This is a genomic window from Alteromonas sp. AWJ4_199, from assembly GCF_056159165.1.
Window position 1 is genome coordinate 2,364,536 of sequence record NZ_JBSWUR010000001.1, and the last position, 57,671, is coordinate 2,422,206.

Consider the following 57,671-nt stretch of genomic DNA (forward strand, 5'->3'; position numbering starts at 1 on the left):
TTTGAGTGAAAGCGCGATCTTGTTGTTGGGCACTGCCATGTCTAGTTTTGCTGTGTGATCGCGATAGGTTCCATTGATTGCAATTTCGCCATTTAACGGCCCTTGCTGGGCTGCGGCAGCGTTTAGATTAGGCGAGATGGCAATATTAGAGAGGGCTAGGGTTCCGTTTGCGCTAGGGTTCTGCCAGGGACCGGTGGCATTTATCTTACCATTTATCCCGCCGGTTATTTCTGGGTATAGGCTTGAAACAGCATTAACACTAATTGCAATATCAGCATTTAAATGACGTTTATTAAGCACTTGAGCGACGGCGCGGATAGTATTTCTTTCCTGCTCATTTTCTTGCGTAACATTAATATTAGTTACAAATAAATCACTGGGGCCGGCATAAACAGCATTCCCTTTTACTTGCAGCGGTTTGTTTTGAAGCACGCCTGATACCGTCATATCTCTTAGGCTCATATGTAAGCCGCCGCGCTCAGAATATTGCAAGATGCTGTCGATCTGCCCGTTAATTTTCTCCGGGGCATAAGCACTGAACTGTCTACCTGACACGTTTTTAAGCGTTGTCTTACCTTCCCATGCAATGCTTTCGTTAAGATATAGTGTACCCGTGTTGGTTAAGCTGCCTTCCAACGCGTTAATATTGGCTTGATTAACAAAGATATTGTTCTTTTTCAGCACCACATCTAACGACACCGGCACATTCCCAATATCGGGCAAGGTAGCAGCACCAGCTCCTTTAAGCACGTAGTCGCCCATGGTGCCTGCAAGCGTTAACTGTCCTTCTTTTAGCGTGGTATTTTCCATGGTGGGTACAGCTTGCTCTTGCCAGTTCGCAGTGAATTCTATAGGAAGGTTACTGTCTAGTATGTTCGCCATGAGATTAGCGTTTGCGGTAACCGCCCCTTTGGCAATAACAGACAGCGTTAGGTCGTCCAACGCACCTGCGGCGGTTATGTTCACTTCTTGCGGAGCATCGCCGAGCTTCGTTTTGGCGGTAACCGCGACATCCAACGGGTAGTTTCCATTGAGCGAGGCTGTTGCTTTACCTTTTATTTCCCCCTGTTCATGCACAATTGCCAAATCTTCAATTGCAACATCGGCGCCTTTGAAGTGGGCGTCCAATACGGATATGAGAGAAATGTGCTGTTTATTGCCTTTTTGGGCTATTTGAAGGTCTTCTACCAATAATGTGCCAAGAGACAAGGGAATAGGCGAAGCTATACTGGGTAGTTCAGGTACGTTGTAGCTTAGCGAGTATGACGTAGGCAAAGCACTTTCAGTACTTGACGCCTGTTCTTGCTTTGGAGTAGCGTTTTGAGCAGATTGCTCACTATTAGTGTCCGGTGCATTGGTTATGGCTACAGGTGAAGAGCTGGCTGCCTCATCTGGGTTTAACAGAGCAATGCGGATTCCTTTCGCGGCTATGCTGTCGAGTATCAAGGCGCTATTGCCTTCAAAATCTGCTAACTCTAATTCATCTATTTCTACTGTTGTCGTAAGTAAAGCAAGTTTTATATTCGTTAGTGCTAAATACCCGACATCAATAGGCAGCGGTAATTCAACTTGGTCTCCTGTGGGAGTGTCACTCGACGATTCAGGCGCGTTTGATAGTTGTGTAAGCGTTGCATTTTCAAGCGTTAGCTCGTTGACGCATACTCTGGGCTCAAACAAACAACGCCACGTTACATCAATATAGGCATATTGTGCCGTTACCTTCCATTGCGGGTTTTCCCATGCAACATTATGCACTTCTAAGGTGTCAGCGAATCCGCCTTCAATAGCATCAATAGAAAGTTTATCAACAAGCGCGTTGGCCATTAACTTAACGGTAGGGCCCCCTAGCGGGCTGATTAATACTGCATATATGCCCACCAGTATAAAAATAGGTGACAGTAAAATAGCCGAAAGCGTACGTTTTCTCATAGCTCTGGCCCTAGCATTATATGGAAATCCCAAGTGTTCCCGTCAGGCGCAAAACCTCTAGCGATATAAAACCTCACCGGCCCGATAGGGGAAAGCCAGTGAACACCCGGTCCGATGCCGTAGGTCAGCGTTGTGCTGGTATCGTTAGTGGCTGTTCCCGCATCGATAAACGCTGCAACCCGCCAGTTATCTGCCACTTGGTAAGCGTACTCCACACTTGATGTGAACAAATACTTTCCACCGATTGAGTCTGTTTCAAGTTCGCCGGTTTCTGGGTCGATAACTTCGGCAGTAGGTGAGATTTCACGGTACTCAAAGCCTCTTATACTTTGATCGCCGCCGGCGTAGAAACGAAGTGATGTCGGTACTTCATCAAAACTATTGGTTTTAATGGCCCCAACTTCGCCACGAATTGTAACTCTATGTACATTATTAAAAGTGCGAATAACCATAGCTTCAACAACGGCTTTAGCGAAATCGATGTCAGAGCCATAGCCCTCTCTTCCTATTTGAGTGAGCACTTGTAGATAAGCACCGTTGGTAATACTAAGCTCACTATCTTTATCTTGATAGGTTAAAGAGTACCCAGGCAGCACAAGCGATGTGGTATTCGTGCTCAATTCTCCCTGATCGTATGTTTCCCGTAAATAGGTAATAGAGCCATCATGCTGCCACGGAGAATCGTCACCTTGCCAATAGCGGTGTGCAGAAAGGGATAGTGTTTCACTTTCGAACGAGGTGTTGCTGTATTCAATAAACTGATAACCGGCCTCGATGCTGGCGTAATCTCGGGTTATATTTCTCATGGGAATGCGATAGTCGGCGGTAACCGATTGTTCGGGTTCAGAAATGAAAATATCAGATGAGATCGAATGTCCTTTATCGTTTACCCAAGGTCGTTCCCAGCCCAAGCGAACCCTTGGACCTGTATCAGTGGCGGCACCCACTGATACGTTAAATGCATCTGTGGGTCTATGAAGTAGTGATACCTCTACTGGCACAAGTAAGCCTTCAGCTTCACTGACAACGGGGCGGGCAATAACCCGAGTAAAGTACCCAGATTGATTCAATCTGCGGTTGAAATCACCAAGTACTGCAGACGAATAGGCATCGCCAGCTTTGAAAGGCTTTAACCGTTCAATAATGTCCTTAGCCTTGTCATCCCCTACAAACTTTAACTCGCCAAATTGATATTGAGGCCCGCTTTGCGCAATTAAAAGCACGTTCGCTTGTTTTTCGTCGCGAACCAAATCCAAGCGAGTTGCCTGCCAGAAATAATCAAAATAGCCGTTGGATAGCGCGTAGCTGAACATAGAAGATTTAAACGATTCGTAAATGGTTTGGTTGAGCACGTCGCCTTCTTTAAGTTGTAACGAATTAAATCGCTCTCTAAAGGCTTTGTCTTCACGCCCTGCACCAATAATTTCACGGGTCACTTTATTTATCGTGAGCGGCGCATTTAACGCAACATTTACGGCGACTTTGTCACCTTCTAGTATGCGTACTTTTGTTTCACTATTGTAAAAGCCATAAGGCTGTACTGCTGTTGCCACCGCTCCTGCAACTTCATCTTGCCAATAGGGATCCGTCAATAGCGCCTTTTCTACATCAAGCCCATTTAGATGTAGACGAATATTATTACGAAGCTTTGAGTCGTCTACGCCTTTGATGTCATAAGTGATTGATTCTTCGGCAAACGATGCCATGCACAGTAACCACAACAGCGTGCAGCATACAGCTTTAGTCAATAAAGACGTTGCTTGGGATATTCTGAGCGCAAATTGTCGGAAAAATAGGTCTTGCAAACTGGCAAGCCTGCTCCAAGTTGAAGGCATGAAAAGGTCAAATCCTTAAGGTAACGCTGGGCTTAGAAGCTTACCACTAGAGGGTAAAATCCATGTTCTATCTATGGTTAATAGTACCACATTTACAGTTTGTATTCGTAAAGTACGACGAGAGATCAAATTCTTGCGCTAATGTAGATACTTCAAATCTTGGAAGGTTTATTTTTGTACATTAGAGAGTGAATTTGTATACTCAAGCTAGCATAGCTTTGAGAATTGCTCATTCGCTAAGTTCCGCCAACAACAAAAAATTACAAGGGAATGTTATGTCTTATAAAAAGACGGTCTCACTGACTGTATTTATTGCCCTACTGCTATTTACTATGTCTACCTCGTTGAGTGCAGAGCCTTCCGTTGGTAAGCCTACCTACGAAGCGTTTAGCTCGCTGCCAACCTATTGGACTCCGTCATTGTCACCTGATGGAAAGAAAATCGCTTTTGTTCAAAATGTTGAGCAAGAAGAGGCTTTTGCCATGCTTGCCACCTTTGACCTGATAAAGGGAGAGAAGCATTACCTGCTGCGCTCTGACAATGAGCGCGTCAAAATAAATTGGTATCACTGGGTTAATAATGAGCGATTAGTGGTCAGTGCTCGTTATGAGACTCGGCGAGGCACAACCAAAGTGCACGACACGCGGTTACTTAGCGTTAAGTTTGATGGCGAGGGCGGCGCGTTTAATATGGTTGAATGGGAACGCATTAAGCGCCGGGCCGGTAACCCTAACCACATTCCCCAGTTTCAAGATGAGGTTATCGATTGGCTACCTGATGACCCAGATCATGTACTTATAGCAATAGATGCAGAGGTGCTAGGTTTACCTTCAGTGTATAAAGTCAACGTTAACACAGGAGGCGTAAGCCGCATTATGCGCGGTAAAAAGCGCATCAGAGATTGGCTTACCGATCAACAGAGCAACGTACGTATTGGTATCTCACTCAATTATGACAGCGGTGAGCGTGAAGTTTTCCTAAAAGAGGAAGATGAATGGCGAACTTTGTTTGCCTATAACGCTATGACGGAGAAGGGTGAATACCCTGTAGGCTTTGCAAAAGACCCTAATATCTTATACTTCAAGGGCTACAAAGGCGACTACCGCGCACTTTATACCCTAAACCTTAAAACCAATGAGCGAACTGAAGTGTATGCCGATGATGGGTACGACGTAGATGGCAGCCTGATCTATTCACCAGTTACCCGAGATGCTATTGGAGTGCGTCATGATGGTCGTTTTTATTGGGATGAGCGCTATGTTGCACTTCAAAACGGTATAGATATTGGGCTCCCCGATTACGATAACACGCTAGTCAGTTTCAGTGATGATGAACAAACCTATATCGTTTATTCTGAATCGGACGTATTGCCCGGTGTTTACTTACTGGGTAACCGTAAGGAAGGCACGCTCGATGTATTGTTTCAGCAATACAGCCAAATTGACTCTGCACAATTATCAGAACATAAACTCATTGAATATGAAGCCCGAGACGGCATCAAGATCGAAGCATATTTAACCCTTCCCAAAGGTGACGGGCCCTTCCCAACAATTATTCATCCTCATGGCGGTCCGGGTGCACGAGACTTCAGTGGTTTCGACTATTGGACGGCATATTTTACATCGAAAGGCTACGCAGTGTTGAGACCGAATTTTAGAGGCTCAAGAGGCTATGGTTATAGTTTTGCGCAAAGCCAAATGAAAGGCTGGGGATTAGCTATGCAAGACGACATCACTGACGCGGCAGGCTGGATGGTTAAACAAGGTTATGCTGAACAGGATAATATGTGCATTGTTGGCGCAAGCTACGGTGGATATGCAGCTTTAATGGCAACGGTTAAAACCCCTGATTTATTTAAATGCGCGGTGAGTTTTGCCGGCGTAAGTTCACTTAAACACGTCGTCATTCACTCTCGCCGTTTCCTGAACAATGAATTCGTTAAAAATCAGATTGGGGACGACTACGATGATCTAGAAGCGCGTTCACCTTATTACAATGCGGAAAGTATCAAGACACCTATTTTACTTGTACATGGCGAAGAAGACCGTATTGTTCCACCTCTTCACAGTCGTTACATGGCTGACGAATTGGAAGACCTCGATAAAGTCTTTAAGTATGTAGAACTTGAAAGTGGCGATCACCACCTTTCTATTCAGCGTAATCGACATTTGTTTTTTAAAGAAATGGATGCATTTTTGGGCGCGTATTTGAAACCAAATAAAAGCGGCGAGAGGATGGCGGCAGACCTTACAACCGAATAGCTCCCGTTAAACGTGTCAGTATTTACGACAAGCGTGTGTGAATTGACGGCTTTTTAACCATATTTCAGGTATACTATGCAAGGCGCGATTGTTTCGCGCCTTTTTAATTTCCCCACTTTATTTCGTTTTCGAGAATTTATGCCCCAGACATCTAATGGCGTATCTGATGATACTGTAATTGTGCAAAAGCCCGCCCTTGGCCTTGTTGAATTTGTTGCCTTAATGGCAACCATGACATCGCTAGTGGCACTTAGTATAGATGCTATGTTGCCCGCACTCATTCAAATTGGTGAAGCTCTAAATGTAGAGGAGGCCCATCAAACCCATTTGATTGTAACCGTTTTCTTTTTAGGCATGGCATTTGGACAAATGTTTTTTGGCCCGTTTTCAGACAGCCGTGGTCGTCGTTTAACTATATTAGTGGGCTTGTGTATTTTCGCCTTAGGTACTTTTGTGTGTATGTTGGCAACCAACCTGGAAACCATGCTGGTGGGGCGGGTTATTCAAGCATTCGGCGTGTCAGGCCCTCGCATAGCTTCAATGGCCATCATTCGTGATTTATACGTGGGGGATGCCATGGCAAAAGTCATGTCGTTTATCATGATGGTGTTTATATTGGTGCCCATGTTAGCCCCCATCATCGGACAAACGGTGATGGAATTGACGTCATGGTTTCATATTTTCACTATGTTCCTCATAGTGGCTACTATGGCTGGAATCTGGTTTTTCTCTCGTCAGGGAGAAACCTTGCCTCGGGCAAAGCGCAGAAAATTCTCGCGCGCACACTTTTTCAAATCATCAAAGTTTATCCTAACCCACCCCGAAGTGATGGGTTACACCTTTGCGATGGGGTGTATTTTCGGCGCGTTTTTGGCGTATTTAAGCGCGTCACAAACCATCTTTACTGTGTTTTACAATGTAGGTGAATGGTTCCCCTATATCTTCGCTACCCTTGCCTTTTCCATCGGTCTTGCCTCTTACTTTAACGGAAAAATGGTAATGCGCTTCGGCATGCGCAAGCTGTGTCGATTTGCGCTTAAAGGCGTAAATTGTTTTGCGGTGGTGTATTTGGCACTGCTATTTGCTTACGATGGTCTGCCGCCATTAATTCCGACCGTGGCCGTTATGTTCGTTGGCTTTTTCTTTGTAGGTATTCTGTTTGGCAATTTAAACGCTATGGCAATGCAGCCTCTTGGCGATATGGCTGGTTTAGGTGCAGCAATTATTGGTTGCTTTTCAAGCTTATTCTCGGTGCCCGTTGCCCTTATAGTCGATAGTTTTTTAAATGGGAACTTGATGCCAATAGGTTGGGGGTTTCTAATCTTTTTTGCACTGGCTTATGTGTCAGTTCGCTTCGCTGAACGGGTGCGGGAAGTGGTTGTTTCTTAACGAGATAAGCATTTGTCAGTAACCGCTTTGAGTGAGAAGTAGTTCGCTGTAAAAAGAGATGTGAATTACTGAATTACAGGCATAAAAAAGCCCGACCAAAATGGTCGGGCAAGAGGGCTTAGTTAAGCACCTAACGACAGAAACTGTCCTATCCTATGATGGCTTTCATGTCAGTCATGTAGCCACGCAAGGTCTTACCTACCGATTCCACACCGTGTGAACGAATGGCTTCGTTAATTTCAACAAGGCGTTTGTTCTCTACTTGATTAGAAGTAGCTGCTAAACCCTTACCGATAACGCTGGTATCAATGGTAGGCATAAATTTCTCACGCAAAATCGGAATTGCTGCGTTGGCAAACAAATAGTTTCCGTATTCTGCTGTGTCTGAAATAACCACGTTCATTTCATACAAACGCTTACGTGCGATTGTGTTAGAAATTAGCGGTGTTTCATGTAGTGATTCGTAGTACGCAGACTCCGGCAGAATTCCAGCTTCAACCATTACGTCAAACGCAACTTCAACACCACACTTGATCATGGCAACTAGCAAGATGCCGTGGTCAAAGAATTCTTGTTCGCTGATTTCGCCTTCGTAAGCTGGTGCGTTTTCAAACGCGGTTTCACCGGTTTCTTCACGCCACTTAAGTAGGTTCGCATCGCCGTTTGCCCAATCTTCCATCATGGTGCGAGAGAACTCACCGCTGATGATGTCGTCTTGGTGCTTTTCAAATAGCGGACGAAGTAAATCAGTTAGCTGCTCAGAAAGCTCAAACGCTTTCACTTTTGCAGGGTTTGATAGACGGTCCATCATGTTAGTTACACCGCCAATCTTAAGTGCTTCAGTAATGGCTTCTAGGCCGTACTGAATAAGCGCACCTGCGTATCCTGGGTCAATACCGTCATCAACCATTTTCTCGAACGCAAGTACTGCTGCAACTTGCTGCATACCACATAAAATGGTTTGCTCGCCCATAAGGTCAGATTTAACTTCAGCCACAAATGATGACTCAAGTACACCTGCGCGGTCACCGCCCGTTGCACTAGCAAGTGCTTTGGCCTGATCCCAGCCCTTACCTTCAGGGTCGTTTTCTGGGTGCACAGCTATTAGTGTTGGTACACCAAAGCCACGCTTATATTCTTCACGTACTTCAGACCCTGGGCTTTTCGGCGCACACATAATTACTGTGATATCGCTACGAATTTGCTGGCCTTCTTCAACAATGTTAAAGCCGTGTGAGTAACCTAACGTTGCCCCTTTTTTCATAAGCGGCATTACTGCTTCAACTACACTCGCGTGCTGCTTATCAGGTGTCAGGTTATAAACTACATCAGCTTCTGGAATAAGCTGCTGATATGTACCAACAGTAAATCCATTGCTTGAAGCGCGTTTGTAAGAGTCGCGTTGCTCATCAATGGCCGCTTGACGCAGCGCATAAGAGACATCTAACCCTGAGTCACGCATATTCAGGCCTTGGTTAAGACCCTGCGCGCCGCAGCCTACAATGACAATTTTCTTGCCTTTTAAAAACTGACAACCGTCAGCGAATTCATCGCGTGCCATAAAGCGGCAGCGGCCAAGCTGATCTAACTGCTGGCGAAGTGACAGGGTGTTGAAATAATTAGCCATAAAAATTTCCGAACAACATTCATTTTTGTCAATATCAAACACCGACCTTGGCGTTGATAGACCTCGTCTATGACGACTTGATAATGAGACTAAAAGATTTCTTTTGTTTTGGAAAATGATATATTTGCAAGATAATATTGCATAAAGTGAAATGTATATGGATTTTCGCAGTCTACAGCTCTTTAATCACCTAGCTACCAGCCTACATTTCGGCGTCACCGCAGAGGCCATGTACGTGTCGCCTTCTACGCTAAGCCGGGTTATCCAACGCCTTGAGGACGAGTTAGGCTGTACGCTATTCAAACGTGACAACCGCAAAGTGGCGCTCACCCATAGTGGGCACAAGCTGCTGTCATTCTCAAAGCAAGCGCTAGCAGATTGGCAGCAATTAAAAATAGATTTAAAAGAAGATAACGATGCACTGCAGGGGGAGCTCAGCGTATTTTGTTCGGTTACCGCTAGTCAAAGTCATTTGCCCGCAATGTTAAGACAATTTAGACAACAGCACCCCGGCGTTGATATACGACTTATAACCGGTGACCCTGCCCTTGCTATAGAAAAAGTTAAGAGCAAGCAGTGTGATTTATCTATTGCTATCTACACACCTGACCTGCCAACCGACTTACATTTCACGGCTCTTGATAACGTACCCTTAGTGCTTATTGCACCAAAGGAATGGCGGCTCACTCAACTGAGTCAGTTAGACTGGACCAAACACCAAGTGATCATGCCTGAAACCGGCCCAACCCGTCGTACCGCCTATCACTGGTTTGCGGAGCACGGTATTCGCCCTAACGTATATGCCTATGTTGGGGGAAATGAAGCCATTGTAAGTATGGTGGCACTTGAGTGTGGGGTGGGCTTTGTACCTAAAGTGGTGCTTGATCATTCCAGTATGGCCAATGCAGTAACTCAAATACCTGTTGAAGATATCGAGCCTTACGCACTTGGTTTATGCTGTCTCCAAGACAAGCAAAACGAACCGCTTGTTAACGCATTTATGCAGCTCAACATACAAGCGCGTGTCTAAGTTAGAGTTTTTAACTCCCTTAGCTGGCACTAAGCTGTTTTATAAGGTTATCCAGAGCACGATAGCCCAGCGCTTCGGCAATGTGCGCCCGCGATACGGCGTCTTCTTCTTCAAGATCGGCAATGGTTCTAGCTACTTTTAGCGTACGGTGAAATACACGCATAGATAAATTAAGCTGTTTGGCAGCGGCCTGTAGAAACTGTAAATCCGCGTCATCAAGTAAGCATATATCGGCTAATTCACCTGCGTGTAGTGCACCATTGGGTTTACCTTGTCGTAGCCCTTGTTTGTGGCGTGCGGCAATAACTCTGTCTCGCGTTGCGTGTAATGAGTCGTCAGGCTGATTGGCAGGTTCTGGCAAGTCATAGTCTGGCAGTCGAGGTACCTCGACTTGTATATCGATTCTATCTAGCAGCGGTCCAGACAAACGGTTTAGGTAGTTGAGCTGCTGCTGTGGCGTTAATCGGTTATCATCAATATCCCCTGTCGGGCTTGGGTTCATCGCTGCGACTAACTGAAAGTTAGCAGGGTATGTTGCACTTCCTGAAGCGCGAGACAAATGCACGTCGCCGGTTTCAAGTGGTTCGCGCAATACGTCCAGTGCTTTTCGCCCAAACTCAGGCAGTTCGTCTAAAAACAAAATACCATTGTGGGCCAGTGATATTTCACCTGGCACAGGGTTAGAGCCACCGCCAGTAAGCGCTACAGCCGAGCTCGTATGATGTGGCGAGCGCAAATGGCGGTTTAAAAACCGTTCTGCATGCAGTTTTTCACCTTTTACGGAATGAATAGCGGCGACTTCCAAGGCTTCTTCTTCACTCATATCCGGTAATAGCGACAACATACGACTGGCGAGTAAGCTTTTACCTGTGCCTGGAGGCCCTACCATAAGTAAATTATGCGAACCACCTGCCGCAATAATCAGGGCTCGTTTGGCTTGCTCTTGACCGATAATGTCATCCCACCCTGAAGGAGTTTTATTCGTTACTCGCGAAGAAAATGGCTGGCCTTTAGCGAGTTTTTTGTTGCCGGTAAGATGTTCATAAACAGATAGAAGGTCAAAGGCGGGAAAGCGTGTCGCGTGGGTAACCAATGCGGCCTCAACATCATTATCTCCGGGATAAACCAGCGCAATATTTTCATTCGCGGCTGCCATGACTATAGGTATTAGCCCGTTAACCGGCTTTATTTCACCGTTTAACGCAAGCTCGCCCACAAAGGCAATGTTAAGTAGGCTGATGTCTGATATGTAGCCCGACGCGGCTAAAATACCTACGGCAATGGGAAGGTCAAACCGCCCGCCAAACTTGGGAATATCTGCTGGCGCTAAATTCACGGTTATACGCTTAGCGGGAAATTCAAAACCACTGTTAATGAGTGCACTGCGAACCCGCTCACGGGCTTCTTTTACACTGGTTTCTGCCATGCCGACCAGTTGAAAAGCAGGTAAACCATTCGCTAGGTGAATTTCTACACTTACCTCTGGTGCCGACACCCCCTGCCCTGCAAAGGTTTTAACAACAGCCATTCCCATATTGTGAACACCCTCTCTTCGTACACGCTTATTATTTGCCTAACTGAAATTTCAAAACTCAGGCGCGGCCAAATAGCCAACGCGCTAGGCATAAACTCTAGAGAGAGTGGGACGAAGATGTAACTGTACTAACGACGGGATTTATCGCCAATATTCATCGAGTGAGTCCATTAATTATATTGCTTGGCAAGGAAGAGTACATGCTAATGATGATCGCTATAAAATACAGGTAGCTGCCAATGCCAGCGCATGGCGCCTAGCCTAAACAATACGGTGGTTGCAAGGGCGGCAATTCCGCACCATTGAGTAGCAAGGTTAAATTCAAGTGCTATGCCATATACAATACCGCCAGCAATACAGGTCATCGCATAAAGCTCGCCGTTTAGTACCAGTGGTACCTCGCGACAGATAACGTCCCTTAGCAAGCCCCCAAATACGCCAGTAATGGTGCCCATTGCAACTGCCACTGCCATGCCTGTGTCGTTGGCTAAGGCTTTCTCTATGCCAACCACGTTAAATAGCGCCAGCCCAAAAGCATCGGCAATTAATAAATAGTGAAACGGGAAGCGAGGGCTAATTCGTAGCCAAACAATGGGAATAAAGGCGGCAATTAGCGTGGTGTACAAGTAATCGGTATCAGCAATCCAAAACACGGGTACATCTAGCATCACATCACGAAGTGTTCCGCCGCCAATGGCGGTAGCACTGGCGAGGACCACCACGCCAAATCCATCCATGCGTTTTTGATATGCCATAAGGGTGCCTGAAATTGCACACACGGCAACGCCTGCTAGGTTTAACCAGTGAAACCAATCGAACATGCTTTATACCCTTTTACTACTATTAAGAACTCGCTATTTCTGCCGCAAAAAACTTGATCAAGCCGTGTGTTTCATGATATTTCTTTGCGCAATACCAATACGCTGTGTACTGCGCATTGTGTGTAGGGGGAAAGCCATAACCCCTAACGAACAACATTTCATTTTTATAATGCCAAAAGAATAAGGCATTGTAAGTCAAAGATATCATATAAAACAAAGCGCTACTGAACTGTAAGCAGTAAGGCTTTGTCGCCCTTCGCTTGAACGACCTAAGATGATTTAATACATCATCAGTATGACATGCAATTTTGAGTAAAACAGCGCGTATTGGAAAACAAGCCAAGGCATTACTGGTTTACCACTGTTTTTAAGTTTCACATAAAAGGTCTAGCATTAAAGCCTAGTACCTTAAATTAACGGGAAGGATTTATGCCCAAGTTACGTTCTGCAACTACCACACAAGGTAGAAATATGGCCGGCGCTCGTGCGCTATGGCGTGCTACAGGAATGAAAGATTCTGATTTCGGCAAGCCTATTATTGCTATCGCTAACTCATTTACGCAGTTTGTACCTGGGCACGTTCACCTCAAAGACCTTGGTCAGCTAGTAGCGCGCAGCGTGGAAGAGGCTGGTGGTGTCGCCAAAGAATTTAACACTATAGCGGTAGATGACGGTATCGCTATGGGTCACAGCGGTATGCTGTACAGCCTTCCGTCTCGCGAAATCATTGCTGATGCAGTGGAATACATGGTGAACGCACATTGCGCCGATGCCATCGTGTGTATTTCTAACTGCGACAAGATCACCCCGGGAATGCTAATGGCGTCTATGCGCTTGAACGTACCGGTAATTTTTGTGTCTGGCGGCCCAATGGAAGCGGGTAAAACCAAGCTTTCAGACCAGCTTATTAAACTAGACTTGGTTGATGCCATGGTCGCGGCGGCTGACGACAAAGTTAGCGATGCTGATACCGATGAAATTGAGCGCTCTGCCTGCCCTACCTGCGGTTCGTGTTCTGGGATGTTCACTGCGAACTCCATGAACTGTCTAACCGAAGCGTTAGGTCTATCGCTGCCGGGCAACGGCTCTATGCTAGCCACGCACGCCGACCGTGAAGGCTTGTTTAAGCAAGCCGGTAAGCAAATTGTAGAGCTTTGTAAACGTTATTATGGCGATGATGATGAAAGCGTATTGCCACGTAACATTGCCAACTTTAAAGCTTTTGAAAATGCCATGAGCTTAGACATTGCTATGGGCGGCTCAACCAATACTATCCTGCACTTATTGGCGGCAGCAATGGAAGGTGAAGTGCCTTTCACTATGGATGATATTGACCGCCTGTCTCGCAAAGTGCCTCACTTATGCAAGGTGGCGCCTTCTACCCCTAAATACCACATGGAAGACGTACACCGTGCGGGTGGCGTATTGGGTATTTTGAACGAGCTAAATAAAGCGGGCTTGCTTAACACCGATGTTGACCATGTTTTAGGTAAACCGCTTACTGACGTTATCAGTGAGTGGGATATCACTAACCCAGAGAATAAAGACGCAATTACTTTCTATCGTGCGGGCCCTGCGGGTATTCGTACTACTAAAGCCTTTAGCCAAGATTGTCGCTGGGATGAGGCTGATGATGACCGCGAAAACGGCTGCATCCGCTCCATCGAGAATGCGTTTAGCCAAGAAGGCGGCCTAGCGGTGCTCTATGGCAACTTAGCAGAAGATGGCTGCATTGTTAAAACCGCTGGTGTGGATGAGTCTATTCTTAAATTCAATGGTACCGCCCGTATTTACGAAAGCCAAGACGACGCGGTGGCAGGTATCTTGGGCGATGAAGTAAAAGCCGGTGATGTGGTCTTTATTCGCTATGAAGGCCCTCGCGGTGGGCCAGGTATGCAGGAAATGCTGTATCCAACGTCGTATTTGAAATCGAAAGGCCTAGGCAAACACTGCGCCTTGGTAACAGACGGGCGTTTTAGTGGCGGTACAAGTGGCTTGTCTATCGGACACTGTTCACCAGAGGCCGCCAGCGGTGGCGGTATTGGCCTAGTTGAAGATGGGGATAAAATTGAAATAGATATCCCTAATAGAAGCATCAACATTGTTATTTCTGATGAAGCACTTGCCGAGCGCCGTGCAAAAATGGAAGCAAGCGATAAGCCTTGGAAACCGAAAGATCGTGTACGCGAAGTTTCTACGTCACTTAAAACCTTTGCGGCGTTAGCAACCAGTGCCGATAAGGGTGCAGTACGCGATGTCAGTAAGCTGGAAAATTTGTAATGACATCAACACACGTAAGCGATCACGAGTATTTAAAAAAGATCTTACTTGCCCCGGTTTACGATGTAGCCGTAGCAAGCGAGCTTTCCTATATGTCTCTGCTTTCGGCAGAACTTGGCAACGAAATCTTTCTTAAGCGTGAAGATCAGCAGCCGGTAAAAAGCTTTAAACTGCGCGGTGCCTATAACCGTATTTGCTCACTAAGCGACGAGCAATTGCAAGCTGGCGTAATTGGCGCCTCGGCGGGTAATCATGCGCAAGGCTTAGCGTACAGCGCAAAGATGAAAGGCATTCAAGCGACTATTGTAATGCCTGAGACCACGCCAGATATCAAGGTAGATGCAGTACGTCGCTTCGGTGGTGATAACGTAAATGTAGTATTGCATGGCACCAGCTTTGACCAAGCCAGTAACCACGCCAAAGCTTTGTGCGAAACCCATGGCTATACTTTTGTACCGCCCTTTGACGACCCTGATGTTATTGCAGGACAAGGCACAGTTGCGCGAGAGCTGCTAGAGCAAAACCCCAATCTTGATATTTTGTTTATAGCTGTTGGCGGCGGCGGCTTAGCCGCGGGTATTGCGGTTTACCTAAAGCAATTAAAGCCAAGTATAAAAATTATTGCAGTAGAGTCAGAAGAGTCGGCCTGTTTTATTAAAGCAAAAGCGCAAGGCGCGCCAACAGAACTTGAAAGCGTGGGCATTTTTGCCGATGGTGTGGCTGTTAAAGTAATGGGGCAAGAGACCTTCCGCCTGTGTAATCGTTTAGTCGACGAAACCATTACCGTTACCAATGATGAAATCTGCGGGGCTATAAAAGATATTTTCGATGACACCCGTGTTATTGCTGAGCCTGCGGGCGCATTGTCGGTGGCGGCAATTCGTAAATACGCAAAACAGCACGACCTTAAAGGTAAAAAGCTAGGCGGTATTTTATGTGGTGCAAACATTAACTTTCATACCTTGCGCTACGTGTCTGAACGCTGTGAGTTAGGCGAGCAGAAAGAAGCCGTGTTTGCGGTTAAAATTCCTGAAACCAAAGGTGCGTTTAAACAGTTTTGCGAGTGCGTTGGGGCAAAAGCGATCACCGAATTTAACTATCGCTATGCCAGTGAGAGCGAAGCACATATTTTTGTTGGGGTTAAGCTTAAAGGCGGGCAGCAAGAATTCGCTGCACTGCAAAGCGACCTTGAAAGCAAGGGGTATGACTGCGTTAACTTAACGGATAACGAGTTAGCGAAGCTCCATGTTCGTCACATGGTTGGTGGTCGGCCGCCAACTATACTCAACGAGCAAGTATTTAGCTTTGAGTTTCCGGAGCGCCCGGGTGCGTTATTGAATTTCTTAAATACGTTAGGTGAACAGTGGAACATTACGCTATTTCACTATCGTAACCACGGCGCAGCAGAAGGTTTGGTACTGGCTGGCTTTGATATAGCCCCAGAAAGTCGAGATGACTTTAACCAGCATGTTGTCGAGTTAGGCTATAAGGTTGAAGAAGTAACGGATAATCCTGCATATCGCTTTTTCCTGTCGCAACCAGCGTAAAGTCTTATTGGTATGCCGAACAGGCTTTGATAACAATACATATACGAAAAATGGCTCGTTTTTAACCGTTTTCGCTTTGTATTGCTTCACGTTAAGCGCAGGTTTACCGAGGAGCGATACAAAGCGGCACTATTTTGACCTTAATGGCTTCGCATTTGTTGAACGTTGCATAACTGCATTAAAAGAAGTCATTGACTAGATATACGCGCAATAAAAAACCCATGCCAATGCATGGGTTTTTGCTAAGACTAATGCAAAGCTGCTGGCTGCGGCAATAGGCCTAACTTGCAGAATTAAGGGCAACATTTTCCAAATGCTGAATCATCTCAGGCCATATTAAGTCCATAACATCAGCGCGCAACGCTTCGCACTCTTCCGAGTATTTTAGGCTGCCGTCTTTTTCAGAGTCTAACCAATGGTTATCTTTTAGAGCACTGATAAAGCTAGACAGTACGTTCTTATCGTAGAATTCAGGTGAGCTAAGCCCGTAAAGCGCTGATAAACGCTCGGCGACTTGTTTGCTTTCTCGTTCTAATGCACTGCGGCTAATGACTTTTTCTTTATCTAAAATAGTTAATACAACGGCATAACGCTGTAATGTTTCCTGCATACAACGGCTTAATAGCCATGATGAATGGAACTCTTTGCAGTGTGCATCTGGCGGTAAAAGCTCACCATCTTTTTGGCGTAATAGCCCATTGTCAAGCATCGCTGTGATTAGTGCGTCAGTGTGCGCAAGCGCTTCATCTTGGGTAAGGTGCAAGAACAGCTCTTTTTGCAGCAACGGATAAAGTGCAGCAATAAGCTGAAAAATGCTGTTCTTCGTGGCGCCTTTCTTCGCAAAGATAGAGGCCATGATAAGACCTGGGATTGCGAATAAGTGCAAAATGTTGTTGCGGTAATAGGTCAGGTACACCGCAGATTTTGGCTGTGGACTGATCAAGCGCCCGTAATCATCTTCGTTGATATCAAAGCGACCTAACTTGAGCGTATCGCGCAATAGTTCTTCCGCCGACGAATCTGGAATGGTGGCATCATTGCTGAACGGCACGGCTTTAAACAAGTGCATGAAATCGCCCATGGCTTGTTTTAGTTCGGCTTCGCTCATGGTTTGTCTTTTAGATGATAAAAGACATAACGACGCTAACGCCATACCGTTTAATGCTGCTGCACGGTTGATGCGGGTCATGACGTTGTTAGCCAACTCATTAACGGCAGGCGTTAACCAAGCAGGCTTTTTCTCAGGTTCGGCGTCGCGGCAATCTCGCCAATTCGGCACATGACTCTCAAGAAACTGGTTAAGCGCAATAGGCTCACCAAAGTTTACATAGCCATGCCCGTAATTTTTAAGTTTACGAATGGCAGAGAACACCTGAAGGTTAGATTCTTTTTTCTTCTTAGAGCCTTTAAGTTCATTCAAATAGCTCTTCACTTCCATTACGTTTTCATAGCCAATGTAGACAGGCACAATACTTACAGGGCGGTTAACGCCTTTGAGCATGGCTTGAATAGTCATAGCTAACATACCGGTTTTAGGCGGAATTAGGCGACCAGTACGGCTGCGTCCACCCTCGGGGTAATATTTAACAGAGTAACCTTTGTTAAACAGCAACTCTAAATATTCTCTGAACACAGCCGTGTAAAGCTTGTTGCCAGCAAAACTCCGGCGTAGGAAGAAAGCGCCTCCTCGGCGAAACATTTTTCCGACAGGCCAAAAGTTAAGGTTGATACCCGCTGCAATGTGAGGCGTTACCATACCCTCGTGATAAATCACGTAAGTTAATAACAGATAATCCATGTGGCTGCGGTGGCAAGGAACATAAATAATTTCGTGACCGTTAGCGGCCAGCTCACGTATGCGCTCAGCATGGCCTACGCTAATGCCGTTATAAATCTTGTTCCAAATGCGTGTGAGCAGTCTGTCACCAAACCGGATAAGTCCTTCACGGTAATCTGCAGCAATCTCGGTAATATAGCTCTGTGCAGTTTCCTTTGCTTTTTCATGAGTCACTTTTTTGCTTCGTGACTCTTCAGCAATGGCACGACGCACTGCATCTGAACCTAACACACTGTTATTCAGTTCCTGGCGCTCGAGCAGCGTTGGGCCAGTCATGCTTTGACGCTTTCGCTGAAAGTGAGTACTTGCTACTCGCACGAGTTTGTGAGCAATACTTTGATCGCTGCCGTGTTGGTTAGACATGGCACGTGCTGATACTGCTTTAGAATAGTTAATGAAGTTATCACGGCCTAAAAATAGCACGATGAACAATTTGCGAAGCCAACTTGGTGCTGCTGCCTCCGTAATCAAATCGCTTAAGCCTGGGTTCCCCCGCCCCGGGGCTCGACCCCACGTGACATATACAGGCACAACCTGTAAATCTAGATTTTCATGATCTCTATGCAAATGAAAAAGGTCAGTGAAAACCTCTTCAATCCCGGTATCTTTGGCTGACGAGCGAAAAATAGGCTGGGTTTTACGTAAGAACAGCGTCGACGAATATTCTCGCCCTGCCAATGTGAGCGTATCTGTAGGACTAGGTAAACCTAGCGCTTTTGTCGACATTCTCAGTGCAAGCTGATCTGTCACTGAGTTGTTGGGAAGTAGATAAACGATAGGTTTGCTTTTATCTATTCCTAATTCGGTTTCAACGTTAACTGGAATACTGTGAGCTTTGACCAGCAACTTAACAGGATAATGAAACACCGACAGAAGGGCTTTTCGCATCCACGACATGAATTATGTAATCCTATGAAATAAAAACGAGTGAAGTGTAACACAATCGCGTCGCAATCTCGCGATGAGCCAATGTTATTGATTTGCTTGTTTTACAGACTCCGTACCTAGCTGTAAGTTCAAGAAGTTCAAAAGCGTCTGTGTTTTTATATTTTTCGTAGCATCACTTAGGGTAAGGCTCTCTGTCCCTTTTAGCAATGCAACATTAGCAGTATTTAAATTGCTATAAGCTTTGATTGTTACTACTTTTATAAAGGTTAATGAATATGAGCAAGATGTAGTGGATGATCAAAACCGCCTGAAGACAATTGATGATTTTATGCTCAATAGTGAGGTGCCATTAGATCTCAACGATCTTATGGTGGTGTTAGCTGCGGCATACAAAGTGCCTATTGCGCTAATTGGCATCGTTGGTGAGTTTGAAGAGGTTTTCAAAGCGCGGTTTGGGACTTCACTTTCCAAGGTGAGTAGGGAACATGCGTTTTGTAGTCATGTCGTGCAAGAGCGTCAACAAGTTGTTGTAAACAATGCCCAAGAAGACCCAAGGTTTAAAGACAACCCACTAGTGACGGGTGAGCCGCACATCTGCTTTTATGCAGGCACGCCCATTGAAATTAATGATGAGATTATTGGTGCTGTCTGTATTATTGATACCGTTCCAAGAGAAATTGACAAGAAATATCTAGAAGTTCTAGATCGAATTGGCGCGCTTGTTAGTCAGCATATTTCTCTTTCAAAAGAACATGAAGCACTTAAGCGTGAGCATGGGTTAATAGAAAAGTCCCCTATCGTTCTGGCTACGTGGCGAAATACTACGTCGCTCAAACTGGTTCATATATCAAAAAACAGCGAGCGCGTTTTGGGCATATCGTCCCAGGATTTACTGAGCGGTGCAGTCGAGCTTGGCGATGTTTTAACACAAGAGGCTGAGGGAGACTTTACGTTTGCCATGCAGGCCCATATGGAGGGCGTGGAAACGCATACCTGTCGTCTTCAAATTGCCACGCCCACACGTACCATTTGGGTAAGTATGATCTCTACGGCTAGTTTCCGTGAAGACGGTATGTTGTATTCCGTTCAGGCTTTTCTATTTGACACAAGCGACCAAAAATATGTGGAAGACAAGCTCAACAAAACAAACCAGCGTATGCGGCTACTATTGGAAGCCTCTGAGTTAGGTACGTGGGATTGGAATTTGACCGCTGATGTAAATCAAGTGAACAAACGCTGGTGTGACATTGTCGGTCTTGAATATGAATACTATGACACCAGCTCGCGCTTTTTCAGACAGCTGATTCATCCTGCGGATTATGTGAAAGTAGAAAAGCAGTTACACGAACATATTGCTGGAAAGAGCAAGGTTTTCAATACTACGTTTCGCATGAAGCATACTAACGGCTCATGGGTTTGGGTCGAAAGCTATGGAAAAACTGTAGAATCTGACATTATGGGTAAACCCACTCGGGTTGCTGGAATTCATCGTGACATTACCCAACGAATGGAAAGTGAACTTCACGAGCGAAAGAAAACTCAGCTCCTGCAATTTATTAATAAGACCCGGGCTTCATACCTTCAAAACAACGATTTAACCATGGCCTGTCAAACAGTATTGCCTGAACTCATTGACATTTCGGACAGTCAATTTGCTTTCGTAGGGCAAATGAAAAATGAAGGCGATGCATCGAGGCTGTTTATCCATGCCATTTCCGAAATCGTATGGGACACCAGCAGCTTCACACAATATAACGAGTATAAAAAGCGAAATTTATACTTCAGCAGTTTCGATAACCTCTTCGGTACCACTATTTTAACGGGAGAAATTACGATAAGTAATACTTCTGGGAGTCATCCGAAATCTAAAGGTGTTCCCCAAGGGCATCCGCGAATTAGCCGCTTTTTAGGTTTGCCTATCAAAGTCAAAGACAGAGTCGTGGGTATGATTGGTTTGGCCAATAAGTTTGAACCCTACTCTATAGAAGATGCCAAATTTCTACAGCCTCTTTTAGATGCATTAGCCGGTCTTTTCTATGCAGTAGAATTAGAAGATGCACGCGCTGTCGCTGAAGAAAAGCTGCGGCAATTAGCTATGACTGACTCATTAACGGGTTTGTACAACCGAAGAGCATTCATTGACGAGTGTGTCGCGTTTTCAAAGCTGCATCACAGCGCGTGTGTTGCCATTGTTGATATCGACCATTTTAAAAGCGTAAATGACACGTACGGTCATGACGCTGGTGACCAGGCGCTTATTACTGTTGCTCGAAAAATATCCAAGCAAAACGGTTCACCGAATGTCGTTGCCCGTCTTGGCGGTGAAGAGTTCGCAATCGTGATGTTGGGGGAAAATAAAAAAGAAATTAACACGCAGCTAGAGGCGCTTCGCATAGCCGTTGAAGAAAGTGTGGTTAACTATAAAACCGATAAAATAAACCTTACCATCAGCATAGGAGCCACTTTTGTCGATAGTACCTATGGCGCAGACTTTAGCGCCCTGTTATCAACGGCTGACAAATCCCTTTATAAGGCAAAAGAACAAGGCCGAAATCGCGTAGTCTGGGGGGACGATTGACCGTCGCTGTTTGTCGATAAACGCTAGCGAGTTGTGTATCAATCAACAGAGATATTGCCAGGCAAACGACAATAAGTTATAAAAACCGAATATTTTATTGTTGTAAACAAATTAGGCGTGTTTCGTACTTTTGGCTGATGTTAGGCCACCATGCCTTACAAATCAGGGACGATGTATGAACACTTCGCGCTTGGGTTTTTGTGGCCTATTTTCTATTCTAGCTCTCACAGCCTGTGGAGGTGGAGGGAGCTCGGGTTCTCCGACTAACCCAACACCTGCACCGCCTCCAGAGCCGACTGCATTAGAAATTTTATCGAACCCCTTAGACTACTCTATAGCACAGCTAGACAACGCAGCTAAGCGTTATGCTGATAATAGCTATACGGGTGAAACAAACATTGCAATCGCAGACATTAGCGCTGTGCAAAACGTATATATTGCGCTTTTTGGCGAAGATCTTGCCAGCTCACCTTATCTTGACATATTTGAAGTTTCTGAACTTGTCGATGCTAACGGCAACATTGATGGCGTTACACAATGTTCAGATAGCGGCTCAATTAAGTACTCTGGAAAACTTGATTTAGACACAGGTCTTGGAACCATAATCGTCGATTATGATCAATGTCTACACTATTATCTGAACGCGTATCACGATGGTCAATTTTCTGTTGCTATTACGAAATCAGATGACGACAATTTTGAGGCAACATCCTATTTTACGAGCCTTTCGATAGGGAGAGGTAGTCAACGTGCAACGCTAAAAGGGTTAATGAAAGCTGAAATAAGTTACGATCCACGCACGGGGTACTACAACGAAGAACTTATTCAGTACATGACCGCTACCTTTAACGGTGAAGCCTATAAAATAAATGGAACTGCTTTTGATGGCTTTAATGGGGTGGGGTACTCCTCTGAGTTCGAGGGGGCATTGCATATTGGCTCAAAAGGTAAGCTTGATTTTTCTTACTTCTCAGAGGAAGGAGGGCTACCTTATGCTTACCAAGGTTCTCTTGTAGTTAAAGGCAATAGAACCGCTGGCATTGATATTATGCAAGGAGCGGTTCGCTATGGTGAAGATACGAACGGGGATGACACCTATGATGTTGGCGTGTTTTTCAGCAGTATCGAGACATTTGCAAGCAGCAATACCGCGAATATCGTTCTATCCGATATAGAAACTATTTCAGCGCCTCCCGTTGCTGGTGAACCCTATTATTATGCTTATGACCCTGTTTACACGTCTGACGATATAACCGTTGATGAGGGGTATTATTACGACTCTGATACGCCTGAATCTGACTTGTCAGTATCCTACCGCTGGTACATTAATAACATTGTTCTAGAGGGTGTTAGCGGTAACACTCTGCCTGCATATAACGCGGTATTCGGCGATGAACTGAAAGTAACTATGGTAGTGTCTGACGGTGTTAACATCGTTGAATCACAACCCGTGTTTATCACTATCAGTGACTCTCCAATGACACTCGTCATCTCCAATATGCCTGAATCGGTAACTGCTGGTGGTTACGTGGAGTTCACGGTAAGTATGACTGACCCCGATCAAATTAATAGTGATGTTGCAGGCCAGCTTGTCGCTGCACCTACAGGAGTTACCTTAAACGACGACGGCTTACTAACGTGGCAGGTGCCCAACAGTCAACTGTTTAATGCGCAAACCTATATTTTTAGCTTTGCGAGTCTGGATGGCGATGAGAGCCTGCAAACCGTAGAAATAACTGCTTATGCAGATAAAGCACCGGCGTTTGCCCGCACAACTTCAATAACACCGATTTACAATAGAGGTTTTGCGATTGCCTCAACCAAGGGCGTGAATGAACTCATATCGGTCAATCACCGGAATGTGGGCGCCTTCTTGTTAAACGGAAATAAACTAGAAAATACCTATGTGTACCCTTACAAGTTACCTACAAGAGGAGAAATTAAGGGCGTTTATACACAAGATGCTGACGGCGATAGTAATGATGAAATCTATATCCTTACTGAACAAGGTTTATCGGTTATAAAAGACCGGAAAGACAACGCGGAAACGGTATTTGTAGCAGAGGATAAAATAACGTCAGGATGGCTTTACGATATTGATAGCGACGGTATAGAAGAAATTGCATACCTTCACGGCGATTATTATTACGGTGCGACGTCTATCTCCATTCATAATGTGACAACTGGTGAAAAGTTGCAGCAGTTCGATGTCGATGGTGTATCAACCATTTCTTTTGGTAATGTAGACGACGACGCGTCTATCGAGTTGGTGACTAACAATGGCTACGTATTCGATATTAATAGCGGCGCCAATCAATGGCTTTATGGCAATGGGTTTAGCGACGCTTACGTCGCTGTCGGTGACATGAACAGCGACGGTGTCGATGAAATCATTGGTGCCGACCGTTGGGAGAATATTTCAGTCTACTCTGCGGTGTCGAAAAGTAGTTTGGCGACAGCTGAACATAATGATATCTGCGATTTGAGCTATAGCAAAGATGACCAGACCAATGAGGGAATGCTTGTAATTTCTGAGTGCCAGTGGGGAGAGGTGAAAGCTTTCGCGCTTGAAGGTGGTCAAATTTCGGAACAGTGGAGTGTTATTCACAATGCGTATAGCGGTATGTCGCTTTTAATCGGCGACCTGAATAACGATAGCCGAAACGAAATAATCTGGACCGGCGACAGCGAAATTCAGGTTGCACTGCAAGATGCTGAGGGTGACTACGTATTATCAGATATACGAACGGAAGCACACTCTTCTAATTACTTTGCTGCCGGCTGGGCCCCTTTTGGTGATAATGATGAAAGAGCTGTCTTTGTGAGTGAGACAACTAACTACTACACATCAATTCAGATGCTGTCAGTTAACATGGAGAATGAGATTACCCTTAGCGACGAACTCGGCGACGATGTTTTTGACTATAGCAGACCCGTTGTTACTGACTATAATAATGATGGCCTGGGTGAATTATTCACAGGAGCTTTGAATAGCAATACATCATTCAACGTAGTTAAGTTGTCAGATAATTCAATTCAGTGGTCGCTGAGCCAAAATCAAAACAGCCAAGTCTCACTCATCGAAGCTGTAGACGTGAATGACGATAATTTTGTTGATGCGGTCATTGTTGAAAACAATCGACTCAAAGCATTCGATATTGAGAACCAAGTGCTCATTGACTCTGTCATCAATGAGTTTTCAATTGATGCTGTCGCTGAGCTCACCAATAATGGCGAACACTTTTTTGCTGTTAGTGGCTATGAATCATTAAAGCTCTATACAATGCAAGATGGCGAGTTTGTCGGACTGAATGAACTAGATGTTTCTTGTAGTCAATTGATAAGAATTAATGCTGATGGCGACGACGCCTCTGAGTTTGCATGCTTAGATAGAAACTACAATAGAATAAATATTTATGACGTAACAAATGACGCCTTAGTACTTAAAGACGCCATAACGCCTACATTCGATCTTCAAAATATAGCCGTTATTCCAACGACATCGTCTAATCAATCAATACTTGGCATTTACCAAGCTGAAGAATATGACTCATCGTATGGATATTATGACAACGTTGCTTACCGAGTCACTGAAATAGATATCAATGGACATGTCATTTGGCGTAGCCCTTCCATTGGCATTAATCATGTCGATGGTATGCGTACCCGAAAGAACAATGCCGGCGAAGTAGAGCTTCAAATAGGTAATCCGAACATGGCCCTTCTTGTGAAATAAGGGTAATACACTTGTCGCTGTCTATTGCTTGTAGCAAAAGACGCGGCAAGTGCTTGTTATTTAGTTTTAGGTGTATATACTTACAGGAACTGTATGAACAGACAGGTCTTTTATGCGCCCACTCACAGCTCGACAAACCGAAGTTTTAGAACTTATCAAAACCACCATGCAAGAAACGGGGATGCCGCCTACGCGTGCGGAAATCGCTCGTCAACTTGGTTTTCGTTCTGCCAACGCAGCAGAAGAACATTTGAAAGCCTTGGCGCGTAAAGGCGTGATAGAAATTCTGCCGGGTACCTCTCGGGGTATTAAACTCAATATTCCTCTCGAAAATGACGTACCTGAAGAAGAAGGCCTACCTCTCATTGGTCGTGTGGCGGCGGGTGAGCCAATTTTGGCGCAAGAGCACGTAGAATCACACTACAAGGTAGACCCTGCACTGTTTCAACCTCAAGCAGACTTTTTACTGCGTGTTAACGGCATGAGTATGAAAGACATCGGTATTCTAGATGGCGATCTCCTTGCTGTGCATCGCACCACCGATGTTCACAATGGCCAGGTCGTTGTGGCACGTGTAGACGAAGATGTTACGGTAAAGCGTTTAGAAAAACGTGGTCGTGAAGTATTACTTCATGCCGAAAACGAAGAATTCGCACCTATTCGAGTAGACCTAGCCAACGAACCTTTTGCTATTGAGGGGATTGCAGTAGGCGTTATAAGAAACGCGGACTGGATGTAAGGTTTTAACACCTTCAACGAAAAGCGGCGCACTAGCCGCTTTTTTTATGCCTTTTATTGCTTTATTTCTACCAGTTTTCTGGAGTTAGGGTGACTAAGCCCGCCTTTAAAAAGCGAACCCAACCATGACTATCAGAAAGCGTATTACGCGTATTTTGCCTGTGAATGAACTACTGAATATGCATTCATTATTCTAAAGTTTGTTTGAAAATAAATATTAATAACCTATTAGTTGTTGATTTTATAATCAAATGATTGCTAGTAGAACCTTTGTGTTGTTCAAAATGTACGTTTGATTTTATTCTCGCTTAATACATGCTCATTTCTTTTTCCATCCAATATGTAACGTAAGGCTGCCACGGAAATGATTAAAAATTAACCGCTTCGTTAAATTTTTAATAGAAAAGACTAGACGGCACGACATTATTGCGCAATTCTTATACAGAGATTAACAAAATAATAACAATGACTCTAAATTTGTTTTACAAGTTGAGGTGATGGGTCAATCGTTCGCAAACCATTTGGTAGGGCATCGCGCAAAATAATCAGCGTTTTTGGTCTTGCTATTACGGAGGTGCTGAGTGAAACAACTAACGACCGTTTTCGCAAAATGGTGTTCGACAATACCGTTTTTGCTTTTTTCCCCTTTGCTTCTTGCCCAAGAAGTCAGTGAAGAGGCCTCTTCACTTAATTTAAGGCGCGGTGCCACCGACATCAGCGGGCAGGTTTACGACCTGCATATGCTGATGTTCTTCATTTGTGTAGGTATCGCGGTTGTAGTTTTTGGCGTGATGTTCGCCTCAATGTATCTACATAGAAAGTCCCGTGGCGCCAAGCCAGCTAATTTTCACGAAAACGTGAAGGTTGAAATTGCTTGGACCGTTATTCCTTTCCTTATTCTTATCTTCATGGCGGTACCCGCAGCGAATACTCTAATTGCTATGGAAGACACGTCTGAGCCTGACATGACTGTGCTAGTAACAGGCTCTCAATGGAAATGGCACTACAAGTACATGGATAGCGATGTAGAGTTTTATTCTTTACTCGCCACTCAGCGCGAGCAAATAGAAAACAAATTTCAGAAAACAGATAACTACCTGTTGGAAGTTGACCGTCCCTTGGTTATTCCTACTGGGAAAAAAGTACGCTTTCTTATTACCTCTGACGACGTTATCCACTCTTGGTGGGTTCCTGACTTTGCCGTGAAAAAAGATGCCAACCCCGGATTTATTAACGAGTCTTGGGCCAAGGTGAATGAGCCTGGTATTTATCGCGGACAGTGCGCAGAGCTCTGTGGAAAAGACCACGGCTATATGCCGGTTGTGGTAATTGCTAAAGAACCCGCCGAGTTTGAAAAGTGGATGGGCGAACAAGAAGAGATTGTTCGTAAAGCAAAAGAAGAAGAGCAGCGTCTACTTTCTATGAATATGTCTATGGATGAACTGATGAAAGAGGGCGAGCGAGTATACAACGCAACGTGCGCTGCTTGCCATATGCCAAATGGTGAAGGTTTACCTGGCGTGTTCCCGGCATTAAAAGGCAGCAAGATGGCACTAGAAGATCAGCAAGGTCACATTGACATCGTGCTGCATGGAAAGTCAGGAACAGCCATGCAAGCGTTTGGAAAAATGCTAAGCCTTAAGGAAATTGCAGCGGTAGTGACTTATGAGCGCAATGCCTGGGGCAATAACACTGGCGACATGGTGCAGGCCAAAGATGTCAACGCAGTGGCAAACGGAAACTAGGAGCAGAAAAATGAGCAAAGCAACTGAAGTTATTTCGCCAGATACCTCTGCGCCTCACAGTGATCAAGTAAATGGCGGTCACGCACATGGCGATCACCTACATGATGATCATGAACACCACGATCATATCCCTAAAGGGATAACGCGCTGGTTGTTTACTACTAACCATAAAGACATAGGCACACTTTACCTGTGGTTTGCCTTTATCATGTTTTTAGTGGGTGGTGCGATGGCCATGGTGATCCGCGCTGAACTATTCCAACCCGGTCTACAAATTGTAGAACCAAACTTCTTTAACCAAATGACCACGGTACACGGACTTATCATGGTATTTGGTGCAGTAATGCCTGCCTTTACTGGGCTTGCAAACTGGCTTATTCCAATGATGATCGGCGCCCCTGACATGGCGTTACCGCGCATGAATAACTGGAGCTTCTGGATTTTACCTGGTGCCTTTCTCATTCTACTGAGCTCGCTCTTTATGGAAGGCGGCGGCCCCGCTTTTGGTTGGACTTTCTACGCACCCCTTTCAACGACTTACAGTGGCGATTCGACAGCATTGTTTGTGTTCTCTGTTCACATCATGGGTATTTCATCCATTATGGGTGCGATTAACGTGATTGTGACCATCTTTAATATGCGTGCGCCAGGCATGACCTGGATGAAAATGCCGCTGTTTGTATGGACGTGGCTTATCACGGCATTCTTGCTGATTGCGGTAATGCCAGTGCTCGCCGGTGCGGTTACCATGGTGTTAACTGATAAGTTCTTTGGCACTAGCTTTTTTGATGCTGCTGGTGGCGGCGACCCGGTTATGTTCCAGCATATTTTCTGGTTCTTTGGGCACCCTGAAGTTTACATAATGATCTTGCCCGCTTTTGGCATTATCTCGCAAATTGTTCCTACCTTTTCTAGAAAGCAGCTGTTTGGTTACGCGTCTATGGTTTACGCCACGGCGTCTATTGCCCTGCTCTCTTTTGTCGTGTGGGCCCACCATATGTTTACTACGGGCATGCCGGTGTACATGGAAATGTTTTTCATGTTTGCCACCATGCTTATCTCGGTGCCAACTGGGGTAAAAGTGTTTAACTGGGTAGCGACCATGTGGCGTGGTTCTCTAAGTTTTGAAATGCCTATGATGTTTGCTATTGCCTTTATTGTACTGTTTACCATTGGTGGGTTGTCAGGATTAATGTTGGCGATCACCCCTGTAGACTTCCAATATCACGACACATATTTCGTTGTAGCCCATTTCCACTATGTACTGGTAACTGGCGCGGTCTTTTCTATCATGGCAGCCGTGTATTACTGGTTGCCTAAATGGACAGGCAAAATGTACGACACAACCTTAGCTAAATGGCATTTCTGGTGCTCACTAGTATCGGTCAATGTGTTGTTCTTCCCTATGCACTTTGTGGGTTTGGCTGGTATGCCACGCCGTATTCCTGACTATGCATTGCAGTTCGCTGATTTTAATAAATGGATAAGCCTGGGTGGTTTTGCATTCGGTTTATCTCAGCTCATCTTTCTTGCCCTGCTTATCAAGGCATGCAAAAAGCAAGGTGAGCCAGTATCAGCGCAAGTTTGGGACGGCGCAGAAGGATTGGAATGGGAAATTCCATCACCCGCTCCTTATCACACGTTTGAAACACCACCTGTCGTTAAGTAACGGTAGATGGAGTTGTGAATTGGTCATTCCTTTCAATCGACAAAAGCAGACGGGAATGACATTCACACATTGCAGGTGGTGAGGGAGATAAGCGGTTAAACAAGCGTTTATCAACCTTCACCTTTGGATTTACCCGGAGGTCACGTGATGTCACAGCAAAGTGCAAATAACAAGATGGTTATCAAACTTGTGGCTATTGTCATTGGCATGTTTGGCTTCGGCTTTGCCCTTGTTCCCTTGTACGACGTATTTTGCGACGTAGCGGGAATCAATGGCAAAACCGAGAACACGGCAGCCGTTTATCAATCGGTTGAGATTGATGAGTCGCGAGAAGTGACCGTCGAGTTTATCACTCGCACAAATACTGGTATGCCGTGGGAGTTTCGTGCTGAAACCAAGCGCGTGAAAGTGCACCCTGGCGAACTTAATACGGTGTCGTTTTATGTGAGAAACCCTGCATCAAGCAATATCGTAGCACAGGCCATTCCCTCAGTATCCCCCGGAACGGCAGCACTGTACCTGAACAAGACTGAATGCTTCTGCTTCAATCAGCAGCCATTAGATGCGGGTAGTGAAGCCTATATGCCCATGCAGTTTTATGTAGACCCTCAGCTACCTGAAGAAATTACGTTTTTTACCTTGCAGTACACACTCTATGACGTCACAGCGCGAGCCAGTGACCTAACAACAACACCGAATCCCTTTATGGCTTCCACACCATCAGCTGGCGAATAAGCCGAAGGGGTAAGGAGATGAAAATGCAAACCGAAGTACAGAATCACGAATACCAAAAATACTATGTACCCGCACAAAGTCCATGGCCCATTGTGGGCGCAGTCGCGTTGTTTCTTATTGCCGTTGGCGCAGGAAACTATGTGGTTCAAGCAACCAAAGGCGAAACCGGCTATGGCGGTCATGTCCTTTTAGCTGGGATAGCCGTGCTGCTGGTTATGCTTGTGGGCTGGTTTAAAAACCAAATAGACGAGTCTATGGCCGGCCTATACAGCGATCAGCTGGGGCGTTCATATCGACAAGGGATGAGCTGGTTTATCTTCTCTGAAGTGATGTTTTTCGCTGCGTTTTTCGGTGCGCTCTACTACGCCAGATTTATTTCCGTTCCTTGGCTTGGTGGCGCATCGAATAACGTTATGACCAATGAAGTATTGTGGCCGACCTTTGAGGCCATGTGGCCGCTGGTGTCAACGCCTGGCGGCACTACCACACAGGAAATGAGTGCAGCGGGATTGCCTACAATCAACACGGTTATCTTGCTTATTTCGTCAATTACACTGCACTTCGCTCATGTGGGACTAGAGCAAAACAAACGCAAACAGCTAACCCTCATGCTGGGTATCACTATCTTACTTGGATGTGGGTTCTTGTTCCTACAGGTAGAAGAGTACATACATGCGTATCGCGACTTGGGGCTTACGCTTCAGTCAGGCATTTACGGCAACACCTTCTTTATGCTCACAGGGTTTCACGGCATGCATGTGACCCTCGGTACCATCATTCTTATTGTATTATTTTTTAGAGTGTTGAAAGGCCATTTCACGCCTGAAAACCACTTCGCGTTTCAGGCGGGGAGTTGGTACTGGCACTTTGTAGATGTAGTGTGGGTCATGCTCTACATCTTCGTTTACGTGCTTTAAGGGTAACCCCAAACTCAATAAGGCCTTGGGTTTGGGGTAATTAAACCGGTACCAATAGCGATAAGAATAATAATAACAATGACGGCAGAAGTGAGCACTCGTCGACCAATGTACTTACTCATAGGGCCTTTAGACGTGTCATTTTTCATCATGATTCGCATCGCCATAAACAAATTCACAATCATGTACAGCACCAACGCAACAAGGATTATTTTTATCAACATATTCACCTCTGTTTTTATTCTAATTTTACATGGTGCGAAATAATCATGTTTTCTCGCACGCGCCACGTTATTCCTTGGTTACTCACAGGCTTTAGTGTGGCGATTATGTGCGGTTTAGGGTACTGGCAACTTGATCGCATGGTCCAAAAGCAACAACGCTTAGCTAGCATAGCGCAAAAGCAAAGTAATGGAACCTTGAGTTTAGAAGCGGCGCTGGCTCATGATGATCCTCGGGATATTAATGTGTCGTTCAGTGGCGCAATAGACGCTAACCATGTGTTGCTATTAGATAATCAGATTCACAATCAGCGGGTGGGTTTCGACGTGATTGCGCCTGTATATACGAATGCAGGTTGGCTCTTAGTTAATTTCGGCTGGGTACCGGCGCCAGACTTAACACGCACATTGCCGGATATACGTCTTGTTGGCGAAACACGCGAGTTTACTGGCGTCATTAGTGTGCCGGGTCACAACCCCTTGGTTAAAGAAACTAACATGGCGCTGTCGCAAAGCCCCGCACTTATACAGCACATCGAATTCCCTGCGCTCAGCAGCGCCCTAGAGCGCAAGTTTTTACCTTTTACTCTTCAACTTACCACGCCAGACCCTGCGTTTATTCGCGAACATCAGGCCGTTGTAATGTCTCCCGAAAAGCACCTTGGTTACGCAGTTCAATGGTTTGGTTTAGCCATTGCTGCCGCGGCCATTGGCGGCTTTGCAATTAGTAAGAAAGGACGTAGTTATGAATAATGCTGCTTCGAAAAAAACATTAATTATTATGGTAGCCGTGTTTGTTTTACCTGTTGTTCTGGCAAAGCTCGCACTTGATAACGATTGGTTTACTAAAGGCGCGACTAATAAAGGTCAGTTGCTCGCGCCGACCATCGACATGAGTGCGCTTTTAGAAAACGCGGAACCTAAGTGGCGTTTATTGTATGTGATGCCAAGTGAATGTGACGCAGTGTGCGAAAACGCCCTTTTCAGTATTAACCAAGTGTGGCTCGCGCTAGGCAAAGAATCGGACCGTGCACAAGCAGTGGTCGTCACGACAGCGTCAAGCGACCAAACAGCGATAGCCGCGCTAAAAGACTACCCTTTTGTCGAAACCTTAACGGTTACCACGCCAACCGCCCTTGCCTCTAGCAGTGTCTATATCGTCGATACGCAAAATAACGCCATGCTTTTTTACGACATTAAAGACGATAGAAAAGATGCCGTGATGGAAAGCCGCAATATGCTGGCGGACATGAGAAAGCTTCTCAAACTATCGCGCATAGGATAACGGCCATGAAAAAATTAACCCTCTTCAGTATTTTTCTTGCGGCGGTCGTTATTATTCTGGGAGCGTATACGCGCTTGACCGACGCGGGGCTCGGCTGCCCAGATTGGCCTGGGTGTTATGGAAACTTAACCGTCCCCTTAAGTGAAGAAAAGGTAGCACAGGCTAATGCCGCCTATCCTGAACGCCCGGTGGAAGCATTCAAGGCGTGGAATGAAATGATTCACCGCTATTTTGCTGGGACGCTGGGGCTGTGTGTACTGGCAATTGCCATTATTGCTGTTCGGCAGCGCAACAAAGGCACGCCGGTTAAATTACCTCTGTTACTGTTGGGGCTCATTGTATTCCAAGCAGCCCTTGGCATGTGGACCGTGACACTCAATTTACTTCCCGTTGTAGTTATGGGGCATTTGCTTGGTGGCTTCTCTGTAATCTCTTGCCTGTTTATTCTCTATCTGCGTTTGCGCAACACCGCAGCCGATGCATCGGAAACTAAACAAGCGCCCGTAGCGTCAGCTATGCATGAACATGGCATTACCGACTTACCTCAGGCCAAAGCCTTTCAGCGAAACCTTAAACTTTTCGCTTTCATTGGGCTTGGCGTGCTTGTTACACAGATTGCTCTTGGTGGATGGACTTCTGCCAATTATGCTGCGTTAGCCTGTACGGAAATGCCAGTTTGCGAGAGTGGCTGGCAGGAAAGAATTGATTTGGCAGGTGCATTCAGTGTGCCTGATGCAGACAACTATGAATTTGGTGCTCACGATTATGGCGAGCGAGTTACCATGCACATAGTGCATAGGTTCGGCGCGGTCATCACGTTTTTATATTTACTAGCACTAGGGATAAGTGTGTTGATAAGCCGCCACACCACAAGTAAACAAAAATATGTGGGTGCGTTTATGTTGGTAGCATTATGCACGCAAGTAGCATTAGGGCTTAGCAACATTATCTTTATGCTGCCACTGGCTGTCGCTGTAATGCATAACGCGGTCGCAGCTGTGTTACTTCTCTCCCTACTCAACCTCATTTTTACCGTATTTTTGGCACTAGAAAACGATAACGTCTTCGGTACAGAAAAACGAAATACAGGCTCATTCTCAGGTTCGAAACCACTGCAGGGTGCAGGTGCATTTAGCATCCACGAAGGGCCTTTGCACGACCCTTTAAACGCGTCAACGTCTTCTCATATTCTCCCTAAAGCTCCAGGAGGTTTCCATGGCTAAATCGGTCTCTTTACATGCACGTACTTCACGTCAGCACACTGTAGTCACGTGGCGTGATTACTATGAAATGACTAAGCCTAATGTCGTCATGTTGTTGCTGTTAACCGCGTTAGTAGGCATGTGTTTAGCTACGCCTACGTGGGTAAACGCAACCGTACTTATCTGTGGCTTATTGGGTATTGGTATGTTGTCTGCGTCTGCTGCCGTTATTAATCACGTTGTCGACCATAAGATAGATAGTGTAATGGCGCGTACATTTAATCGCCCCGTGGCAAAAGGCAAGGTCAGCGTAAACAACGCGCTGTGGTTTGCCGGCATTTTAGGTGTGGTTGGATTTGTGGTGCTGGCTTTTTTTGTAAATATGCTAACCGCGTGGTTAACCTTAGCAAGTTTAGTAGGCTACGCGTTTATCTACACGATGTATTTAAAGCGAGCGACACCGCAAAATATCGTGATTGGCGGTTTAGCAGGGGCTGCTCCACCGCTACTGGGTTGGACCGCGGTTACAGGAGAAATACATGCCCATGCTTTGCTGTTAGTGTTGATTATTTTTACGTGGACGCCACCGCATTTTTGGGCGCTCGCTATTCATAGAGAAAAAGATTACGCCAAAGCGAAGGTACCTATGCTGCCGGTAACCCACGGCGTATCATTTACGAAAACGTCAGTGTTGCTGTATACAGTATTGTTGGGGCTTGTATGTTTGCTGCCCTACCTTACAGGCATGAGCGATCTCATTTATTTGATTGGCTCAAGTGTGCTTAATATCGGGTTTTTATACTATGCATTAAAGTTAAAATTCGATGCGGAGCCACAAACCGCAATGAAAACTTTTAGGTTTTCAATTATTCATCTCATGGTATTGTTTGTAGTATTACTCTTAGATCACTACATTCCACTGAGTTTATGAACCAACGAACTATTGTCGGCCTTGTTGCATTTTTAGCGTTGTGTGCGGGCATTGTCGGGGCGCTTTATATCGCGCCTCCAAGTGTTGAAAGTCAGCCTGAATACTTTCAAACCTACCCAGAGCCAAGAGCATTATCACCTTTCACACTAACGTCACATGAAGGTGACGTATTCGATAATTCCTCGCTCAAAGGCCAATGGAGCTTAGTGTTTGTGGGCTATACTTTCTGCCCTGATATTTGCCCAACTACCATGGCTGAACTAAATGGTATATACCCTGAACTAAAAACATTAAATAGTGTCGAACCTATTCGAGTTGTTTTTGTATCTGTTGATCCAAATCGCGATTCGATTGAAAGACTTTCAGAATATGTCAGCTATTTTAATAAGGAGTTCACTGCTGTTACCGGAGAGCATAAAGCGCTATTCCCGTTCGTACGTAATTTAGGGATGATGTATGCTATCGCTGAAAGTACCGATAACCCTAACTATTTAGTTGATCACAGTGCATCTGTCGTACTTGTTAACCCTGAAGCTAGAGTGATAGGAAGGTTTAAACCAAAAAGAGAGCCCGGAAAGCTATCGATAAGTGATGCCCAGCAAATATTGGCAGATATGCCGATAATTACCTCGAAGCAGTAGTATGGAAATAGAAATTAGGCAAGGTGTGGCATCTGATGCCGCGCAAACAGCGCCCCTGATATTAAGTGCGGCGCAGTCATTATTAACGTCTATTTTTGGACATAATAAGAATAAAACAGCCGGTGGCTACCTTGCTCATGCATGGGAACTCGGTGGCGGCCAATATGGTTTTAAGAACCATTGGGTGGCGTGTAGCGGCAGTGAAGTGTTAGGTGTGGTGACTGCCTGGCATAGTAAACTAGGTGCAGCGTTTGATAGGGCAACCCTAGACAGTATTACGTCATACTTTACTCTCGACGAAGCTATGACAGTACTCATGCGTAACCAAACGGTAGCGGTAAACCTCACGCCACCCACCAATACAGAGCTTATGATTGGCCATATTTCGGTAGAAGAGAGCGCCCGACGAACTGGAGTGGGCTCTATGCTGGTAGATGCGATGCAGGCGCGCGCGGAGAAGCTAAAAAAACGTAAGCTTGTGCTTGATGTTGAAGTATCAAATGTATCGGCTATTCGCTTTTATCAACGCCATGACTTTGTAGAAGAGTCGATTAATAAAGGCTTCATCCGCTTTGCTCGGCCTGTTTAGGTAAACGTTTTCTTATATAAGCGCGAGTTTCATTTACAAGGACTCGCGCGAGCTCCTCATTAGACCAATTTCAAGTCAACAATTCTAATTTGCTTAGTCAGGATAAATACCACCTTCATCTGCTACAAAGAAAGGCGTTGAGTACCAATAATAGCGACCAGTTTGTGTATTGGATGGTGCTGTACAGTTTACCCTTGAGCGACCTACGGGAAGTGTCTTATCTAAGGTGAAGGAAAGCACCTTACCTTCAAGACTTGTCTCAATAGTATCGCCCCCAAAAAAACAATTCACCTGGGTAAGGCGCACATCGTCACTGTCTATGGTTAAGCTTATCGGCGATGATAGCTTTCGCGTTGTCATACGAGGGTCTTCATGTGAACTGTGCGTTACTGGCAAAGCAAGGCTATTTAGCTTGGTTTTCAATGTTGCTAAGTTGGCATAGGGGCCTGCAGCTGGAAACCGTGGAAGGGCTTGCATGTCGCTGGTTGGGCCCACAGCTCCGGAATGCTGACCGAGCCCAATGTAACCTTTGGCTTTTAGCTTATTGGCGAGCGCAGTATTGTATTCACCAAACGGGTACGCTAGATATTTAAGGCTAATATCCAGTTTGTCTTCAATTTTCTTTTCAGCACTTTCTACGTTTTCCCACACTTTTTCCAGCCATGCGCGCTCCCCCATCGTTTGCTCGCCGTTTAGCATGTGAAGGTGGTCTAGCGTGTGGTTGGCAAAAGCAACGCCATCGTTATGCATAGCAATGACTTGCTCCCATGTCAGTTGCTTGGGGCCTACGCCAATTTCATCGGGGTTAATAAACACTGTGTATGGAAAACCAAGGTCCGCCAGAATAGGATGAGCATTGTGTAAGATATTCGCGTAACCATCGTCAAACGTGATAGCCACTGCTTTTTCGGGCAGTGTTTTATTGTGTTGTATTGCTTCAACAACGTCCTGTAGCGAAACAACCGTGTGGTGTTTGTCCAAGTATTCCATGTGCGATCTAAAGGCTTCAGGCGAAATACTAGTGCTGGCCGGTGTTGAAGACGAAACATGGTGATAAAGTAAAATGGCCGCGTTAGGCGTGGCACTCGTACTAGAATCTGAAGCGAAGCTAGGCGAGGCCAGCAACATATTGAAGAGCCCCAACAACGTTAAAGAAAAGATCTTCAAACGCGAGCGAATCATCATTCTATTTTGAATTACATTGTTGGTTTTCATATCATCATCCACTGAGTGCCTGAACAAATTCAATAGCATGGTAAACTTCAAAATTACGCAAATTAAGCCAATTTTATATTTGGCCGCGCAGGTACGCTTTTACTTATGCTGTTGCCTAGGTTGATAGTATATAGCGAAATTAACCCCTACTGAGATCATTTATGCCCCGTTCCCAAGTAACTCAGCGCTCTTTTTTTGACGATCATTCCCGTCTGTTGGCGTTAGCGCTTCCCATGATCTTAGCAAATATTACCACGCCCCTATTGGGCTTGGTTGATACCGCAGTTTTGGGGCATATGTCTTTACCTGCAATGCTTGCGGGAGCATCGGTAGGCGCGCTAATTCTAACGCAAATATACTGGGTGTGCGGATTTCTTCGCATGTCTTCAACAGGCTTAAGTGCGCAAGCGAAAGGCTCGCCCAATAATAGGTTAGAATCGGCTAAGGTATTGTGGCAAACGGTGGCTGTGGCCTTATTGTTAGGTGCAGTCGTACTGGTTCTTCAATCCCCTATCCTTTCTATAGGATTAACCTTAACTCAACCTAATAACGAAGTAGCCTTACACCTTCAAAGCTATTTTTCTGTGCGCGTATGGGGCGCGCCTGCAGCCATGCTCAACCTTGCGTTGGTAGGCTGGCTAGTGGGACAGCAAAAAACGCGCAGCGTTATGACTATTCAAATTGTGGGCAATTTACTGAATGCTGCACTTGATGTGGTATTTGTATTTGCGCTGAATATGTCAGTAGCTGGCGTGGCATTAGCCAGTGTTATTGCTGAATATACTATGGCCATAATGGCGTTAATGGTGGCATTTAAGCACGTTGGCGGTGTAGCTGTTAGTGCGTCTTGGTTTAGCCGAGCGGCCCGTAGGGTGCTAATGAAGTTAAATGGCGATATGTTACTACGGAATCTGGCACTGCAAGGCTGCCTAGCGTTCCTCACTATTCAAGGGGCCCGTTACGGTGAAACGTCGGCGGCAGTCAATGCCATACTTATGCAGTTCTTTGTTTTAATTGCATTGGGGCTTGATGGTATTGCCTATGGTGTCGAAGCGCTGGTGGGTGAAGCTAAAGGGGCGTCTAATAGCGGTGAAGTAAAGCGACGCACCTATCAAGGGCTAGCCTGGTCGAGCTTGTTCGCCCTCATCTACAGCCTGATATTCTGGTTGGGAGGCGAAGCCATTATAGAACTGCTTACTGAGCATGGTGACATTGTAGACGCTGCGCTACCTTATCTTAGTCTAATGGTGTTACTTCCTTTATTAGCCCACTGGTGCTTTTTGTACGATGGTGTATTTGTTGGCCTTACCCGAGCGAGCGCAATGCGTAATACCATGATAATAAGTGCACTAGCTGTGTATTTCCCTGTCTGGTTCCTCACGCAAGGCCAAGGTAACGTTAGCCTGTGGTACGCCCTACTCGCCTTTTTACTCGCTCGTGGCGTAACATTGGCGTGGAGTTTTTATCGTTTAGATAAACGCGGTGAACTAGCTACATCGCAAAGTTAGCGTTTTTAGAGCGTATTGTTGACCTTATTTAGGGAGGGCGCGCCTAGCACGCTGCTTCTTTAAGTCTTCTTAGTGCATTATCCCGCTTTATTTTTGCTACTGAGTTTTTTGCGCGGCTCTTTTTTGCACAATGATAATAGTGTGTAGCTCAGGGTGCTGATCAAACTCAACGTGGCGAACAAATCCGCCCGCTTCCATCAATATTTCCAAGTATCTATGTAGCCCTAGCGAGGCGTAGTAGACTTCTGGGCCCATCACTTCATTTGTGTGCTCTCCACTTTCTGTTGTGCCCCCGCAGCTAAAAAGTAACACGCCGTCATCGGCTAAGTGGTTCACTAGCTTCTTAAGCAAAGGCTCTTGCTGCGTTAGAGGAATATGCCAAAAGCTATCCCAAGCGCTTATAAACGAATAGTGCTTGGGCATAGTGAATGTACACACGTCTGCGCGATAGAAGGTATGGGCGGGTAATTGAGTTGTCGCAATGGCGAGCATTTCTTCGGATACATCAATACCTTCGTAAGTTAACCCTGCGCTTTCGACAACCTGAACAAAACGGTTTGTGCATCCACAACCTATGTCTAGAGCGTAACCTCGTTTTTTTGGTTTGACTTGATTGCTCTCGTCTCCTTTATTTAGCGCTTCTCCTTTGTTGGGCGCTTCGCTTGGCACTGTATCGGGCTCTTGTGATGGGATGTCCGGCAAAAATGACAGGGCTTTTTGATAGGCCGTCATGCCATTTTTCTGATTAAATTCAGGGCGAGTCCAAAGGTGAGTAATGGTGTCGTAGGCCTTACCAGTTTCTTCAGGAGTCATATGCTATCTGTTAGCTGAACTTTCGCTTCTTTAAGATTAATTCATCTAGCCAAAATGTATAGTGGGAAGTGTATGCAGGGAGGATAAAGACGCTACCTGCCTTGGTCATAAACTGCCAACAGATACCGCCTATACTTTTTCGCGTCATTTCAGCCTATTAGGCTGCTCGACATAAAATTAGGCTTAATGCTTTCTATTTTCTTACTATGTGCGTGGCACAGAGTTTGTTACCTGACGGGTCTCTCAGGTAAGCAAGGTATAATTGGCGTTCGCTATTTCCCCGAATGCCTGGTGGGTCTTCACACGGAACGCCCCCATTTTCGCTTCCTACCTTATGCCACTCATCTACGATGTCTGGTGTACGCGCTGCAAGACCAAGGGTTGTTCCATTGCCGTGTGTCGCTTCCTCGCCATTAATTGGCTTGGTTAGGGCTAAAATACCTTTGGGCGTGTAGTAAAACACGCGTCCATATTCATCAAAAACGCCTGGCTCGTAACCCAATACACCTAAAATAGCGTCATAGAATTTCTTCGACGCCTCAAGGTCGTTTGCACCTAACATAACGTGGCTAAACATAGTTGTGTCCTCTGAAGTAGTAGGGGTAACCCCTTTTATCAAGTTAGGTTACTTGTACTCTGCTTTAATGTATTTATTGGCCCAAAGCGAAGTCTACCGCGGCTTTAGCATGGATAGCTGTAGTGTCGTATAACCTAACCTTGGTATGTTGTTGTTGCACTAATAACGCAATTTCGGTGCAGCCTAAAATAATGCCTTCAGCACCCTCGGCCGCAAGCGCGTTTATTACTTCAATATACGCTTCACGAGAATCAACACAAATCACGCCCTTGCATAATTGTTCATAAATAATGTTATGGACTGTATCTCGTTGTTGCGCATTTGGAATAACAACTTCAATACCAAAAGCCTCTTCAAGACGGGATGTATAAAAGGTTTGCTCCATGGTAAATCGTGTACCTAGTAGCCCAACTTTCTTAACTGAATTTTTCTGCAGCACACGACCCGTGGCATCGGCAATGTGAATAAGAGGGATACTAATATTTTGCTCTATGTCAGCCGCGACTTTGTGCATGGTATTGGTACAAATTAATACGGCTTTTGCACCAGCAACTTCTAAATGCTTTGCCTCGCGGATAAGTATATCGGCGGTTTTATCCCATTCACCCTTATGTTGAAGCTGTTCAATGTGAGCGAAATCGACGCTGCTTATTATTAGCGGTGCACTGTGAAGGCCGCCAAGTCGCGTATTAACGTCACGGTTTATTGCTTGGTAATAACTTACCGTTGATTCCCAGCTCATGCCGCCGAGCAAGCCTAGCTTTTTAATAGTATTTTCCACAGTTCACCTTTTTTAAGTACTGAGTAGAACTTTCAATCTACCGATAAAATGTATTCAGGACTAGTAGCAAAGCTAATGAAATAGTAAACACAAGATAATGCGATATAACGGCGTTATATGATTTGTTGTAGCTAGAAGAAAAGGAGTGTTTACTATCACGAAGGAGTTAAACTACTGATAAAAATTAGGGAAAATTGGTTTGCTAAAACTTAGGTGGCGGTTTCTTATTTTTCATAAACGAGAAACGTTGAATGAAAATGCCCCAGTAGCCCAACATGGCAATAGCAAAACCAAGAAATAGCACCAGAAGGCTTAGGTAACGCAGCGCAACATGAAGTTCGCTAAGGGTAAACAACATCAAGACGCCGACAACGAAAATAGATAAGCCTATTTTGAATCGTTGCCAGCTCTTGAGTGGATCTTGCGTCAGCATAAGGGCAGCATTGTACTGTGCACCTAAATAAGCGCAATATTGCGCTTAGTAGTAAGAGTGCTCACCGGCTTGGTGTTCAGTGGCATCGCGCACGCCTTTAAGCTCGCCAGCAAACTGTTCAATCATTTGCTTCTCGATACCTTCTTTAAGCGTCACGTCTACCATCGAGCAGCCATTACAACCACCGCCGAATTGAAGAATAGCGTAGCCATCATCAGTTAACTCGGTAAGTACAACATTACCCCCGTGGCTGGCTAGCTGCGGGTTGATTTCTGATTCGATCATGTAGTTGATTCGCTCGACTAAAGGGGCATCGTCGGCCACTTTACGCGCTTTAGCATTAGGCGCTTTAAGTGTTAATTGTGAGCCCATTTGATCGGTAACGTAGTCAATTTCCGCCTCATCGAGGTAAGGTGCACTTTCTTCGTCTACCACGGCATCGAAGCCGTTAAACGTAAGGCGAGTGTCTGTTTCCTCGACAGCGTCCGGCGGACAATAGGACACGCCACACTCAGCTGACGAGGTGCCTGGGTTTACGACGAATACACGAATATTCGTGCCAGACTCTTGTTTACTCAGCAGTTTTACGAAGTGAGCCTGGGCTTCTTCTGATATAGTTATCATCAGCAAGTCCTACATATTTTGAAAATTTAGATTATTGTATCAAATTTACCTGAGTAAAACAGTCAGGTATTAATTAAATAAATAATTCCAGTGAATCGAATTTGTTGAGAGTGACGTACACCGCTATTACTCTCAACCATAACAACAAGACGGGAAGCGCTATGTTAGCGAAGCTAAAAAACTCCGCCAAAAAGAACCCTTTATCACTCGCTTTTTTGTTGGCGCTTGGCACTATCGGCCTTGGGGCTACGACCAGCCAGCAAGTATTGGCACAGCCAGCCTTATCATCAGTGGTTACTATTACCCCTGATACAGGCGGGCAGCCAGTTACAGCATACTTACCTGATACAGTATCCTACAACCCAGCTATTCCTACGCCTGAATCTGTACTTGGTGCCAACATTGGTGAGTGGCACGTACGTCACGACCAAGTCGTAAATTATATGCAGCTGCTTGCCGAGAAATCTGACCGCATTACCATCGAGGAAACTGGCCGTACCCACGAAAATCGCTCGCTTTTACTCATGACTATCACTGCGCCGTCAAACAGAAACAACATTGAAGCCATGAGGCAGCAGCACATTGATGCCATGAAAAGTGGCAAAAAAGTAGGTAACGACGCTCCTCTGATTTTTTACATGGGCTACAGTATTCACGGTAACGAGCCTTCTGGTACCAATGCTTCGCTAGCGCTGGCTTATTACTTAGCCGCCGCTCAAGGTGAAGAAATTGATGCCTTGTTGAACAACAATATTGTGCTGTTTGATCCATCTTTCAACCCCGATGGTCTCTCTCGTTTTGCTCAGTGGGCAAATATGCACAAAGGCAAGCAGTTAGTTTCTGACAGCCGCCACCGTGAACATGACGAGGGGTGGCCGTCAGGCAGAACAAATCACTACTGGTTCGATTTAAATCGCGACTGGCTATTGCTGGCGCATCCTGAGTCGCAGGCGCGTATTAAACAGTTTCACAAATGGCGCCCACATATCCTCACCGATTTTCATGAGATGGGGACAGACAGCACCTATTTTTTCCAGCCTGGTGTGCGCTCGCGCAAAAACCCTTTAACGCCAGACGAGAACGTCACCTTAACCGAAGCGCTTGCGAATTATCACGCGGCTGCATTTGATGAACAAGGCGAGCTGTATTTCACCGAAGAAGCATTCGACGATTTCTACGCTGGTAAAGGGTCTACCTACCCGGATTTACACGGTAGCGTGGGTATTCTGTTTGAACAGGCCAGTTCACGGGGGCACCTCCAAGACTCTATAAACGGCAAGCTTGCTTTTAAAGACACCATAGCGAACCAAATTACCACGTCTCTTAGTACCTTTAGGGGCGCATTGGAAAATAAGGCTGCAATCCTTGATTACCAATCGGGCTTTGTGAAGAGTACGCAGTCTTTGGCTAAGCAAGATGCCCAGGCTGGATTTGTGGTAAGTGCATCGAATGATACCGCTCGTTTTAATGCGTTTATCGCATTACTTGAGCAGCATCACATTGAATATGAAGTGCTTACAAAGAACTTCGACGTGAACAAGATTAGCTACAAGGCTGGGAAGGCAATATTTATCCCTACTAATCAACCTCAATACCGCCTAGTAAAGTCAATTTTTTCTACGCAAACATCATTTGAAAATAACACCTTTTATGATGTTTCAACGTGGAATTTAGCGTTGGCGTTTAACTTGGACTACACGCCCTTAGACAAAGGCGATGTGCGAAGCCTTGCGCTAAGTGACAACTCTGCTCTAGCACAAGCAACACTTAATAATATCCATGAAAACGCTTATGCCTACGCGTTTTCATGGCAGCATTATTACGCGCCCGCCATGCTTCAAGCTTTACTGGAAGCCGGTGTGAAAGTGCGAAGCAGTGAAAAAGCGTTTTCCGCTATTAAATACGATGGCGAAAGTGTCGACCTTAAGCCCGGTAGTATCGTGGTGCCTAAAGGTTTGGGGCAGCCTGAAAACTTAGTAGCCATTTTGAGCGAAGCGCAGCAACAACTTCAGGTACCTGTGTTTAGCTTGCGTAGTGGGTTAACGCCGACAGGTAATGATTTAGGTAGCCGGAGTATGGCGCCAGTTGGCTTACCGCAGGTATTAATTGTAGGGGGTGAAGGGACGAGTGAATACGAAGTGGGGGAAATGTGGCACTACTTCGATACAAAAGTCGGCTTGTCTGCAAGTATTGTAGAGCAACAACACCTATTAGGTGCGCTTGATGACCCTAGCACCTCATACACTCACATTCTATTTCCAAGCGGTCGCTATCGCTTTACAGAGGACGACAGAGCGAGAATTGAAGACTGGGTGAAAGCCGGTGGCGTGATTGTAGGCCAAAAATCTGCACTGCGTTACTTCGCCAAACACAAGTGGCTAGATGCGGATATTGTCAGCAGAGAAACCATTGATAACGCTTTCGATGAAAGCGATTTAAGCTACGAAGACGGCTCATCGCTCTATGCCAGAAAGTTGGTGGCGGGCGCTGTATTTGAAGCAGATATTGATAATACGCATCCACTTTTTTATGGCTACAGCGATGACACGCTACCTATGTTTAAAACGAACAATATGATCGTGGAAGCAAGCAGCTCGCCGTTTGTCACACCAGCACGCTACACTGACGAGCCCCTTGTGGCAGGGTTTAGTGATAAAAGAATGGTTGCGTTAATGGCTGAATCAACTGCGGTGACGACTCAGAAGATGGGGCGTGGTGTGGTCATTGGTTTTACCGACAATACGCAATTTAGAGGCTACTGGTACGGCACGAACAAAATGCTAGCTAATGCAATTTACCAGTCACATTTTATCCGTTAAATCAGTTTATGAGGCGCGGTGCATGCCGCGCCTAACAGCGCATTTTTCTATATTCCTTTTTTAAGCCTTACGCCTTTAGCAATAAGCTGCTTTTAGGTGGCGGCGTGAATACCGCTGCCCACACTTGAATCTTTATCTTTGGGTAGCGCTGCTTAAGTCTTTTACTTAGTGTGTTTACGGTCACGCCTGTGGTAAGCACGTCATCCACTATCGCCACGGTGAAATCGCTGCCATCTTTATTACCATGCGCCGTTGCTATTTCGTCATCGATACACTGCTTGGATAAAGTAAATACACGGTTTGCGTTCTCTGCTCTGGCTAGCTTGGATAAGTGGTGCTGCACACTAAAGCCTTTGCGGCTAGCCCACGTTTGGTTAATGGGTATACCTAATTCGCGGCATAAGCTTTCACACAAAAGCGTTGCTTGATTATAGTGCCGCGTTGCAAGTCGCCATGCACTAATTGGAACCGGAAGCAGTACATCTGGCACTGATAGAGTGCACTGTCGCTTTTTATGGACAAACCAGTTACTTAATACTTTTCCTGCCGTCAGCGAATGCGTAAACTTTAACTGGTGAACCAGCGATGACATGGGCCATGTGTGTAGACCAAGCACGGATAGTGCGTCGTAGTGGCTATGCTTAACGTGGCCTGCCACAGGGCCGTATTGAAGTAGGTTACTCCCATGTAATGAGGCTTCGAAAAAAAACATGTCATCTTCACACCAGTGACATACTGGCGTAGGACTTGCCTGATAACATAGCAAGCATGAAAGGTTCATAGTGTTGATTCCATCAACTTCCTTGAATTGTCGAACGTCGACCTATTTTCATCATTTCGTGTTTTCTCAAAAACACGTTTCTGCCTAAGGAGGTGTAAATGGAAATTTTGCATACAAATGGCGAGCTTGTCACCCGTACTCAGGGTACAGGCGTAGATGTAGTATTTCTTCACGGGTGGGGTATGAACAGCGGCGCGTTCACATCCTTTATTCCTTACCTTAGTGATAATTTTCGCGTTACCACCATCGATCTTCCTGGGTTTGGAGAAAACGCGGAGATCGTGCCTTCACCTTACAATGTTGAGTCCCTTGCCCAGGCTATTGTAGACAAACTGCCAGACCAGTGCGTGTTGGTTGGATGGTCACTAGGCGGATTGGTAGCCCAAAAGCTCGCTTTATTAGCACCAGAAAAGCTTAATGGACTGGTTACTATTGCCTCAACACCTCGTTTTATAGCTGGGCCGTGCTGGCCAGGTATTGCGGCTGATTTACTTACTATGTTTGAAACACAGCTGGAGAAGAATTACCAAAAGACACTTGAGCGCTTTTTGGCAATTCAGGCTATGGGTAGTGAAACTGCAAAGCAAGATATTAAGTCAATTAGAGAGCAGGTTACGCAGTTTCCAGAACCTGCAGAGGAAGCGCTTAAAAAAGGGCTACGAATACTCTCTACTGAAGACATGCGACAAGATGTAGGGCGAATAACTACGCCTACATTACGATTGTATGGCAGATTAGACAGTTTGGTGCCTACAAGCGGTATAGACCGAATTTGCGAACTGCATCCGCAGGCGGATACGGTAGTGCTGCCACACGCTTCTCACGCCCCGTTCATTTCTCATCCTCAGCAAACCGCCGATATTCTATTTCGTTTTGCAGCAGGTATTTACCAACAGAAAGCGTCTTGAACTAACGCCTCAACAGGCTTCAAGCCTATCTAAATTGGTGGTTTGAAGCTTTTTCTTTCGTTACAGCCAAATAAAAGTCGCCAGCTAACAATAAGTTAATGGCAGTGCCTGATACACGCCTTTCCATTTGTGTAAAGTTGGTCAATAATTACACATGAGAGGTTAGAGGTAGTGTATGACAAGTGTTGATGGTTTAGGTGTAGGCTCTGCATTTGCAGCGGCTCAATATGGATTACAAAGTGCAAGCGATGGCGTATCGCAGGCAGCGGCTAATATTGCTCAGCGGACGGCTGAAGATGCTATTGCTCCCGCTCAACCTACTGTGGCTACCAGCGAAACAAACAACACTTCTTCTAACACAGCTTCTAGCACTACCCGTTTAACCGACGATTTAATTGCGCTTAATGTAAACGAACGTAATGCTCAGGCTTCTGCAAAAGTATTGGGCGTGGCCGACGAGATGCTCGGTACTATTATCGACGTACTGGCTTAAGTGGAGCTGTTGCGATGAATTTCGTTACACCGATACTTAACGCCATTGCCTATCCCACGGCGAACATTAATACAGAATCTGCCCGTAGAGACAACGTGCAGCGGGAAACTATTCCCCAAGCGTCAGACTCCCAGCAAGGCGCTTCTCAAAAAGGTTTAGGTTCTGAAACTGATAAGGCTAAAAGCCCGGGTCAGCCGCCAGCTCCTGTCACCTACGAACGCCCTCAAATACAAACCGAGCTTCAAGCCGCTTTCCAAAACGTTTTTGGGCAAGAAAAAGACAATGCGCAGGACGAGAGTGCAGGCAAGCAAGACGCGAAAGACAGGCAGCAAGAACAACAAGAGAAGCAAGAAGCCACGGAAATTGAACAACTAAAAGCCCGAGACCAGGAAGTAAGAGTTCACGAACAGGCGCATGCGGCAACAGGTGGGCAGTACGCTGGTGCACCGCGCTATGAATACACAACGGGCCCTGATAACAAGCGCTATGTTACCGATGGCGAGGTGTCTATCGATGTTTCGGAAGAAAAAACACCAGAAGAAACCCTGCAAAAAATGGAGCAGGTGCGCGCCGCAGCGCTCGCGCCAGCTGAGCCTTCTTCGCAAGACTTAAAAGTAGCCGCAGAGGCCTCTCAAAAAGCGACTGAGGCGCGAAGTGAGATTGCCAAAGCACAAGCTGATAACCTATCAGTAGAGGGAGCTCCGGGAGAGCAGGTTTCAACAGCTGGCGACGATACAGTTTCAGGTATTGAAGCTATCACTGAGTCCGAAATTAACACAGGCCCAAGAATAGGAGAGGCGGTAGATGAAGTGTTGGATGTAGCGCCTAACCCCGCAAACGCTATATCTTCGAAAGGCTTAGAAGCAAATGCGGCTGACGCCATGCAAACAAGAATAGGCCGTATTCAAAACGCCTATTTGCAAGCCTATACTCCGTCAAGAGAAGGCTTATCGCTGCAAGCATGATACCTTAAGTTAGCGCTGGCTGCTTCACGTTACGCCAGCACTTTATTGACGGAGGATAACTCACGAACTAGCTCAAGGAAATTTCGGAGTACGGCCTTTTTATTGATGCAAAGGTCACTGCAAATCAGCAAGCCTTAATAATCCAATATTGCCTTCGTAAACGGATATTTAGGTGCACCACCAGTGATATCTGATAGCACCGAGTTCATGGTATCTACGTCGCTATCAAATCCACCGTGGGATGTGGCTGCCGTCGCATCACCTTCTTTTCCTTCGCTGTATTTAAACGTTACGTTAGACAGCGGCTGATTAAACACGGCCATACCTAATAATGGCATCTCCGGTTTAGGCTCAAATGCATTTGATACTAAATAAAGTAATGATTTTTGGTAAATACGCGCCACGTGATCATCTTTTTCCAACGCTTCGGATAAGTTGTAAATCGTGGTCGACTGGATATGTTCTCCCTTAATAAACTCCGAAAGCTTTTCGTTGAATAGAGAGTAGCTAATGGCGGGGGCCATTAAATGCAGGCTTTTTACTTTTATATTTTCATCAACTTTGAATAACCTTGATAGACTGTGTGCATGAAAAATAGAGCCTGCCGAATGACCCACAACGTGAAGCTGTATCCTTGGGTTGTTTTTAAGATAGCCGGCTAACTTCGTTAAAAAGTAGGTGCCGTCGGACGTGGTACGAGTAAAAGGCGTGCAAGCGTCTGATTTCATTTCACGCCATAGCGCGCCGCCTACTTTGCGTGTTGCCCATTCTAAAATGCGGTCGGTATAGTCGGTAAATGCCCCAACTTTGGTGCTAATTTCTTCATTCTTGAAGCCTAAAATGTCTTTTAGTTCTTCAAGCATGCCTGTGTCATACATGAAGTGAATGGGATACACATCATTTTTAAGAAAGGTGTCTTTCATGGCAGCAATGCGTTTAGCCGAGGCTTTAATGCTATTTAAGCCGCCGTGCGCGTATAGCATTACATGTTGATGATTGCTGTCAGAAAGCTTTTCAATAATGGCGTCGACGTGGTTTTTATTGCTCCAATATTTACTTTTAGTATCAAAGTGCCCGTCATCAAAATGAACGAAGTGATCTTGAATGCTTACCCGTGGTGTGGAGCGAGAAAACAGTCCTTGTGCAACAGAGCGCGTAGCCTGATGGTAGGTACCCGTACCTGAAATAGGAAGAGCGAGTTGTACCACCCAGGCATCCATAACATTCAACGCCCAGTCATCGTATCGCCAAAGCGCTAGCCCTGATTTTTTCCAATCCGTACCCCACGAGTTTTGGATCCAAAAGCCTTCATCATTGTAGCCAACAATGGCGAACGCATGGCCTCCCATGGGTTCTGGTCTTAAGTTTATTGCGTCGCCCGCGGCGTCTTTCCAGCCTTCATGAATTCTCGCAGAAACAAAGATTACACCCACTTCATTAAGTGCTGCATGAAAATCGCTAATTTCCCGTTCAAGGCGGTAGTATGCGCCGAGCCTATGATTACTGGCGTTATCAGCTATGGCGAGGGTCATTTCAAATTCGTTGCTGTGATTGATATTTTGCGTCAGTGAGTCGCTGCAAACTCCGCTGTTATACCAGCCTTTAATAGCGCCGCGGCAGCTAGAGCCATCATAAGCTTCACCCAACCATTCATCGTGACGCTTTGCCATGGCATAAAGCATCCATGGGCTCACGGTATGTTTTCGGCCTTGCTTGCGATAGATAAAATTTATGGTGGCGGCCAACGCAAAACCTGTACAAGCGCCGTCTTTGCCTTGGTCTAATATACCCAAGTTACCCGGCGGGTCGATAAAAGGTTTAAGCGGGGTAAGGTTGGGTTGGTAGTAGCGATCCCGAAGGTCGGGATAGTCTGCGCTGACATTCAGCATACTTTTTGAAACAGGTAAGTTCATAACATCATCCTCTGATGAGGGCAGTTGATCTTTGCTGTACAGCTAAATGAAACGTGCGTACATCAAAGGTCGGTAGCCGTTAACTCATTATGATCGTCCGAAAGTACTGCCTGGAAAAAGGCTGAGGTCAAATGAGCTACATTACCTTCGTTAAACGTTAAGGCACTTAAAGCATGTCAACGGCCTTGCTAAACGCTACCAATATACGAAATTCGGTTTCGGGGTGACCCACACCCTTCTTCATTGTTTCGGTATTTTCTATTTTGGCGCTCTTGGCTAAAGAGTATTTAGGCATATAGGATTTCTATGCGCCACAAACTAATGTGCCACAAAATAATGTAGAAAAAAACGACAGGCTAAATGAAAGCGTGATAAAAAAGGGCCTGTCAGTGACAGGCCCTTTATAAGCAACATTAAATTGTTGTGAATCGCTACTATCTACTTTTTCGCTTTTGCAAATGCATCGGCAAAGGCGTTGCCCATAGCGCTATTTTGAGGTTGGCTGTTGCGATTGCCGCCACCCTGATTTGAACGAGGGCTAGCTTTAGGGGTTGCACGTCCAGTTCCTTTGTTTTGTGCTCTGCCTGCACCTTTACCTGAGCTAGTTTTGCCACCGGTATTATTACTTTGACTTGGTGTATCGTCTAAGCGCATGGTAAAGGAAATACGCTTGCGCGGTACGTCGACTTCAAGCACTTTTACTTTAACGATATCGCCTGCTTTAACAACCTCGCGAGGGTCTGAGATAAACTTGTTGGTCAATGCAGAGATATGTACCAGTCCATCCTGATGCACGCCCACGTCAACAAATGCGCCAAAGTTAGCTACATTGCTCACTACGCCTTCTAGGATCATACCTGGCTTCAGGTCGTTAATAGTTTCAACGCCTTCTTTAAAAGCCGCTGTTTTAAATTCAGGACGAGGGTCACGGCCTGGTTTATCCAGCTCTTTTAGAATGTCTTTAACTGTTGGCAAACCAAATGCGTCGCTGGTAAAGGTATCTGGCGACAGGCTTTTTAGAAGCTCGGTATTGCCGATAATGTCATTAACCGCAACCGCAGTGGTATCTACAATTTTATCGACTACAGGGTATGCTTCGGGGTGAACCGCAGAAGCATCAAGGGGGTTGGTACCGTTTACAATGCGAAGGAAACCTGCCGCTTGCTCAAAGGCTTTAGGTCCCAAACGCTCAACTTTTAACAGCGCTTTACGGTCTGGGAAAGCACCATTGGAGTCTCTGAAATTCACAATGTTGTGCGCTAAGGTTTTGTTTAAGCCTGATACATAGCTTAGCAAGGCTGGCGATGCTGTATTTAGGTCTACGCCTACCGCATTTACACAATCCTCAATAACGCGGTCTAGGGACTTACCTAACTGGCTTTGACTTACGTCGTGCTGATACTGACCTACACCAATAGCTTTAGGCTCAATTTTAACGAGCTCTGCGAGTGGGTCTTGCAGGCGGCGTGCGATAGACACGGCACCACGAATTGAAACATCCAGTTCAGGCAGTTCTTTCGAGGCAAGCTCAGACGCTGAATACACAGAAGCGCCAGCTTCACTTACCATAATTTTCTGTGCTGTAAGTTCGCTGTTGTTCTTAAGCATTTCACCAACAAGTTTGTCGGTTTCACGAGAACCTGTACCGTTACCAATGCTGATTAAGTCTACTTTGTATTGTTTGCACAAGGTTGTTAGCGTGCGAATAGACTTATCCCACTGGTTTTGCGGTGCGTGTGGGAATATGGTATTCGTCGCTACCACCTTACCTGTACTGTCTACTACCGCTACCTTAACGCCAGTTCTTAAACCTGGATCTAGACCCATAGTGGTTTTGGCACCTGCTGGTGCAGCCATCAACAAGTCGTTTAAGTTTTTAGCAAATACTTCAATGGCTTCTTCTTCAGCACGCTCTCGAAGGGCGCTGAACAGCTCAGTTTCCATGTGTAAACCAATTTTGATTTTCCACGTCCACTGGACTACCTGAGCTAAGAAATCATCAGCGCCACGACCGCGGTGCATGATATCGTAGTGGCTTGCGATAATGTGCTCGCAATGAGATGGTCCCTTTTCTTCTGATTGTGGGTCGGCATCTAGCTGAATATGAAGCATGCCTTCATTGCGACCTCTAAACATGGCCAATGCGCGGTGCGACGGGACTTTTTTGTATTTTTCGCTGTGTTCAAAATAGTCTTTATACTTAGCTGCTTCTTGCTCTTTACCTGGTACAACCGTACTTTTTACGTGAGCATTTTCAGTAAGGTAATGGCGCACTTTCGCTAGCAAAGCGGCATCTTCAGCAAACCTTTCCATAAGGATATAGCGAGCACCTTCAAGCGCGGCCTTAGTATCAGCAACGCCGTTGTCTGCATTTACAAACTCTTGCGCTTTGCTTTCAGCGTCTGTATCAGGGTTGCCAAATAATGCATCGGCTAGCGGCGCTAAACCTGCCTCGATTGCAATTTGTCCTTTAGTACGCCTGCGAGGCTTATACGGTAAGTACAAGTCTTCAAGGGTTGTTTTGCTGTCAGCACTTGCAATGCTGCTTTTAAGTTCGTCAGTTAGTTTGCCCTGCTCTTCAATAGATTTAAGAATAACGTCGCGGCGCTCTTCTAGCTCACGTAAGTAGGTCAAGCGCTGCTCTAGATTACGCAGTTGCGTATCATCAAGACCTTGGGTTACTTCTTTGCGGTATCGGGCAATGAAAGGAACGGTGGCCCCTTCATCGAGAAGTTTTACTGCGGCAGTTACTTGCGAGGGTTGAACGCTAAGCTCTTCTGCAATTTTATTGGTAATCATAAGTCGCTCTAAGATACTAAAAGTTCGCGTTAGGCAATGGCGAATAAACGGTGTGTGACAGGCTTACATACACAGCGTTCGTAGTGAAAATAAGAGCGGTGAGTATATCACCGCGGTGTAGGGAAAGTCGTCTGATCATTGTGTTACAACTGAGTAGTTAAGTAGACCATCTCTTTTTTTCAAAGTTTATCTGTTACGTCGTACCAAATACGGTTTATCCACCACTCTTTAGTACCCGCATCAGTTTTAACAATAAACTCATCGTCCTCTTCTTTGCCAAGTAGAGCACGGGCCATGGGTGAATCAATAGAGATGTAGTCTTTTCGGCCAAATATTTCATCATAGCCAACTAAGCGAAGCTCCATAACTGCGCCCGATTCGTTTTCAATTTCAACCCAAGCACCAAAGAACACTTTTCCTTCTTGCTGTGGATCATAATCAACAACTTTTAGGTTCTCTAAGCATTTGCGTAAGTAACGAACCCGACGATCAATTTCGCGAAGCTTCTTTTTATTGTACTGGTAGTCAGCATTCTCGCTTCTATCGCCCAGGCTGGCTGCCCAAGTTACCTTGCGAGTGATTTCTGGCCGTTCTTCACGCCACAAGAAATCCAGTTCTTGTTTAAGCTTTAAATAGCCTTTTCGAGTGATAAGCGGTGTTTTCACAATGTCCTATAAATAATCCAGCTAGTTACCCCTACTTTATGTGGGTAATAAGGCAAAACGCAATCTTTCGATAAGGTAAAAAGTGACAAAACAGGCAGATTGAATATTTATTGAACATAAACCTTTTGTTTAGTGTCGTAGTATAAATAATGACCAAACCATTAGGGGAAATGAATGCGTAACAGAATGCCTGTGATGAACCGTCGAAGGTCGGGAAGCGATCCGCTTCAAACCAGCGGCACTATCATAGGTTTTATGCTGTTTTTAAGCGGCGCGCTGTTATTGTTGTATGCCTTACTTGATATAGTTGTTCGCTTAAATAGTGTACGAACCGTGATATACCTTATCTTAGCGTGTGCCATGTATAAAGTAGGGCACTCACTGCTCAATCACTTTGCGACGTTTAAAGTCCATACGGAAAGACGACGCGCACCTAACCGTTAAAACCTTTAGTTTTAAGCCCGCATTTCTAAGGTTTAAATGTTCCTAAAAACCTTCGTTAGGGCCGTGAAATATTTCAACTTTGAGCTAAGCTTAAAAGTGTAATTCGAGGCACCAAGCATATTGAATAACCCACATTACTATTTGGGTACGCGCGTGGTGAAAATCCACTAGCTCGTAGGGAAAAGGTAAGCAAGGATCACGCTGACTCACTAAAACAAAAAAGCCGACGCACAGCGTCGGCTTTCTCCTTTCTGAAACTCTAGCTTATTCAGCTGGCGCTTCGGCTTCAGGTTTAACCACTTCTAGAAGCTCAACATCAAAAATTAGCGTTGAGTTAGGCGTAATAGCGCCTGTTGAACGTGCGCCATAAGCAAGCTCTGATGGAATGTGGAAGCGGTATTTCGCGCCTTCTTTCATTAGCTGTACGCCTTCAGTCCAACCCGCGATTACGCGATTAAGTGGAAATTCAGCTGGCTCGCCACGCTTATAAGAAGAGTCGAACTCTGTACCATCAAGCAAGGTACCACGGTAGTGAACTTTTACCATGTCGGTTGCTTCTGGGCTTGCGCCTTCGCCTTCTTCAAGTACTTCGTATTGAAGACCAGACTCTGTTGTGGTCACGCCTTCTTTCTTACCATTTTCTTCTAAGTAAGCAAGACCTGCTTCAATGTTTTTCTCAGCAGCTTGTTCAGCCATTTCTTGTTGTTTAGCACGCAATACTTCTTCGCCCTGTTGAGCGATTTGCTGAATTTGCTCTGGCGTAAACTTAAGGGTGTCGTTTAGGCCGTCTTTAAAGCCCTGTTGTAGCGCATCTTGGTCTAGGGTTAAACCCAGCTGCTCTTGTTGTTCGGCACGGTTGCTAACAAACAAACCCATGCTTGCGCCCATGGCGTAAGCTTGCTTTTGTGTATCTGTCATTTCTTCTGCTGCAACAGCAGTTGTTTTTGCACTATCAGCGCTTGTAGAAGCGGCCTCATCAGATGTGTTTGGCTGGCAAGCGAAAAGGCCTAGCGCAGCGATAGTAGATAAGGCAACGAGCGACTTCTGCATAAAAACGTCTCCATTAATTATTATCATCATGCGTCTATGTCTATACTGCTGCATCTAGGGCAGTTTGCACGATAGTTAAAGATGCGTGATCCATGCTATGTTAAACCTAGCGTTTACAAAGCGAAACCCATTTGATTATGTTTAGGCCTCAAATGTTCCATAGAATAGTGTTACTCACCTTACTTATTGGCAATTCCATGGGATGTTCTGTCCCTGATACTACGCCAATACAGCAGTGGCGTCATGTAGAAGAGGGCGCATACGCGGCAGATATATCCACCGACGGCACCTTAGCGGTGGTATCTGGCGTGAATAATGGGGTCAATGTATGGCGAATTGGGCAGAGCGAGCCCCTCTATCACTGGAGTCATCAAGGGGAAGGTAACAACCTAGTGATGTCAGTGCACATTAGTGCAGATAAGCGCTATGTGGTCACTGCCGACCGTGAAGCGTTTGCTCTGTGGAGTTTAGAAACTGGTGAGCCAGAAGGATTTTGGCGAATTGATGAGTCTTCTATTCGCGATGTGGTAGTCACCAATAATGGTAATGGCATACTCGTCGCTCGCTCAAATGGTAAGGTAATGTATTTTGAGCCGCGCACCTCTCGTCGTCTCGAGTTTTTTGGGCATCAAGAAAAAGTTAATTCCATTGATATCTCACCTAATGGCAAGTTTGCGCTTACTGGTGGCAATGACTACATTGCCTACTTGTGGAGTACAGACACTGGGCAGATTATCCACACCTTCACGCACCCCACCAGAGTAACCAAAGTTGCGTTAGACGATGAAGGCCGGTTTGCTTTTACTGCCGACAGTCAAAGCAAATCGCAAGTGTGGAATGTACAAACCGGGCAGCCCGTAACTTCACTCAAGTTTGCATCAAGGCAAAAAATCTTCACCGACGTCGAGTTTTCAAAGGATGGCCAGTATTTACTAACAGGCTCGCCAGCTAGGAAGGTTTATCTTTGGAATTTGAAAAACGGCGAGCAAGTTCAGTCTATTCAAGTCGCATCGAGAGAGTCTATTTCACCGCCAACCGCAGTTGTTTATGGCGTCGGCTTCCTTCCCAATGATAATATATTGTCTATAAGTAGCAGTGGCCTTGCCGAAGAATGGCAACGAGAGAGATAGAGAATTTACATGACAAACAAAAGCGCTGAGCAGTTACAACAGCAAATAGATAGCGCCAATAGCTATATTGAAGAGTTACAGATGAAAGTAGCCTTTCAAGAACACACTATCGAGGCACTTAATGAAGCGCTGGCGTCACAACAAAAGCAACTCGATGATTTAGCGTTTAAAGTAAGTCACGTAATAGACCGTGTTAAAAGCATAGAGCCGTCTAATATTGCTAAGCAATCAGAAGAAACCCCGCCCCCGCACTATTAATTGTAGCCATTTGTAAAGGGCATCGGGGCGCCTGTGGTTTGAAGGGGGCGCCTCATAGGCAGGCGACAAATTAGTAAAATCAAAGGTTTATAAAACCAAGCTGCACAAGCTTCGACTTAAACACTAGTTTATCTTGTTATGAGTTAGGCTAAGACTGCATTTATCCTGACAATTTAATTGGATTACACTTGCGCCCCGATACAAAGGCTTCAGTTAGAGAAGCCTTTTTACTATTTAAGAGAGAAAATTATGAGTGATTTTGATATGGATGCGTTTGACAGCATCGATTTTGACTCAATTGAGCAGTCAGTAGCCGAAAAGCAGGCTGAAAAAGACAAGCAAGAAAGCCAAGAAATTGAAGGCATGCGCGACGGTGCCAACGATTGTGGTGATAGCTGTACCATATAACACTATCTAAACCGCTAAGGGCTCGTGCAAAGCCCTTAGCGGTTAAAAAGGCCCTTAGCGGTTAAAAAGGCCCTTAGCGGTTAAAAAGGCCCTTAGCGTTATACAAGCCCTTAGCAGCGTAAGTAAAATTCAGCGTTTTTAATTAGACCTTTCAGGGTTTTCTAGTCTGTCTAACTCCAACCGGTCGAGCTCTACACTTTCCTCCACATCGCCTTGAAATGCTTTAATAAATGCGTTTTTCAATATCGCAGTAAACGCCTCCCAAGTCTGTGTTTCTGGGCTAGATAAGTCGCCCTCAATAGGTATACGTGTGGCAATTTGGTCTTGGCTCTGATTTTCAAACAGTTCAGTGACAAACGCGGAAATCGCTTCGATACTGCCCTCAATAAAACCGTCTCCGTCACGTTCAATGTCGCCTTTCCAAGAAAATACTTCAACGTTATGCAAAATAGGCTTTATATAGCCTTTTACCTGCCCTTCATTAGACGCGACCTCGGCAGCAAGCGTAAGCGTTCCGGCTTCTAGGTCGAAAGGCGCATAGGTATCAAGCAGATTTTTAAAATTCACCAGACCCACATTGTCAGCTTGAATGTCTAGATCAAAAGTAGGGGCTTTGGTGGCAGGATTAAGCTTGGCGTTTAATGAAATAGTCCCTTGCTCTGCCGTCTGCCCTTTCACTGTCGCTGTAGCTACGCGCGTGTCTGATAAGTCGTCGCTGTTTACCAAATTATTCACTTCAAGATGAATATCGTGCAGCGCAATATCGATAGCCGGAGAGGTATCTGGATTGTGAAAGGCAATTTTCCCTTCGTTAATGGTGAGTTTGTCTATACGCAGAGGAAATAATTGGTCGGCAATAGACAGCCAGTTTTCGTTCTTACCCGACTGACTCTTTTTTTCCGTGTTTCCGTCTACAAAGTTAATTTCGGGAGCATCTACCACCACCCTGCCAACGGCGGCACCTTTAAAAAGCTGTGACCATGATAGTGTAAACTCCACATAGTCAGCCTTAAACAGTGGCTTATCTATTTGTCCATTCGCTTTATACAGCAACACATATTCTAAGCTGTAAGCACCACGCCATAGCATTAAATCGACATCGCCCACTCGACCATCGTATTG

General features: G+C 45.5%; 46 protein-coding genes (2 of these 46 running past the window's edge). 27 read left to right on the forward strand and 19 right to left on the reverse strand.

All coding sequences use genetic code 11. The features are described from left to right. Both ACXAER_RS10390 and ACXAER_RS10395 read right to left on the reverse strand, forming a co-directional pair. Positions 1 to 1,929 carry the beginning of a translocation/assembly module TamB domain-containing protein gene (locus tag ACXAER_RS10390; RefSeq protein ID WP_474828976.1) on the reverse strand. Its footprint begins 1,962 nt before the window's first position, so 1,929 of the gene's 3,891 nt are visible here — the first part of the coding sequence; the start codon lies at positions 1,927 to 1,929; its stop codon lies beyond the left edge, outside the window. After that, complete coding sequence (locus tag ACXAER_RS10395) at positions 1,926 to 3,764, reverse strand: autotransporter assembly complex protein TamA (protein WP_474828978.1); 1,839 nt, start codon at positions 3,762 to 3,764, stop codon at positions 1,926 to 1,928. Before ACXAER_RS10395 ends, ACXAER_RS10390 begins: the two co-directional genes overlap by 4 nt. Positions 3,765 to 4,039: 275 nt before the next feature. Between ACXAER_RS10395 and ACXAER_RS10400 the strand changes: the two genes are divergently transcribed. Next, a complete protein-coding gene (locus tag ACXAER_RS10400; protein WP_474828980.1) occupies positions 4,040 to 6,025 on the forward strand; it encodes an alpha/beta hydrolase family protein in 1,986 nt (661 codons plus the stop codon). Positions 6,026 to 6,163: 138 nt separating this feature from the next. Further along, positions 6,164 to 7,414 carry a multidrug effflux MFS transporter gene (locus tag ACXAER_RS10405; protein ID WP_474828982.1) on the forward strand — a complete coding sequence of 417 codons (1,251 nt, stop codon included), beginning with the start codon at positions 6,164 to 6,166 and terminating at the stop codon, positions 7,412 to 7,414. Between the two features lie 148 nt (positions 7,415 to 7,562). Here ACXAER_RS10405 and ilvC read toward each other — a convergent pair whose 3' ends face one another. Continuing rightward, positions 7,563 to 9,041 (reverse strand): ketol-acid reductoisomerase, encoded by a 1,479-nt coding sequence (gene ilvC, locus ACXAER_RS10410; protein ID WP_474828984.1) that lies wholly within the window; start codon positions 9,039 to 9,041, stop codon positions 7,563 to 7,565. Between the two features lie 157 nt (positions 9,042 to 9,198). On the opposite strand from ilvC, the gene ilvY reads away from it, so the two are divergent. Then, complete coding sequence (gene ilvY, locus ACXAER_RS10415; protein ID WP_474828986.1) at positions 9,199 to 10,071, forward strand: HTH-type transcriptional activator IlvY; 873 nt, start codon at positions 9,199 to 9,201, stop codon at positions 10,069 to 10,071. Positions 10,072 to 10,090: 19 nt separating this feature from the next. Here the strand turns inward: ilvY and ACXAER_RS10420 are convergent, their stop codons facing one another. Further along, the gene (locus tag ACXAER_RS10420) at positions 10,091 to 11,605 is read right to left on the reverse strand and encodes a YifB family Mg chelatase-like AAA ATPase (protein ID WP_474828988.1); all 1,515 of its coding nucleotides are present in this window, start codon (positions 11,603 to 11,605) and stop codon (positions 10,091 to 10,093) included. Positions 11,606 to 11,808: 203 nt separating this feature from the next. Beyond that, positions 11,809 to 12,426 (reverse strand): trimeric intracellular cation channel family protein, encoded by a 618-nt coding sequence (locus ACXAER_RS10425; RefSeq protein ID WP_474828990.1) that lies wholly within the window; start codon positions 12,424 to 12,426, stop codon positions 11,809 to 11,811. A gap of 429 nt (positions 12,427 to 12,855) precedes the next feature. Between ACXAER_RS10425 and ilvD the strand changes: the two genes are divergently transcribed. Together ilvD and ilvA are read left to right on the forward strand one after the other, a co-directional pair. Continuing rightward, complete coding sequence (ilvD, locus tag ACXAER_RS10430) at positions 12,856 to 14,706, forward strand: dihydroxy-acid dehydratase (RefSeq protein WP_474828992.1); 1,851 nt, start codon at positions 12,856 to 12,858, stop codon at positions 14,704 to 14,706. Then, the gene (ilvA, locus tag ACXAER_RS10435) at positions 14,706 to 16,253 is read left to right on the forward strand and encodes a threonine ammonia-lyase, biosynthetic (protein ID WP_474828994.1); all 1,548 of its coding nucleotides are present in this window, start codon (positions 14,706 to 14,708) and stop codon (positions 16,251 to 16,253) included. The genes ilvD and ilvA overlap by 1 nt, the downstream gene beginning before the upstream one ends. Positions 16,254 to 16,533: 280 nt before the next feature. On the opposite strand, the gene plsB is transcribed toward ilvA, so the two are convergent. Further along, positions 16,534 to 18,987, reverse strand: coding sequence for a glycerol-3-phosphate 1-O-acyltransferase PlsB (gene plsB / locus ACXAER_RS10440; RefSeq protein ID WP_474828996.1), 2,454 nt, complete (start codon positions 18,985 to 18,987; stop codon positions 16,534 to 16,536). Between the two features lie 280 nt (positions 18,988 to 19,267). On the opposite strand from plsB, the gene ACXAER_RS10445 reads away from it, so the two are divergent. From ACXAER_RS10445 to ACXAER_RS10475, 7 genes are all read left to right on the forward strand, one after another. Further along, the gene (locus tag ACXAER_RS10445; RefSeq protein ID WP_474828998.1) at positions 19,268 to 21,556 is read left to right on the forward strand and encodes a sensor domain-containing diguanylate cyclase; all 2,289 of its coding nucleotides are present in this window, start codon (positions 19,268 to 19,270) and stop codon (positions 21,554 to 21,556) included. Positions 21,557 to 21,731: 175 nt separating this feature from the next. Continuing rightward, positions 21,732 to 25,292: a hypothetical protein gene (locus tag ACXAER_RS10450; protein ID WP_474829001.1), complete on the forward strand. Its 3,561-nt coding sequence runs from the start codon at positions 21,732 to 21,734 to the stop codon at positions 25,290 to 25,292. Positions 25,293 to 25,404: 112 nt separating this feature from the next. Next, a complete protein-coding gene (lexA, locus tag ACXAER_RS10455) occupies positions 25,405 to 26,031 on the forward strand; it encodes a transcriptional repressor LexA (protein WP_039221362.1) in 627 nt (208 codons plus the stop codon). Positions 26,032 to 26,611: 580 nt separating this feature from the next. Further along, complete coding sequence (gene coxB, locus ACXAER_RS10460) at positions 26,612 to 27,775, forward strand: cytochrome c oxidase subunit II (RefSeq protein WP_474829003.1); 1,164 nt, start codon at positions 26,612 to 26,614, stop codon at positions 27,773 to 27,775. Between the two features lie 10 nt (positions 27,776 to 27,785). Further along, positions 27,786 to 29,444, forward strand: coding sequence for a cytochrome c oxidase subunit I (ctaD, locus tag ACXAER_RS10465; RefSeq protein WP_474829005.1), 1,659 nt, complete (start codon positions 27,786 to 27,788; stop codon positions 29,442 to 29,444). A 147-nt stretch (positions 29,445 to 29,591) separates the two neighbouring features. Continuing rightward, positions 29,592 to 30,179 (forward strand): cytochrome c oxidase assembly protein, encoded by a 588-nt coding sequence (locus tag ACXAER_RS10470; RefSeq protein ID WP_474830563.1) that lies wholly within the window; start codon positions 29,592 to 29,594, stop codon positions 30,177 to 30,179. A 23-nt stretch (positions 30,180 to 30,202) separates the two neighbouring features. Further along, complete coding sequence (locus tag ACXAER_RS10475; protein ID WP_474829007.1) at positions 30,203 to 31,096, forward strand: cytochrome c oxidase subunit 3; 894 nt, start codon at positions 30,203 to 30,205, stop codon at positions 31,094 to 31,096. A gap of 14 nt (positions 31,097 to 31,110) precedes the next feature. Here the strand turns inward: ACXAER_RS10475 and ACXAER_RS10480 are convergent, their stop codons facing one another. Next, a complete protein-coding gene (locus ACXAER_RS10480) occupies positions 31,111 to 31,320 on the reverse strand; it encodes a DUF2909 domain-containing protein (RefSeq protein WP_474829009.1) in 210 nt (69 codons plus the stop codon). A gap of 45 nt (positions 31,321 to 31,365) precedes the next feature. Between ACXAER_RS10480 and ACXAER_RS10485 the strand changes: the two genes are divergently transcribed. Genes ACXAER_RS10485 through ACXAER_RS10510 form a run of 6 tightly spaced genes read left to right on the forward strand, consistent with a single transcriptional unit; the run spans position 31,366 to position 35,965 of the window. After that, a complete protein-coding gene (locus ACXAER_RS10485; protein ID WP_474829011.1) occupies positions 31,366 to 32,070 on the forward strand; it encodes an SURF1 family protein in 705 nt (234 codons plus the stop codon). Beyond that, positions 32,063 to 32,602: a hypothetical protein gene (locus ACXAER_RS10490; protein WP_474829013.1), complete on the forward strand. Its 540-nt coding sequence runs from the start codon at positions 32,063 to 32,065 to the stop codon at positions 32,600 to 32,602. Before ACXAER_RS10485 ends, ACXAER_RS10490 begins: the two co-directional genes overlap by 8 nt. 5 nt (positions 32,603 to 32,607) lie before the next feature. Next, entirely contained in the window at positions 32,608 to 33,825 is a 1,218-nt protein-coding gene (locus ACXAER_RS10495) for a COX15/CtaA family protein (RefSeq protein ID WP_474829015.1), read from the forward strand. After that, positions 33,818 to 34,735 (forward strand): heme o synthase, encoded by a 918-nt coding sequence (gene cyoE, locus ACXAER_RS10500; RefSeq protein ID WP_474829017.1) that lies wholly within the window; start codon positions 33,818 to 33,820, stop codon positions 34,733 to 34,735. The genes ACXAER_RS10495 and cyoE overlap by 8 nt, the downstream gene beginning before the upstream one ends. Further along, positions 34,732 to 35,376 carry an SCO family protein gene (locus tag ACXAER_RS10505; protein WP_474829019.1) on the forward strand — a complete coding sequence of 215 codons (645 nt, stop codon included), beginning with the start codon at positions 34,732 to 34,734 and terminating at the stop codon, positions 35,374 to 35,376. The genes cyoE and ACXAER_RS10505 overlap by 4 nt, the downstream gene beginning before the upstream one ends. A 1-nt stretch (position 35,377) precedes the next feature. Then, positions 35,378 to 35,965: a GNAT family N-acetyltransferase gene (locus ACXAER_RS10510; protein ID WP_474829021.1), complete on the forward strand. Its 588-nt coding sequence runs from the start codon at positions 35,378 to 35,380 to the stop codon at positions 35,963 to 35,965. A 93-nt stretch (positions 35,966 to 36,058) separates the two neighbouring features. Here the strand turns inward: ACXAER_RS10510 and ACXAER_RS10515 are convergent, their stop codons facing one another. Beyond that, positions 36,059 to 37,219 carry a polysaccharide deacetylase family protein gene (locus ACXAER_RS10515; RefSeq protein WP_474829023.1) on the reverse strand — a complete coding sequence of 387 codons (1,161 nt, stop codon included), beginning with the start codon at positions 37,217 to 37,219 and terminating at the stop codon, positions 36,059 to 36,061. Between the two features lie 122 nt (positions 37,220 to 37,341). Here ACXAER_RS10515 and ACXAER_RS10520 point away from each other — a divergent pair, with 122 nt between their 5' ends. Next, positions 37,342 to 38,688 carry an MATE family efflux transporter gene (locus tag ACXAER_RS10520; RefSeq protein ID WP_474829025.1) on the forward strand — a complete coding sequence of 449 codons (1,347 nt, stop codon included), beginning with the start codon at positions 37,342 to 37,344 and terminating at the stop codon, positions 38,686 to 38,688. A 96-nt stretch (positions 38,689 to 38,784) separates the two neighbouring features. Here the strand turns inward: ACXAER_RS10520 and ACXAER_RS10525 are convergent, their stop codons facing one another. The 5 genes from ACXAER_RS10525 to nfuA all read right to left on the reverse strand — a co-directional run bounded on the left by ACXAER_RS10525 (position 38,785) and on the right by nfuA (position 41,916). Beyond that, positions 38,785 to 39,501: a class I SAM-dependent methyltransferase gene (locus ACXAER_RS10525; protein ID WP_474829027.1), complete on the reverse strand. Its 717-nt coding sequence runs from the start codon at positions 39,499 to 39,501 to the stop codon at positions 38,785 to 38,787. 193 nt (positions 39,502 to 39,694) lie between these two features. Then, positions 39,695 to 40,078, reverse strand: coding sequence for a VOC family protein (locus ACXAER_RS10530; protein WP_474829029.1), 384 nt, complete (start codon positions 40,076 to 40,078; stop codon positions 39,695 to 39,697). 73 nt (positions 40,079 to 40,151) lie between these two features. Next, on the reverse strand, positions 40,152 to 40,847 hold the full coding sequence (locus ACXAER_RS10535; protein WP_474809188.1) for an aspartate/glutamate racemase family protein: 696 nt from the start codon (positions 40,845 to 40,847) through the stop codon (positions 40,152 to 40,154). Between the two features lie 214 nt (positions 40,848 to 41,061). Then, positions 41,062 to 41,292 (reverse strand): hypothetical protein, encoded by a 231-nt coding sequence (locus tag ACXAER_RS10540; protein ID WP_474829031.1) that lies wholly within the window; start codon positions 41,290 to 41,292, stop codon positions 41,062 to 41,064. Positions 41,293 to 41,337: 45 nt separating this feature from the next. After that, a complete protein-coding gene (gene nfuA, locus ACXAER_RS10545; protein ID WP_118491185.1) occupies positions 41,338 to 41,916 on the reverse strand; it encodes a Fe-S biogenesis protein NfuA in 579 nt (192 codons plus the stop codon). Between the two features lie 161 nt (positions 41,917 to 42,077). Here nfuA and ACXAER_RS10550 point away from each other — a divergent pair, with 161 nt between their 5' ends. Further along, positions 42,078 to 44,735: a M14 family zinc carboxypeptidase gene (locus ACXAER_RS10550; protein ID WP_474829033.1), complete on the forward strand. Its 2,658-nt coding sequence runs from the start codon at positions 42,078 to 42,080 to the stop codon at positions 44,733 to 44,735. A gap of 67 nt (positions 44,736 to 44,802) precedes the next feature. On the opposite strand, the gene ACXAER_RS10555 is transcribed toward ACXAER_RS10550, so the two are convergent. Next, positions 44,803 to 45,516, reverse strand: a complete 714-nt coding sequence (locus ACXAER_RS10555; protein ID WP_474829035.1) for a ComF family protein — start codon at positions 45,514 to 45,516, stop codon at positions 44,803 to 44,805. 98 nt (positions 45,517 to 45,614) lie between these two features. On the opposite strand from ACXAER_RS10555, the gene bioH reads away from it, so the two are divergent. The 3 genes from bioH to ACXAER_RS10570 all read left to right on the forward strand — a co-directional run bounded on the left by bioH (position 45,615) and on the right by ACXAER_RS10570 (position 47,882). Beyond that, positions 45,615 to 46,424, forward strand: a complete 810-nt coding sequence (bioH, locus tag ACXAER_RS10560; protein ID WP_474829037.1) for a pimeloyl-ACP methyl ester esterase BioH — start codon at positions 45,615 to 45,617, stop codon at positions 46,422 to 46,424. A 175-nt stretch (positions 46,425 to 46,599) separates the two neighbouring features. Beyond that, positions 46,600 to 46,917 carry a hypothetical protein gene (locus ACXAER_RS10565; RefSeq protein WP_474829039.1) on the forward strand — a complete coding sequence of 106 codons (318 nt, stop codon included), beginning with the start codon at positions 46,600 to 46,602 and terminating at the stop codon, positions 46,915 to 46,917. A gap of 14 nt (positions 46,918 to 46,931) precedes the next feature. Then, a complete protein-coding gene (locus ACXAER_RS10570) occupies positions 46,932 to 47,882 on the forward strand; it encodes a putative metalloprotease CJM1_0395 family protein (protein WP_474829041.1) in 951 nt (316 codons plus the stop codon). A gap of 134 nt (positions 47,883 to 48,016) precedes the next feature. On the opposite strand, the gene ACXAER_RS10575 is transcribed toward ACXAER_RS10570, so the two are convergent. From ACXAER_RS10575 to greB, 3 genes are all read right to left on the reverse strand, one after another. After that, positions 48,017 to 49,795 carry a C1 family peptidase gene (locus ACXAER_RS10575; RefSeq protein ID WP_474829043.1) on the reverse strand — a complete coding sequence of 593 codons (1,779 nt, stop codon included), beginning with the start codon at positions 49,793 to 49,795 and terminating at the stop codon, positions 48,017 to 48,019. Between the two features lie 438 nt (positions 49,796 to 50,233). After that, positions 50,234 to 52,594 carry a Tex family protein gene (locus tag ACXAER_RS10580; RefSeq protein ID WP_474829045.1) on the reverse strand — a complete coding sequence of 787 codons (2,361 nt, stop codon included), beginning with the start codon at positions 52,592 to 52,594 and terminating at the stop codon, positions 50,234 to 50,236. A gap of 179 nt (positions 52,595 to 52,773) precedes the next feature. Next, on the reverse strand, positions 52,774 to 53,259 hold the full coding sequence (gene greB / locus ACXAER_RS10585; protein WP_474829047.1) for a transcription elongation factor GreB: 486 nt from the start codon (positions 53,257 to 53,259) through the stop codon (positions 52,774 to 52,776). A 174-nt stretch (positions 53,260 to 53,433) separates the two neighbouring features. On the opposite strand from greB, the gene ACXAER_RS10590 reads away from it, so the two are divergent. After that, positions 53,434 to 53,703, forward strand: a complete 270-nt coding sequence (locus ACXAER_RS10590) for a hypothetical protein (protein WP_474829049.1) — start codon at positions 53,434 to 53,436, stop codon at positions 53,701 to 53,703. A 264-nt stretch (positions 53,704 to 53,967) separates the two neighbouring features. Here ACXAER_RS10590 and fkpA read toward each other — a convergent pair whose 3' ends face one another. After that, positions 53,968 to 54,753, reverse strand: coding sequence for an FKBP-type peptidyl-prolyl cis-trans isomerase (gene fkpA, locus ACXAER_RS10595; RefSeq protein ID WP_118491202.1), 786 nt, complete (start codon positions 54,751 to 54,753; stop codon positions 53,968 to 53,970). 197 nt (positions 54,754 to 54,950) lie between these two features. Here fkpA and ACXAER_RS10600 point away from each other — a divergent pair, with 197 nt between their 5' ends. The 3 genes from ACXAER_RS10600 to ACXAER_RS10610 all read left to right on the forward strand — a co-directional run bounded on the left by ACXAER_RS10600 (position 54,951) and on the right by ACXAER_RS10610 (position 56,549). Then, positions 54,951 to 55,883, forward strand: a complete 933-nt coding sequence (locus ACXAER_RS10600; RefSeq protein WP_269917973.1) for a WD40 repeat domain-containing protein — start codon at positions 54,951 to 54,953, stop codon at positions 55,881 to 55,883. 9 nt (positions 55,884 to 55,892) lie between these two features. Beyond that, positions 55,893 to 56,141 (forward strand): SlyX family protein, encoded by a 249-nt coding sequence (locus ACXAER_RS10605; protein WP_474803538.1) that lies wholly within the window; start codon positions 55,893 to 55,895, stop codon positions 56,139 to 56,141. 249 nt (positions 56,142 to 56,390) lie between these two features. Then, the gene (locus tag ACXAER_RS10610; protein WP_474829052.1) at positions 56,391 to 56,549 is read left to right on the forward strand and encodes a hypothetical protein; all 159 of its coding nucleotides are present in this window, start codon (positions 56,391 to 56,393) and stop codon (positions 56,547 to 56,549) included. 138 nt (positions 56,550 to 56,687) lie between these two features. On the opposite strand, the gene ACXAER_RS10615 is transcribed toward ACXAER_RS10610, so the two are convergent. After that, a protein-coding gene (locus ACXAER_RS10615) for a DUF748 domain-containing protein (RefSeq protein WP_474829054.1) crosses the window boundary here: on the reverse strand, positions 56,688 to 57,671 show its 3' portion. 126 nt of this gene lie beyond the right edge of the window; the window shows 984 of its 1,110 coding nt (coding positions 127–1,110); the start codon falls outside the window, past its right edge — the gene reads right to left on this strand; it ends in the stop codon at positions 56,688 to 56,690.

What these genes read in the sequence shown, in the direction of transcription:
- ACXAER_RS10530 (WP_474829029.1), bottom strand. Translation starts at nt 40,078, where the DNA reads ATGTTTAGCCACGTTATGTTAGGTGCAAACGACCTTGAGGCGTCGAAG.
- ACXAER_RS10480 (WP_474829009.1), bottom strand. Translation starts at nt 31,320, where the DNA reads ATGTTGATAAAAATAATCCTTGTTGCGTTGGTGCTGTACATGATTGTG.
- ACXAER_RS10515 (WP_474829023.1), bottom strand. Translation starts at nt 37,219, where the DNA reads ATGCTATTGAATTTGTTCAGGCACTCAGTGGATGATGATATGAAAACC.
- ACXAER_RS10590 (WP_474829049.1), top strand. Translation starts at nt 53,434, where the DNA reads ATGCGTAACAGAATGCCTGTGATGAACCGTCGAAGGTCGGGAAGCGAT.
- ACXAER_RS10485 (WP_474829011.1), top strand. Translation starts at nt 31,366, where the DNA reads ATGTTTTCTCGCACGCGCCACGTTATTCCTTGGTTACTCACAGGCTTT.
- ACXAER_RS10580 (WP_474829045.1), bottom strand. Translation starts at nt 52,594, where the DNA reads ATGATTACCAATAAAATTGCAGAAGAGCTTAGCGTTCAACCCTCGCAA.
- ACXAER_RS10565 (WP_474829039.1), top strand. Translation starts at nt 46,600, where the DNA reads ATGACAAGTGTTGATGGTTTAGGTGTAGGCTCTGCATTTGCAGCGGCT.
- bioH (WP_474829037.1), top strand. Translation starts at nt 45,615, where the DNA reads ATGGAAATTTTGCATACAAATGGCGAGCTTGTCACCCGTACTCAGGGT.
- ACXAER_RS10495 (WP_474829015.1), top strand. Translation starts at nt 32,608, where the DNA reads ATGAAAAAATTAACCCTCTTCAGTATTTTTCTTGCGGCGGTCGTTATT.
- fkpA (WP_118491202.1), bottom strand. Translation starts at nt 54,753, where the DNA reads ATGCAGAAGTCGCTCGTTGCCTTATCTACTATCGCTGCGCTAGGCCTT.
- ACXAER_RS10425 (WP_474828990.1), bottom strand. Translation starts at nt 12,426, where the DNA reads ATGTTCGATTGGTTTCACTGGTTAAACCTAGCAGGCGTTGCCGTGTGT.
- ACXAER_RS10520 (WP_474829025.1), top strand. Translation starts at nt 37,342, where the DNA reads ATGCCCCGTTCCCAAGTAACTCAGCGCTCTTTTTTTGACGATCATTCC.
- ACXAER_RS10570 (WP_474829041.1), top strand. Translation starts at nt 46,932, where the DNA reads ATGAATTTCGTTACACCGATACTTAACGCCATTGCCTATCCCACGGCG.
- ACXAER_RS10510 (WP_474829021.1), top strand. Translation starts at nt 35,378, where the DNA reads ATGGAAATAGAAATTAGGCAAGGTGTGGCATCTGATGCCGCGCAAACA.
- ACXAER_RS10610 (WP_474829052.1), top strand. Translation starts at nt 56,391, where the DNA reads ATGAGTGATTTTGATATGGATGCGTTTGACAGCATCGATTTTGACTCA.
- ACXAER_RS10525 (WP_474829027.1), bottom strand. Translation starts at nt 39,501, where the DNA reads ATGACTCCTGAAGAAACTGGTAAGGCCTACGACACCATTACTCACCTT.
- ilvC (WP_474828984.1), bottom strand. Translation starts at nt 9,041, where the DNA reads ATGGCTAATTATTTCAACACCCTGTCACTTCGCCAGCAGTTAGATCAG.
- ACXAER_RS10505 (WP_474829019.1), top strand. Translation starts at nt 34,732, where the DNA reads ATGAACCAACGAACTATTGTCGGCCTTGTTGCATTTTTAGCGTTGTGT.
- ACXAER_RS10555 (WP_474829035.1), bottom strand. Translation starts at nt 45,516, where the DNA reads ATGAACCTTTCATGCTTGCTATGTTATCAGGCAAGTCCTACGCCAGTA.
- ACXAER_RS10475 (WP_474829007.1), top strand. Translation starts at nt 30,203, where the DNA reads ATGCAAACCGAAGTACAGAATCACGAATACCAAAAATACTATGTACCC.
- ilvY (WP_474828986.1), top strand. Translation starts at nt 9,199, where the DNA reads ATGGATTTTCGCAGTCTACAGCTCTTTAATCACCTAGCTACCAGCCTA.
- ACXAER_RS10605 (WP_474803538.1), top strand. Translation starts at nt 55,893, where the DNA reads ATGACAAACAAAAGCGCTGAGCAGTTACAACAGCAAATAGATAGCGCC.
- ACXAER_RS10575 (WP_474829043.1), bottom strand. Translation starts at nt 49,795, where the DNA reads ATGAACTTACCTGTTTCAAAAAGTATGCTGAATGTCAGCGCAGACTAT.
- ACXAER_RS10450 (WP_474829001.1), top strand. Translation starts at nt 21,732, where the DNA reads ATGAACACTTCGCGCTTGGGTTTTTGTGGCCTATTTTCTATTCTAGCT.
- ilvD (WP_474828992.1), top strand. Translation starts at nt 12,856, where the DNA reads ATGCCCAAGTTACGTTCTGCAACTACCACACAAGGTAGAAATATGGCC.
- lexA (WP_039221362.1), top strand. Translation starts at nt 25,405, where the DNA reads ATGCGCCCACTCACAGCTCGACAAACCGAAGTTTTAGAACTTATCAAA.
- ACXAER_RS10490 (WP_474829013.1), top strand. Translation starts at nt 32,063, where the DNA reads ATGAATAATGCTGCTTCGAAAAAAACATTAATTATTATGGTAGCCGTG.
- ACXAER_RS10405 (WP_474828982.1), top strand. Translation starts at nt 6,164, where the DNA reads ATGCCCCAGACATCTAATGGCGTATCTGATGATACTGTAATTGTGCAA.
- ACXAER_RS10400 (WP_474828980.1), top strand. Translation starts at nt 4,040, where the DNA reads ATGTCTTATAAAAAGACGGTCTCACTGACTGTATTTATTGCCCTACTG.
- ACXAER_RS10550 (WP_474829033.1), top strand. Translation starts at nt 42,078, where the DNA reads ATGTTAGCGAAGCTAAAAAACTCCGCCAAAAAGAACCCTTTATCACTC.
- ACXAER_RS10470 (WP_474830563.1), top strand. Translation starts at nt 29,592, where the DNA reads ATGTCACAGCAAAGTGCAAATAACAAGATGGTTATCAAACTTGTGGCT.
- ACXAER_RS10600 (WP_269917973.1), top strand. Translation starts at nt 54,951, where the DNA reads ATGGGATGTTCTGTCCCTGATACTACGCCAATACAGCAGTGGCGTCAT.
- plsB (WP_474828996.1), bottom strand. Translation starts at nt 18,987, where the DNA reads ATGTCGTGGATGCGAAAAGCCCTTCTGTCGGTGTTTCATTATCCTGTT.
- cyoE (WP_474829017.1), top strand. Translation starts at nt 33,818, where the DNA reads ATGGCTAAATCGGTCTCTTTACATGCACGTACTTCACGTCAGCACACT.
- ilvA (WP_474828994.1), top strand. Translation starts at nt 14,706, where the DNA reads ATGACATCAACACACGTAAGCGATCACGAGTATTTAAAAAAGATCTTA.
- ACXAER_RS10420 (WP_474828988.1), bottom strand. Translation starts at nt 11,605, where the DNA reads ATGGGAATGGCTGTTGTTAAAACCTTTGCAGGGCAGGGGGTGTCGGCA.
- ctaD (WP_474829005.1), top strand. Translation starts at nt 27,786, where the DNA reads ATGAGCAAAGCAACTGAAGTTATTTCGCCAGATACCTCTGCGCCTCAC.
- ACXAER_RS10395 (WP_474828978.1), bottom strand. Translation starts at nt 3,764, where the DNA reads ATGCCTTCAACTTGGAGCAGGCTTGCCAGTTTGCAAGACCTATTTTTC.
- ACXAER_RS10540 (WP_474829031.1), bottom strand. Translation starts at nt 41,292, where the DNA reads ATGCTGACGCAAGATCCACTCAAGAGCTGGCAACGATTCAAAATAGGC.
- nfuA (WP_118491185.1), bottom strand. Translation starts at nt 41,916, where the DNA reads ATGATAACTATATCAGAAGAAGCCCAGGCTCACTTCGTAAAACTGCTG.